At 33.0% G+C, this 57671-nt stretch carries 60 protein-coding genes (1 of these 60 running past the window's edge); 17 read left to right on the forward strand and 43 right to left on the reverse strand.

The annotated features are described in order from the left end of the window. The first annotated feature begins 348 nt into the window (after positions 1-348). Positions 349-1569, forward strand: coding sequence for a nucleotidyltransferase (locus AN960_RS06275; protein WP_056468428.1), 1221 nt, complete (start codon positions 349-351; stop codon positions 1567-1569). Positions 1570-1666: 97 nt separating this feature from the next. Here the strand turns inward: AN960_RS06275 and AN960_RS06280 are convergent, their stop codons facing one another. Further along, positions 1667-2692: a SepM family pheromone-processing serine protease gene (locus AN960_RS06280; protein WP_056468435.1), complete on the reverse strand. Its 1026-nt coding sequence runs from the start codon at positions 2690-2692 to the stop codon at positions 1667-1669. Beyond that, positions 2667-3473 carry a patatin-like phospholipase family protein gene (locus AN960_RS06285; RefSeq protein WP_056468438.1) on the reverse strand — a complete coding sequence of 269 codons (807 nt, stop codon included), beginning with the start codon at positions 3471-3473 and terminating at the stop codon, positions 2667-2669. Before AN960_RS06285 ends, AN960_RS06280 begins: the two co-directional genes overlap by 26 nt. 140 nt (positions 3474-3613) lie before the next feature. Between AN960_RS06285 and spoVV the strand changes: the two genes are divergently transcribed. Further along, positions 3614-4870 (forward strand): dipicolinic acid transporter SpoVV, encoded by a 1257-nt coding sequence (spoVV, locus tag AN960_RS06290; protein WP_056468439.1) that lies wholly within the window; start codon positions 3614-3616, stop codon positions 4868-4870. 559 nt (positions 4871-5429) lie between these two features. On the opposite strand, the gene coaD is transcribed toward spoVV, so the two are convergent. Both coaD and rsmD read right to left on the reverse strand, forming a co-directional pair. Beyond that, complete coding sequence (gene coaD, locus AN960_RS06295; protein WP_056468441.1) at positions 5430-5921, reverse strand: pantetheine-phosphate adenylyltransferase; 492 nt, start codon at positions 5919-5921, stop codon at positions 5430-5432. Positions 5922-5938: 17 nt separating this feature from the next. Next, on the reverse strand, positions 5939-6496 hold the full coding sequence (gene rsmD / locus AN960_RS06300) for a 16S rRNA (guanine(966)-N(2))-methyltransferase RsmD (protein WP_056468444.1): 558 nt from the start codon (positions 6494-6496) through the stop codon (positions 5939-5941). A 369-nt stretch (positions 6497-6865) separates the two neighbouring features. Between rsmD and AN960_RS06305 the strand changes: the two genes are divergently transcribed. Beyond that, complete coding sequence (locus AN960_RS06305) at positions 6866-7255, forward strand: DUF7147 family protein (protein WP_056468446.1); 390 nt, start codon at positions 6866-6868, stop codon at positions 7253-7255. A 156-nt stretch (positions 7256-7411) separates the two neighbouring features. Here the strand turns inward: AN960_RS06305 and AN960_RS06310 are convergent, their stop codons facing one another. From AN960_RS06310 to AN960_RS06340, 6 genes are all read right to left on the reverse strand, one after another. After that, entirely contained in the window at positions 7412-7684 is a 273-nt protein-coding gene (locus AN960_RS06310; RefSeq protein WP_056468449.1) for a YlbG family protein, read from the reverse strand. A 471-nt stretch (positions 7685-8155) separates the two neighbouring features. Beyond that, positions 8156-8611: a YlbF/YmcA family competence regulator gene (locus tag AN960_RS06320; RefSeq protein WP_056468453.1), complete on the reverse strand. Its 456-nt coding sequence runs from the start codon at positions 8609-8611 to the stop codon at positions 8156-8158. Positions 8612-8672: 61 nt separating this feature from the next. Continuing rightward, positions 8673-9245, reverse strand: a complete 573-nt coding sequence (locus tag AN960_RS06325; protein ID WP_056468456.1) for a histidine phosphatase family protein — start codon at positions 9243-9245, stop codon at positions 8673-8675. A gap of 76 nt (positions 9246-9321) precedes the next feature. Then, a complete protein-coding gene (locus tag AN960_RS06330) occupies positions 9322-9606 on the reverse strand; it encodes a YlbE-like family protein (RefSeq protein WP_056468459.1) in 285 nt (94 codons plus the stop codon). 11 nt (positions 9607-9617) lie between these two features. After that, entirely contained in the window at positions 9618-10031 is a 414-nt protein-coding gene (locus AN960_RS06335; RefSeq protein WP_056468462.1) for a YlbD family protein, read from the reverse strand. 115 nt (positions 10032-10146) lie between these two features. Further along, positions 10147-11190 carry a CAP domain-containing protein gene (locus AN960_RS06340; protein ID WP_056468465.1) on the reverse strand — a complete coding sequence of 348 codons (1044 nt, stop codon included), beginning with the start codon at positions 11188-11190 and terminating at the stop codon, positions 10147-10149. Between the two features lie 176 nt (positions 11191-11366). Between AN960_RS06340 and AN960_RS06345 the strand changes: the two genes are divergently transcribed. Next, the gene (locus tag AN960_RS06345) at positions 11367-11738 is read left to right on the forward strand and encodes a YugN family protein (RefSeq protein WP_056468467.1); all 372 of its coding nucleotides are present in this window, start codon (positions 11367-11369) and stop codon (positions 11736-11738) included. Between the two features lie 61 nt (positions 11739-11799). Here AN960_RS06345 and AN960_RS06350 read toward each other — a convergent pair whose 3' ends face one another. From AN960_RS06350 to AN960_RS06380, 7 genes are all read right to left on the reverse strand, one after another. Then, on the reverse strand, positions 11800-12264 hold the full coding sequence (locus AN960_RS06350) for a DUF420 domain-containing protein (protein ID WP_056468470.1): 465 nt from the start codon (positions 12262-12264) through the stop codon (positions 11800-11802). A gap of 11 nt (positions 12265-12275) precedes the next feature. Next, a complete protein-coding gene (ctaG, locus tag AN960_RS06355) occupies positions 12276-13175 on the reverse strand; it encodes a cytochrome c oxidase assembly factor CtaG (protein ID WP_056468473.1) in 900 nt (299 codons plus the stop codon). Between the two features lie 393 nt (positions 13176-13568). Beyond that, the gene (gene eutH, locus AN960_RS06360) at positions 13569-14657 is read right to left on the reverse strand and encodes an ethanolamine utilization protein EutH (RefSeq protein ID WP_353611575.1); all 1089 of its coding nucleotides are present in this window, start codon (positions 14655-14657) and stop codon (positions 13569-13571) included. A gap of 55 nt (positions 14658-14712) precedes the next feature. Beyond that, on the reverse strand, positions 14713-15774 hold the full coding sequence (locus AN960_RS06365) for a M24 family metallopeptidase (RefSeq protein ID WP_056468476.1): 1062 nt from the start codon (positions 15772-15774) through the stop codon (positions 14713-14715). After that, positions 15771-16877, reverse strand: coding sequence for a M24 family metallopeptidase (locus AN960_RS06370; protein WP_056468478.1), 1107 nt, complete (start codon positions 16875-16877; stop codon positions 15771-15773). The genes AN960_RS06365 and AN960_RS06370 overlap by 4 nt, the downstream gene beginning before the upstream one ends. 345 nt (positions 16878-17222) lie before the next feature. Continuing rightward, complete coding sequence (locus AN960_RS06375) at positions 17223-18911, reverse strand: sigma-54 interaction domain-containing protein (RefSeq protein ID WP_056468481.1); 1689 nt, start codon at positions 18909-18911, stop codon at positions 17223-17225. A gap of 67 nt (positions 18912-18978) precedes the next feature. Further along, the gene (locus AN960_RS06380; RefSeq protein ID WP_056468484.1) at positions 18979-19857 is read right to left on the reverse strand and encodes an AraC family transcriptional regulator; all 879 of its coding nucleotides are present in this window, start codon (positions 19855-19857) and stop codon (positions 18979-18981) included. A 126-nt stretch (positions 19858-19983) separates the two neighbouring features. On the opposite strand from AN960_RS06380, the gene AN960_RS06385 reads away from it, so the two are divergent. Further along, the gene (locus AN960_RS06385) at positions 19984-20928 is read left to right on the forward strand and encodes an EamA family transporter (RefSeq protein WP_056468488.1); all 945 of its coding nucleotides are present in this window, start codon (positions 19984-19986) and stop codon (positions 20926-20928) included. Positions 20929-21240: 312 nt separating this feature from the next. On the opposite strand, the gene AN960_RS24385 is transcribed toward AN960_RS06385, so the two are convergent. From AN960_RS24385 to cyoE, 6 genes are all read right to left on the reverse strand, one after another. Next, a complete protein-coding gene (locus AN960_RS24385; protein ID WP_156339633.1) occupies positions 21241-21414 on the reverse strand; it encodes a hypothetical protein in 174 nt (57 codons plus the stop codon). Positions 21415-21650: 236 nt separating this feature from the next. Then, entirely contained in the window at positions 21651-21989 is a 339-nt protein-coding gene (gene ctaF / locus AN960_RS06390) for a cytochrome c oxidase subunit IVB (protein ID WP_056468490.1), read from the reverse strand. A gap of 4 nt (positions 21990-21993) precedes the next feature. Beyond that, entirely contained in the window at positions 21994-22617 is a 624-nt protein-coding gene (locus AN960_RS06395; RefSeq protein WP_056468493.1) for a cytochrome (ubi)quinol oxidase subunit III, read from the reverse strand. Continuing rightward, a complete protein-coding gene (gene ctaD, locus AN960_RS06400; RefSeq protein ID WP_056468496.1) occupies positions 22617-24473 on the reverse strand; it encodes a cytochrome c oxidase subunit I in 1857 nt (618 codons plus the stop codon). Before ctaD ends, AN960_RS06395 begins: the two co-directional genes overlap by 1 nt. A gap of 32 nt (positions 24474-24505) precedes the next feature. Then, positions 24506-25546, reverse strand: a complete 1041-nt coding sequence (gene coxB / locus AN960_RS06405) for a cytochrome c oxidase subunit II (protein WP_056468498.1) — start codon at positions 25544-25546, stop codon at positions 24506-24508. A 95-nt stretch (positions 25547-25641) separates the two neighbouring features. Beyond that, a complete protein-coding gene (gene cyoE, locus AN960_RS06410) occupies positions 25642-26601 on the reverse strand; it encodes a heme o synthase (protein WP_082459399.1) in 960 nt (319 codons plus the stop codon). 360 nt (positions 26602-26961) lie between these two features. On the opposite strand from cyoE, the gene AN960_RS06415 reads away from it, so the two are divergent. Further along, complete coding sequence (locus AN960_RS06415) at positions 26962-27897, forward strand: COX15/CtaA family protein (protein WP_056468505.1); 936 nt, start codon at positions 26962-26964, stop codon at positions 27895-27897. A gap of 120 nt (positions 27898-28017) precedes the next feature. Here AN960_RS06415 and pyc read toward each other — a convergent pair whose 3' ends face one another. From pyc to AN960_RS06430, 3 genes are all read right to left on the reverse strand, one after another. Next, positions 28018-31467 (reverse strand): pyruvate carboxylase, encoded by a 3450-nt coding sequence (pyc, locus tag AN960_RS06420; protein WP_056468508.1) that lies wholly within the window; start codon positions 31465-31467, stop codon positions 28018-28020. Positions 31468-31546: 79 nt separating this feature from the next. Then, positions 31547-32689 (reverse strand): FtsW/RodA/SpoVE family cell cycle protein, encoded by a 1143-nt coding sequence (locus tag AN960_RS06425; RefSeq protein ID WP_056468511.1) that lies wholly within the window; start codon positions 32687-32689, stop codon positions 31547-31549. 176 nt (positions 32690-32865) lie between these two features. Then, a complete protein-coding gene (locus tag AN960_RS06430) occupies positions 32866-33156 on the reverse strand; it encodes an Fpa/YlaN family protein (protein ID WP_056468514.1) in 291 nt (96 codons plus the stop codon). 332 nt (positions 33157-33488) lie between these two features. On the opposite strand from AN960_RS06430, the gene AN960_RS06435 reads away from it, so the two are divergent. Next, positions 33489-33977: a hypothetical protein gene (locus AN960_RS06435; RefSeq protein WP_056468517.1), complete on the forward strand. Its 489-nt coding sequence runs from the start codon at positions 33489-33491 to the stop codon at positions 33975-33977. Positions 33978-34047: 70 nt separating this feature from the next. Here AN960_RS06435 and AN960_RS06440 read toward each other — a convergent pair whose 3' ends face one another. Both AN960_RS06440 and AN960_RS06445 read right to left on the reverse strand, forming a co-directional pair. Further along, positions 34048-35376 (reverse strand): PhoH family protein, encoded by a 1329-nt coding sequence (locus AN960_RS06440; RefSeq protein WP_056468520.1) that lies wholly within the window; start codon positions 35374-35376, stop codon positions 34048-34050. A 158-nt stretch (positions 35377-35534) separates the two neighbouring features. Beyond that, a complete protein-coding gene (locus tag AN960_RS06445; RefSeq protein ID WP_056468523.1) occupies positions 35535-35990 on the reverse strand; it encodes a PNPOx family protein in 456 nt (151 codons plus the stop codon). A 153-nt stretch (positions 35991-36143) separates the two neighbouring features. On the opposite strand from AN960_RS06445, the gene AN960_RS06450 reads away from it, so the two are divergent. After that, the gene (locus AN960_RS06450) at positions 36144-36344 is read left to right on the forward strand and encodes a YlaI family protein (protein ID WP_056468526.1); all 201 of its coding nucleotides are present in this window, start codon (positions 36144-36146) and stop codon (positions 36342-36344) included. A gap of 126 nt (positions 36345-36470) precedes the next feature. Here AN960_RS06450 and AN960_RS06455 read toward each other — a convergent pair whose 3' ends face one another. The 3 genes from AN960_RS06455 to typA form a co-directional block, all read right to left on the reverse strand. Continuing rightward, positions 36471-36743 carry a hypothetical protein gene (locus AN960_RS06455; protein ID WP_056468528.1) on the reverse strand — a complete coding sequence of 91 codons (273 nt, stop codon included), beginning with the start codon at positions 36741-36743 and terminating at the stop codon, positions 36471-36473. A 30-nt stretch (positions 36744-36773) separates the two neighbouring features. Next, on the reverse strand, positions 36774-37091 hold the full coding sequence (locus AN960_RS06460; protein WP_286131616.1) for a YlaH-like family protein: 318 nt from the start codon (positions 37089-37091) through the stop codon (positions 36774-36776). 149 nt (positions 37092-37240) lie between these two features. Beyond that, on the reverse strand, positions 37241-39085 hold the full coding sequence (gene typA / locus AN960_RS06465) for a translational GTPase TypA (protein ID WP_172795398.1): 1845 nt from the start codon (positions 39083-39085) through the stop codon (positions 37241-37243). A gap of 202 nt (positions 39086-39287) precedes the next feature. Here typA and AN960_RS06470 point away from each other — a divergent pair, with 202 nt between their 5' ends. Beyond that, positions 39288-39473 (forward strand): DUF5325 family protein, encoded by a 186-nt coding sequence (locus AN960_RS06470; RefSeq protein WP_056468531.1) that lies wholly within the window; start codon positions 39288-39290, stop codon positions 39471-39473. Between the two features lie 16 nt (positions 39474-39489). On the opposite strand, the gene AN960_RS06475 is transcribed toward AN960_RS06470, so the two are convergent. Beyond that, on the reverse strand, positions 39490-40290 hold the full coding sequence (locus AN960_RS06475) for an inositol monophosphatase family protein (RefSeq protein WP_056468534.1): 801 nt from the start codon (positions 40288-40290) through the stop codon (positions 39490-39492). Positions 40291-40505: 215 nt separating this feature from the next. After that, positions 40506-40694, reverse strand: coding sequence for a YkzI domain-containing protein (locus AN960_RS06480; RefSeq protein WP_056468536.1), 189 nt, complete (start codon positions 40692-40694; stop codon positions 40506-40508). 195 nt (positions 40695-40889) lie between these two features. On the opposite strand from AN960_RS06480, the gene AN960_RS06485 reads away from it, so the two are divergent. Then, complete coding sequence (locus AN960_RS06485) at positions 40890-41519, forward strand: YktB family protein (protein ID WP_056468538.1); 630 nt, start codon at positions 40890-40892, stop codon at positions 41517-41519. Positions 41520-41729: 210 nt separating this feature from the next. Here AN960_RS06485 and AN960_RS06490 read toward each other — a convergent pair whose 3' ends face one another. After that, on the reverse strand, positions 41730-41999 hold the full coding sequence (locus tag AN960_RS06490) for a UPF0223 family protein (protein WP_056468540.1): 270 nt from the start codon (positions 41997-41999) through the stop codon (positions 41730-41732). Between the two features lie 276 nt (positions 42000-42275). Between AN960_RS06490 and AN960_RS06495 the strand changes: the two genes are divergently transcribed. Continuing rightward, on the forward strand, positions 42276-43727 hold the full coding sequence (locus AN960_RS06495) for an aminotransferase class I/II-fold pyridoxal phosphate-dependent enzyme (RefSeq protein ID WP_056468543.1): 1452 nt from the start codon (positions 42276-42278) through the stop codon (positions 43725-43727). A 339-nt stretch (positions 43728-44066) separates the two neighbouring features. Continuing rightward, entirely contained in the window at positions 44067-44891 is an 825-nt protein-coding gene (locus AN960_RS06500) for a protein-glutamine gamma-glutamyltransferase (protein WP_286131622.1), read from the forward strand. A gap of 159 nt (positions 44892-45050) precedes the next feature. Here AN960_RS06500 and AN960_RS06505 read toward each other — a convergent pair whose 3' ends face one another. Continuing rightward, positions 45051-45173 (reverse strand): GapA-binding peptide SR1P, encoded by a 123-nt coding sequence (locus AN960_RS06505; RefSeq protein WP_056468549.1) that lies wholly within the window; start codon positions 45171-45173, stop codon positions 45051-45053. A gap of 167 nt (positions 45174-45340) precedes the next feature. Next, positions 45341-45634, reverse strand: a complete 294-nt coding sequence (locus AN960_RS06510) for a DUF3055 domain-containing protein (protein WP_056468552.1) — start codon at positions 45632-45634, stop codon at positions 45341-45343. A 161-nt stretch (positions 45635-45795) separates the two neighbouring features. On the opposite strand from AN960_RS06510, the gene AN960_RS06515 reads away from it, so the two are divergent. Next, the gene (locus AN960_RS06515) at positions 45796-46191 is read left to right on the forward strand and encodes a DUF1885 family protein (protein ID WP_056468555.1); all 396 of its coding nucleotides are present in this window, start codon (positions 45796-45798) and stop codon (positions 46189-46191) included. Between the two features lie 645 nt (positions 46192-46836). On the opposite strand, the gene lpdA is transcribed toward AN960_RS06515, so the two are convergent. The 5 genes from lpdA to AN960_RS06545 form a co-directional block, all read right to left on the reverse strand. Continuing rightward, positions 46837-48249, reverse strand: a complete 1413-nt coding sequence (lpdA, locus tag AN960_RS06525) for a dihydrolipoyl dehydrogenase (RefSeq protein WP_056468560.1) — start codon at positions 48247-48249, stop codon at positions 46837-46839. Positions 48250-48254: 5 nt separating this feature from the next. After that, positions 48255-49610: a dihydrolipoamide acetyltransferase family protein gene (locus tag AN960_RS06530; protein WP_056468621.1), complete on the reverse strand. Its 1356-nt coding sequence runs from the start codon at positions 49608-49610 to the stop codon at positions 48255-48257. A 128-nt stretch (positions 49611-49738) separates the two neighbouring features. Beyond that, a complete protein-coding gene (locus AN960_RS06535) occupies positions 49739-50716 on the reverse strand; it encodes an alpha-ketoacid dehydrogenase subunit beta (protein ID WP_056468564.1) in 978 nt (325 codons plus the stop codon). A 3-nt stretch (positions 50717-50719) separates the two neighbouring features. Then, the gene (gene pdhA / locus AN960_RS06540) at positions 50720-51799 is read right to left on the reverse strand and encodes a pyruvate dehydrogenase (acetyl-transferring) E1 component subunit alpha (protein WP_056468623.1); all 1080 of its coding nucleotides are present in this window, start codon (positions 51797-51799) and stop codon (positions 50720-50722) included. 465 nt (positions 51800-52264) lie between these two features. Beyond that, positions 52265-52912 (reverse strand): YkyA family protein, encoded by a 648-nt coding sequence (locus AN960_RS06545; RefSeq protein ID WP_056468566.1) that lies wholly within the window; start codon positions 52910-52912, stop codon positions 52265-52267. A 162-nt stretch (positions 52913-53074) separates the two neighbouring features. Here AN960_RS06545 and AN960_RS23935 point away from each other — a divergent pair, with 162 nt between their 5' ends. Both AN960_RS23935 and def read left to right on the forward strand, forming a co-directional pair. Then, positions 53075-53218 carry a YjcZ family sporulation protein gene (locus AN960_RS23935; protein WP_069035541.1) on the forward strand — a complete coding sequence of 48 codons (144 nt, stop codon included), beginning with the start codon at positions 53075-53077 and terminating at the stop codon, positions 53216-53218. A gap of 189 nt (positions 53219-53407) precedes the next feature. Beyond that, complete coding sequence (def, locus tag AN960_RS06550; protein WP_056468569.1) at positions 53408-53965, forward strand: peptide deformylase; 558 nt, start codon at positions 53408-53410, stop codon at positions 53963-53965. A 191-nt stretch (positions 53966-54156) separates the two neighbouring features. Here the strand turns inward: def and AN960_RS06555 are convergent, their stop codons facing one another. Both AN960_RS06555 and AN960_RS06560 read right to left on the reverse strand, forming a co-directional pair. Then, entirely contained in the window at positions 54157-54930 is a 774-nt protein-coding gene (locus AN960_RS06555) for a Cof-type HAD-IIB family hydrolase (RefSeq protein WP_056468572.1), read from the reverse strand. Between the two features lie 15 nt (positions 54931-54945). Next, positions 54946-55854, reverse strand: a complete 909-nt coding sequence (locus AN960_RS06560; RefSeq protein WP_056468575.1) for a DMT family transporter — start codon at positions 55852-55854, stop codon at positions 54946-54948. A gap of 348 nt (positions 55855-56202) precedes the next feature. Here AN960_RS06560 and AN960_RS06565 point away from each other — a divergent pair, with 348 nt between their 5' ends. Both AN960_RS06565 and rnjA read left to right on the forward strand, forming a co-directional pair. Next, positions 56203-56415 (forward strand): DNA-dependent RNA polymerase subunit epsilon, encoded by a 213-nt coding sequence (locus AN960_RS06565; RefSeq protein ID WP_056468578.1) that lies wholly within the window; start codon positions 56203-56205, stop codon positions 56413-56415. 3 nt (positions 56416-56418) lie between these two features. Beyond that, positions 56419-57671 carry the 5' portion of a ribonuclease J1 gene (rnjA, locus tag AN960_RS06570; protein ID WP_056468579.1) on the forward strand. The gene runs 415 nt beyond the window's last position, so 1253 of the gene's 1668 nt are visible here — the first part of the coding sequence; the start codon lies at positions 56419-56421; its stop codon lies beyond the right edge, outside the window.

A 57671-nucleotide genomic window follows, 5' to 3' on the forward strand; every position in this document is an offset into this window, starting at 1 on the left:
TATCTCCATTCAGCTGAAGAAGTGGCGCTCTTTCCACTTCGAAGATTAATGGAATATTACCGAAGAGCTAGCTTGTGGAACTAGACATCATAATCTACTGCTTCGATGTAATTTCCGACAAGCATAAGTCGAAAAATTTACTAAAAGTTTTAGACTTGGTTACTAGCTTTCCCCTAAAATCCTTGACCTTGCTTCTTATATGTAACCTATCTAATATATTATTTTCCACAATAAAATTCAATACAATTCACACTAGGTTGCGAATTATTTCTCAATACTGGTATTCTAAATGTATAAATTCGTGAAATTAGTAAATATTGGAGGTGCATTTCCCTGCGTTCGGTTGGTGTGGTAGTAGAGTATAACCCATTACATAATGGTCATGTTTTTCACTTAACTAGTTCTAAAATAAGTACAAATGCTGATGTTGTTATTGCAGTAATGAGTGGTCAATTTTTACAAAGAGGCGAGCCAGCAGTCGTTCCAAAGCATGTACGAACAAAGTTGGCTTTACAAGCAGGTGCAGATCTTGTTATTGAATTACCTTATAGCTATTCGACTCAACACGCTAGCATCTTTGCCAAAGGAGCTATTTCAATCCTAGATTCTTTAAAATGTGATTATGTTTGTTTTGGAAGTGAAGAGGGTAAAATTGAGACATTTTACGAGTTAATCAAACAAAAGAAGCAGCTTACTTCTTCAATCAATTCAAGTATACGTACTTTTCTTGATGAAGGGCTAAGTTATCCTGCTGCATATAGCACTGCTTTACAAAAAAATCTTGAAACATCAAAGCTAGATGTTTCACTTCCAAATAATATTTTAGGAATACATTATTTAGAAGCTATTGAACATTTTGATAGTAAAATGGAAGGTCGAACGATTCAGCGAATCGCTGCAAATTATCATGATGAAGATACCAATCATCAAAGTATCGCTAGCGCTACAGCAATTAGAAAAATTTTAAAAGGCGACAATCAATCGATTTCAGACTTTGTTCCAAGTTTTACGAAAGATTCAATTGAGGAATACATAAACGAGTATGGTACCCTTCATTCTTGGAATGAATATTTACCTTTTTTGAAATATAAATTAATGACTTCAACTAAAGATGAACTGGAAGAAATTTACGAAGCTGTCGAAGGTTTAGAAAGAAGAGTCTTACATTCTGTGTTAAACTGTCTTAATTTTGAAGAGTTAATGACAACAATAAAAACAAAGAGATATACTTGGACTCGAATTCAAAGATTGCTAACACATATCTTAACAAATACATCAAAAAAGGAAATGTCAGCAATATTAGAGAAAGATCGAGTTCCATATATTCGTTTACTTGGTATGAGTTCAATGGGTAAAACTTATTTAAATAGCAAAAAAAAATTAATTGAATTACCAATTTACACGACTATTAATCAGCAAAATCAAAAAGAACTAAGTACTGATTTGAAAGCAACTCATACTTATGCTTCGATGCTTTCATTAAACAATCAACAAAAGTTAATAAAAACCGAATATTCGCTTTATCCAATTATTTATGATGAAAAGAGTAGTCAATTTAGTAGATCTTAAGTATTTTCCAGAAGCATTAGAAAGAACAAATGGCAGGTATAGGTATTCTCACCCTATTTCCTGCCATTTTTTATCATTTACCTTATTCTAATCAAATTTATTTTTTTGTCTTTAACTTTTCAAGATAATGAATTGCTTGGTCATATGTATCAATTGGTATTATTTTCATTTTCAAGTCATGTTTTTTCGCACTTTTTACAGCCTCATTATAATTTGAATTCTTTTTACCGTTCTCATTTGGTGCAAAGAAAATCTCTGCCCCCGAATCAGATGCTGCAATTATTTTTTGAGATATTCCTCCGATCGGACCAACGACTCCATTTATATCAATTGTTCCAGTACCAGCTATTTCATGACCTTTTGCTAAATTTTCTTCTTTTAATTGATCATAAATTTCTAGTGCAAACATAAGCCCCGCTGAAGGTCCACCTATCTCTTCTGAATTTATTTTAACTTTTGGATTTGTAGTTAGATCTAAATTTTCTGCAATAGAAACACCAATTCCTGCACGATTAGGTTCGTCTTTAAAAGCTTTTGTTTTAATATTAAAGTTTTTAATTTTTCCTTTTCTACTTACTTCTAAATTAAAATTTGTACCAGGTTTTCTACTTTTTATTGTATTGGTAAAATCATTTAATGTACGGATTTCTTTCCCGTCGATTTTAGTGATGACGTCACCTAGCATTAATACGTTATGGGCTGGCATATCCTTTAAAACAGATACGACTACTATTCCATTTTCCGTTACTTTATAAGATTTTTTAGCTTGCTTATATGCGTTTAAAATCGCAGCTTGCTTTGACTCTTCCATGTATCTTAATTGGCGGAATTGATAATCTTCATCACTTTCACCTTTTACTTTTATTTCATCTATTTTGTATAGATGGTAATTGTCATTAATTTTCGTCGCAATATATGAGTAGATATTTGCCTTTCCCATTGCTACGGTCGTTAGCATAAATTCGCCTTTATCTTTTTTTGCTCCTTCAACTTTTACATATGGCCTTAATGGCTCGGCTAAGCCTGGTTTTGTAATATAGTATGGTAATGGAATGAAATATAAAAGAATTAGCGTAATACCAAGTACTAATAGTACATTAAGAATTCTGATCCTTTTTATCACTATTTTTCTCCTTCCATTGCTCAATCTTTTCAAGAATCTCTGGTATTAATTTTTCTGTAGCTTCTTCACCTATTTTGATAACATTTTCAAGGTTAGTAAAGTTTCTAGAATTAACATGGTCTAATTTAGGTCTTATCATAACATTAGATGCAATTTCTCTATTTCTAACGAGTTCATGCTGCATTATTTCAATACTTTGCATAATTACGTCATAGATCGTCGAAACTTCACCACTAACTTGAATCGGAGAGGCATCTACTCCAATAATAAAATCCGCCCCCATCTCTTTTACAACTGATACAGGGATACGATCGATGACTCCACCATCAACTAAAAGTCTTCCATTCCATGTTTCTGGTACAAAAATTCCCGGTATTGAAATACTCGCTCGGACTGCAGTAGCAATATCTCCTTTTTGAAAAACAATTTTTTCTCCTGTTAATAAATCAGTAGCAATTACCGACACTGGCAAATCCAATTCTTCAAGCTTTCTACCAAATGATAGTACTTTAATCAACTCTTTAACTCTGTTCCCGGAAATCAAACCCATTTTTGGAACAACATAGTCAATATAGTATTTAGATTGAAATACTTTTGCAATTTTATATAGACGATCCACATCTGCTCCAGCACCGTATAAAACAGCAACTAAAGCACCTATACTACTTCCTGCAATCAGATCTATAGAAATATTATGCTTTTTTAAAACAGAAATTACACCAACATGTGCAAATCCTCTTGCACCTCCTGAACCTAATGCTAAACCAATTTTCGGTTCCAAGTTGTTTCCCCTCCAATTAAACTCTTTGGTCTAAAATTGAATTCCAACAACGTATATTTAATTGTACAAGTTTTTTTTATACATATATTACTATCTTATTTCCTACTCAATGGTCTTACTACAATTAGACAAAAATCTATATGTTTTTTAAGTTTATCTTTGGAGGTTTATATGTGAAAAAAAATTACTTCATTACTTTACTAATTTTTTTAATACTCATATTTCTGACATCAACGATTATTTTGCATCCAGAGGTAGCATTTAAAGGTTCAATAAGAGGATTAAATATGTGGTGGGGAATCGTATTTCCTTCGCTCCTTCCTTTTTTCATTTTAAGTGAACTTCTAATCTGCTTTGGAATTGTTCAATTTATTGGTGTATTTTTAGAGCCAATTATGCGACCTTTATTTAGAGTTCCGGGTGTTGGGGCATTCGTTTGGGCAATGGGGATGGCATCGGGATTCCCATCAGGTGCAAAACTTTCTGCTAAACTATATAAAGATGGGGAATTAACAAAATTAGAAGCCGAACGACTTAATTCATTTACAAATTCGTCTAATCCATTGTTCATTTTCGTTGCAATATCTGTTGGTTTTTTTCATAACCCAAAAGTCGGTCTCGTACTTGCCCTCAGTCATTATTTATCTAATGCTATTGTAGGCCTCATTATGAGGTTTTATGGAAGAAACCAACCTAACTACTCTCGTAGAGAAAGAATCCATTCTAACCGCTTTAAATACGCATTTAAAGTTATGCATGAAAAACGATTAAGTGAAAGAAGACCGATTGGAAAAATATTAGGGGACGCAATAGCTTCTTCCGTACAGACATTATTAATGATTGGTGGATTTATTATCGTTTTTTCTGTTCTTAATATGCTTTTGATTGAAATTGGATTTATATCTAATGTTGGAAAAATAATTGCATATTGTTTTTCAAATTTAAGTGTTAATCAGAATTTATCTACACCTTTTTTATCTGGGTTATTTGAAATTACTTTAGGATCTAAATTGGTCAGTGAACTAGGCAATAGTACATTATTGCAGCAAGTGGCTTTAACTAGCTTTATTTTAGGATTTGGTGGTTTTTCAATACAAGCTCAAGTAGCAAGTATTATTTCTGAAGTGAAATTAAGTATTAAACCTTATTTAATCGGTCGTTTATTGCAATCTGGAATTGCTCCTATTTTAGCAATTATCTTTTGGAAGCCACTATATCTTAATCAGTTAACTTCTAATGCTACTTATAATACTTTACCTGTCATAAAGATTTTTACAGAGAAACAGTTTAATCTCGAATCTTTGGTTTCAACAGGTTCATTCATCACATTAATTTCTCTCTACATTTATGTAATCATCTTAATTTATAAACTGTATATAAAAAAGTTATCTTCTTAAACCTTCCGAATATAAAAAAGAAACCTCAGTTTTAATTGACTTGAGGTTTCTTTTGCTGTAATTTTCAAATTTTCGTAAAAGGGGTATAGTGATGTTGATTTCCACTACGGAATGCTCGCTTTCCATGGGGCGAGACCTGAGCCTCCTCGGCAAGCCTGCGGGGTCTCAGGCTTCCCGCATATCCCATAGGAGTCGAGCACCCCTCCGTTCCAATCAACTTATACATACAAAAAGGGTTACACTAAAAAACTAATCTAATATCCTTTACTTAGAGTAGTATAAAAGCTTGTTAATCAATTTGTAGGTCAACTATTAAAGAATTTTTATAATATCAATAATCTCTAGTAATTATTTATTCTTGAGAAATTAAAAAATATTTAAGAGCTAAATAAAAAAATTTCTAAAACAAGTTCCAAGTATTATTGTGATTAGTTGATATTCATAGATTAACATTTAAAATCATTATTAGGTCATTAAAAAATGAATTCTAATGACAATATGGTTTACTTAATATAAGTGACTGTTTATATTTTCAACAATAAAAAAACCTCAGTTTAAATTAAACTTGAGGTTTCAAAAATTTTTCTGTTAATGCGCTATTTACACAATCTGGTACTAAATCTTTTACATTTCCACCGTATTTCGCGACTTCTTTTACAATTGAAGAACTTAAGAATGAATATTGATTATTTGTCATAACAAAAAATGTGTCAATTTCATCTACTAATTTTTTGTTCATTGCTGTAATTTGCATTTCATATTCAAAGTCTGATACTGCTCTTAGGCCTCTTAATATTGCAGAAGCGTTAATTTTTTTCGCGTAATCCATTAATAGACCACTAAATGAATCTACGCGTACATTTGGAATTGCACTAGTAGCTTCTGTAATTAATTCTTTTCTTTCCTCTAAAGTAAATAAAGAATTTTTGGCAGAGTTATTTAATACGACAACAATTACCTCATCAAACACTCTTGCTCCACGTTTAATAATATCTAAATGTCCTAAAGTAATTGGATCAAAACTCCCAGGACAAACAGCAATACGTTTCATCTTGTACCCCCTAAAAATTACTCCATACAAATATGATACACTGATACGCCACAAATTCCATATTTTTCTGCTTTTGTTCGTGCAAATTTCCCTATTTTTTCAGGTAATTCGACATCAGTAGCATGTTCTACTAAAATTGTTCCATCTGATGCAAGTAGATTTTTTTCATCAAAAGTTTCAATTAATGATACGATTTGTTGTTTTTTATAAGGAGGATCTAAAATAATTAAATCAAATTGGATCTCTCTTTTAATAATCGCTTTAACAGCCCTCTCAGCGTCATTTCGATATACTTCAGCACAATCAGTTAGATTACATGTTGCTAAGTTTTCTTTAATCGTCTTAATCGCCTTCATTTCACGATCTACAATAATCGCTTTTTCAATCCCTCTACTTAAAGCCTCAATTGATAGTCCACCACTACCACCGAATAAATCTAATACAATACCACCTTCAAAGTATGGTCCAATTATATTAAACATCGCTTCTTTTACTTTATCAGTTGTCGGTCTAGTACTCATTCCAGGTACTGCCTTTAAACTTAATCCTTTATTTTTTCCTGATACTACTCTCATTTAATTCACACCTACTATATATTTCAATTTACGAAAATATCCTATCATAATTTCACTAAAACAAAAACATTTCTTTCCATATTCTGCTACTAATGTATAAAATCATCCACTTTGGAAATAATTAATTTTAACAACATCTCAGTTGATGTTGTTGCCAACCGCGGAGAAGACTTACGTTTCCCCATAAGTTCTTCCTCCGGTTTCTCCTCTCCCTTTGCCTTCTTTTAAGTGATTACACTTTAATAAGAGGGGCCCTGCAAATGCGGGGTTTTTTTTTATGCCTTTATCCTGTAGAATAAATGTTGCATTTATTACCATACTTTTTTTTGGAATACACGTAAAGTATTTACGTTTTAAGGGGGAACACTCATGATCCAACGCATGATTGAAATTGGAGAAGGATACTCAGATTTATATGAACTATTTGAAATTGCTAAATCGCAAAAAGATAGAGTTAAATTTTTACTAAAATTAACATCTGAAAATAAAGGCTCAAACTGCTGTTCTTTTGCTGTTATATTAAGCCCTACTTCTATTGGTGAATTCCAGCCAATATATTATTGTAGAGAAGGCATTACATTAAAAGAAGATTCAGTTACAAAACGTGAAGTGTTGTTTGAAGAATTAGCTACAACTTTAAACAAAGAAATCATCACATTGCAAATAAGACATTCAAGCTCATTTCATGAAAACGATTTATTTCACCAATATATAATCGGAATTTTACGCTTAAATCATTTAATTCCACCAATGAAATAACTATATTTCCTAATCTTACTCATAAAATAAAAAGAAAACAAAGGGATAGTTTTTCCCTATCCCCTTTCCTTTCAACCATACCACAAGAAAAACGATTGAACGGTTTTTAATTCAGATAGGTTACCCCTTCTAAATTAATTAGCCATTCAATCGTTTTTAATCTACTTGATAATCATATTCCTTTGCTTCGTCTGGTTTTGCATTTTCGTACTCAGTCTTAATAAAAGGTTTATATGACAATTCGATTCGTTTTACAAAATGAAATTTTTTCAATCTCTCTATTGTTCGATCTATATCATCCATATTGCAGTATAGGACTACGTATTTCAAACGTTTAGAGACAAAGTGAATATTTCCAAATTTACGTAACATTTTTGCTTGTTTTAATGATTGTAAATAAATAATAATACCTTGTCTTTGCACGAACATAGCTTTCTCCTTTAAAAATCCGTTAGAAATAGAATATCATATCCCAAATTTCTTTTGCAACGAAACTTTCATAAATAGTTTTTAGAAAGGATTGAAAATTATGTTAGACGATGTTTGGGAGCAATTTTTTAACTGTATTTCAAATTATAAACAAATTAATCATTTTTCAAACAAACAAATTTGCGGTGCCAATTTTCTATATATTCAGATAGATTGTCAACAGAACGAAGAGGCGATCAAAAAACTTCTAATTGATTGCTCTAGAACCATTACTGAACAGTTTAAACTAATTTACCGAGTTGAATTTATTCGTAGTGAAAATAATAATTTCGTATTTAAACATCGATTTTACGTTCCGAATAAAAAAATGTTTTGTTGTGGAAATAATTGCGCTAACTGTACTAGGTTCAGAAAATGAATTTTATTAAAAAAAGACTCATTATTAAATAATGAGCCTTTCAATATGTTCTATTACCTCGTTTTACATCCACACTTTCCACCTGTGCCACATCCACCAGTACTACATCCTCCACCTGTATTTACGAAGAATGGATTACCCGCTGGAACTTTCACTGAAGGTGAAACAGCTTGAGCAATTAAATAGCTAGTCTCATCTAAAAGTAATTGGACCTGATCTTCCGCTTGCTTAAAAGCAGCGATAGTATCGTTTAATTGAAGTTCTCTTTTAACTTCACTCATTTTTTTTCGAATTTCTTTATAATCGGGATGATATTTTCCAAATCGTTGAACATCCTCATATAAATCCTTCGTCTTCATAAAACGGCTAATAATTTCTTGAGCAGTTTTATCATTATTTAATGCAATATATGAAGTTCGATACTGATCTGCAACATCTGATTGCACGATCATTGAAGCAAGTTCTTCTGAGACTGTTATAAGTTGCAAGGTTTCCATTGTTGCATACATTTCCTTACACCTCCAAGAATAAACTATACCACATTTAATTCGGTAAATAAAAGAACTTGTCCTATGCTTTTATATGATCAGAAATATTAAATTCATTTATCTTCCATTTACCATCTTTAAATTCAATAAAATTTGCACAAGCATTTTTTAATTTTGTCCTAAAATTAACTTTCTCAGGATCAATTGCATGTAGAATTGCCTTGATCGTATGAGAATGTGCAACAATTACAATTCGTTTACCTTCATAATTTTGAGCAATGTCTTTTAATGCACTAAAAGCTCGATCAATTAATTCTTCATCTGTTTCCATACCTTCTACATTATTATTATAAATGTTTTCATGAACATCGGAAATAGGTTTTCCACTAGCTTCACCAAATTCTCTTTCTAGAAATCGTTCATCCTCTAGGATCTCATCAATTTTAGAAAAATCTGCAATTGCCTGTGCAGTTTGTCTCGCCCTAACTAATGGACTTGTAATAATCCGATCCCACTTTTGATCACTTAAAAACAATGCACTATCATTCGCCTGTTGTTTACCAATCGTATTTAAAGGAATATCTTCTCTACCTTGAATTATATTGTTAAAATTCCAATCAGTTTGTCCATGTCTTACTAAACAAATTTCTGTCATAACTACTACTCCTTTTTAAAAATTACTTTCTTCATTGTAGCAAAAAGCTATGACAGATTAAATTATTATCCTTTTTTTAATCTTCCTTTGATTCAGTATCAGAGGATTCTTCACTACTAGTACTTTGTTGATCTTTTAATACATGGAACATGTCAATCATAAACGATGCCATTTGAACTTGATTTGACAATTTATCAACTCGTTGTGGAATAGTTTTACCAAAAAACTCAAGGGAAGCCAGTCTAAACTCATCAGTAAGCTCAGGATTTCTAGAAAGTTTACGATACCATTTTGGTTGTTGTCTTAAAAATTTTAAATAATCTTCTTCACTCTGTAGAAATTCCAAAACATCTTTTCTCAATTTAGATCTCCTCAATCCTGTCTAAAATTAAATTGTTGTGCCGCTGGCTTTTCTTCTCTTTGATTAGTTGAAGTAGCTGGAGATTTAAATTGTGATATAAGCTGTTGAATATTGGTTAAAGTAGAGTTTACATTTGTTAAATGGCCTTGAATTTGATCTGGATCTAAATTTTTTACAAAAGAAATTACTTTTCCAACGTATCCTTCTTCTGATTGTTCTGTTTTGGCAGTTTTCTTTTGAGACCTTGTATTATTCTCATTTCTGTATTCATCCCACATTTCATGGTCTTCACCTTTGTAATACCAATCTTCAAAATATTGTTGCCATGTTTTTTTACCCGTTTTTACTTCCTCTCGAAGTTTTGGGTGTTCCATAACGAATTGCCTAAATTGTTCGATAGATGGACGACTATTTTCATTTCCCATTCATATCACTCCAATTAAAAGCATTTACTACAAAATTATGTCTTTCGAATAATTTTGTGCTTGTATGGAAATAAAAAAATCAAGCACAAACTTTCGCTTTTGCTTGATTTCGCGATTATTTTATAAAATTTTGGGTGTAATATTTATTAAAGGCTCCTACTCCAAGTGTGGTATATTCTTTTTTATACATATTTACTCGGTGACCTTTACTATTAATCCATCCATATACTGATGCTATACCATCTACATAATTAGCCGAAATATTTTCGCCAGCGATTCTGTATGGAACATTTGCATCATTTAAACGATCAGCTAGACTACCATATAAATTAGAATAGTGATCAAAATATTTATTTTGAACCATATCTTTACTATGTCCTAAAGCTACTTTAGCAGCATCAGCATTCCAATTTAAAGTACTTAAATTCATTCTTTTACGATATACATTCGTTAAATTAAAGATTTGTCTTTCTTCTTCACGATCAACAATTGCTTCTTGTAATGTATTTATTTTTTTTGCATTGATTAAATTTCCACTATAAATTAGCTCGTACGGTTTTTGCTTAACTAGCGTTTCTGGTGATAAATATCGAATACCTAATAAACTTCCGGTAAATCGGTCAAAATAAAGTTGAGCATAACAATTATCTAAAGAAACAAGTGGACGTTCATGTAAATCTGTTGTCGATAATTTAAAAGTATATTGATTACGTAATATCGAAAATGAAACTTTATCGTGTACAGTTACATTATCCATTGTTTCTTCGTAGTGACTACCCATCACAAATGGAGAGATATCAACTTTATTACCAGCAACAAAAATAGTTACGACTTTGCCATTTAGTACACCAAATTGAGTATACTTTGTAGCATCTTTATCATAAACAAGCCAATCATAGTCATATTGAGAAGGAACTTTTCTTGACGGTTTACCAAAGGTTTTTAAAATTTCTTGTTCACTTTTACCAATATACTGAGAAACGGAGTATGTCGCATTTGTAGTGCTTGCATTTTCGATCATTGGCTTATTCACTTTTTCAACTCTTTCATATGGTTTAAACGTTTGTATATTACTGATCCAATCTTTAATAAGTGGACTGAACATAAAAACTGTTATAAAACTTATTGTAAAAAAGAAAAGTTTTATAAGCTTATCCATTTAGATCTTCCCTTCCCAATTGTTAACTCTATGTTTATATATCCATTGTAGCCAAATTATTCAAAAAAATATATAAATTAGTTAAAATACATTTATCAGCTTTTCATTGCTAATTATTGTCATAGATAATATTATATTAATAGGGATTTTTTCTAAGTAATTTAGGGGGTAATAACATGAAATTTGAGAATACAAATTTAGAAAACCATGTATTAAATGTAAATTTATTAACTGAAATCATGGAAGAATTAGGCTTTGTCCTTGCTGGTCAATGGGATTACGAAAGAGTAACTTACGATTATAAATTTGAACAACGTAATGAAATCTACTACTTACGCGTTCAAGGTTTCGCAGTAGAAGGACATGTAGAGTCAAGTAAAGGTAAAATCCAATTACTTACTCCACTTTTAGGTAAATACTATTATCCTCACGGTGTAGAGTACGGAGAAGGCGAAAACTTCCCTGAAAGCATCGTTAATAAAAGTAATGACTTACTTAAAAAAGCTGAAGAACAAATTTCTCTAGTAAGCAAGTTCATTATTCTATAATTATTAAAAAGAGTGAGTAAAAAGAAGTACAACTTCTTTTACTCACTCTTTTATTTTTCACTTAAAATCCTAAAACAGCTTTAATAACTGAAGTAGTGTCTCCACCTTTGTAGAAAACGTATAATAAACAATAAACGAATACACCTGTAATTGCAGTAAAAAACCAAATAATACTAGTAATCGGTCCAATTTTTTTGTGTAGTTTTAATTTGTTTTTATATCCTGAAATAATTGATACTAGACCAAATACTCCGCCAGTTGTAGCTAAGAAGATATGGAAAAACAAAAATATATGATAATACAACTTTAAACTTTTTGGTCCCCCAAAAGAAGTATTTCCAATAAAGATTGTTCTAGTTGCGTATACAATGAAAAATGAGAGAGCAAAGACTCCAGCAAAGAACATAACTTTCTTATGTCCCTCTATATTTCTTTTTGCAATAAGATACCAGCCGATTGCAACTAATATGGCACTAATGACAATAAAGCTTGTACTTATTGTTGGTAAAATTGGTAACGAATTCAAAATTTCCACCCCTACGATTTTTTAAGCAATAACGGATTACTACTGATTGGATCAATTTTATTTCCATTTTGTTCTCTTTTAGCCCATTTGAAAAAATTATAACCAATAACAGATCCATAAACTATTTCCTGGATAATTTTCATGATAACTCCGCCAACCTGTTGATCTTCCCTTGCTGACATAAAGTTAAATACTTCTGGACCTGAAATGTTTAGTGATTTTAATAAATCTGGTGATACGCATAGTTCCATTGCTTTACTCCACAACACTGGATCATTATAAGTCGCGTAAAATGGATGTCCTGCAAAAATAATAAGTGCACATGCTGGTGTTAATAAAATACCATTTCCAAACATATAACCAATCTTTTGGATATCAGAAAGTGTTTGTCTCTCTGGTAAGTTATTAATAACAGGAAACCACATAAATACTGCCATAAAAAATAATATATTTGTAAATAAGAAATGATAGATATTATTCGTTTTTACAGTATCAAATACTAATGGGTAATGGTAAATCGAAAATACTACATTAAAAATAAGTAAAGCAATTAATGGTTTTGTTGCAAAAGTAAAAAACGCATTAACGAATTTTGGTTTTAGTATGTTTCTCCATAACCAATTTGGAATTCCATTAATAAGAAAGATCGGTGCAACTAAGTATAAAACTGCCATTTCAGTCATATGTGCACTAAAAATAATATGACCAATTAAATCGATTGGACTGCCTTGTGCAGTGTAAACTAACAAAATTCCAATTACGAAATACACTTTTTGTTTAGTCTCAGTAACATGGTTTTCATCTTTATATTTATTAATTATGTAAAAATAACCTAAAATGACTAAAACTAGAAACACAAATAAATATGGACTCCAAAGTGCTTTAAACCCGAACATCCCTAAGCTAATCATGAATGCACACCCTTTAATTATTCTATTCACCCTTATTATTTTTACCTAATGTTTAAATTAATATTGAACTATGTAAATATATTGTAGATTTAAGAACTATAAATAATTTCACAAAGACAAAAAAAATTTAAACATTACTTCTATCATATAATATTTAATGAAATTATCCAAACTATTATACTACTAAATTATATAACAGTAATAATGGTTTATTCAAATTAAAATACGATTTGAAAACGTTATTCATTTTTAAATGATTGGTATTTATATATGGGTGTTTATAGTGAATTATAATCTAGGGTGCACACACTTTCTGTCGGGTCTTACGGCACCTGCTTTTCTGATAGGAGGCGAGTCCTTAAAATCCCAATCTACTTCTCTATTATTAATAATTCATCTGGTTTCACGTTTTGACACCAGCAAAGCCAATGCAGCAGCCAAAAACCCTGCAGTCAGTTTGCCAACAATCAGTGGAATGACAAAATTCTTCTCCACACCCGCAACAAACCCTAAGTGACTGCCAAAAACAAATGCGCCACTTACGGCAAATGCTGTATTTATGACTTTCCCACGGTCGTCCATCTCATGCAGTGTCGCAAACATAGGAATGTGGTGGGCGAAGGAGGCAATGAATCCACCTAATGCTTGTTGATTCATACCTAGCTTATTTCCGAGTAATGCAAAAGGCTTCTTTAATACTTTTACCAACACAAAAACAAAAGGAAATGCACCAGCAAGTATGATGGTTATTTTTCCAACTGTTACAAAGCCCTCCGAAAGCGGCATCATACCTGGGATAATAACGATACCTGTTAAAGTTTTAATAATCATCGAGACAAGACCAATGATAATAACGATTTCAATTGCTTTTCCAAACCATTTAAAACCACGAATCATCACCGATTGAGCTGATAGCATTCCAATCCCAATCAAGACAGAAATCAGAATAGAAGGAATCAAATTTTTCAACATCCATATAAAGCCAAATCCTGCAACAAACCCTCCTGCTAAGCATCCAAATGGAATAGTCATTAGCCCAATTAAAATTCCTTTAGCAAAAAAGGGGTGATCATTTTTATGAATGATGCTTAAAGCAACCGGAATGGTAAAAACAATAGTTGGCCCCATCATTGTTCCTAAAAACACCCAAGAGAACAAAGCAGCATCACTAGATTGAGCCATTTCATTTGCTAATGAGTATCCACCCATGTCAAGAGCTAAAAACGTGGATGAAAACATCGATGGATCTGCTCCAAGAAATTGGTAGACCGGGGATACAATCGGTGTTAACCACTTAGCTAATACTGGAGATAGTGAGATCATTCCAACCATTGAAAGAGCAAGTGGTCCCATGGCTTGAAAGGCTTCCTTAAATTTTTGTCCGACTCCATACCGATTTCCTATCAGATAATCGATTGCCCCTATGACCATAAAGCCTGTCATGATATATAAGATGATTTCATTCATATAGATACGCCCCAATTCAAAAGAAAGGTCATCTTTTTAAAAATCCATTAGATGACCTTTTCAATATTTTTTATAAGATAATTAAGTGCTTATCAGAATGGGTTATGATTTCATAACCATTCTCTTTTACTATAATATCATCTTCAATCCGGCAGCCACCCCATCCTGGGATATAAATTCCTGGTTCAACGGTAACAACCATTCCAGTTTGAAGAATTTCTACACTTTTGTCAGAAAGCCGGATTGGTTCGTGAACCTCCATACCTAACCCATGACCTGTTGAATGTCCAAAACGATCTCCGAATCCTTTTTCTGAAATATAGTCTCTCGTTAAATCGTCGATCGTTTTCGCTTTTTCACCTGATTGAATTCCTTCTGTCCCACGTTTTAGGGCTTCTAATACGATGTGATAAATGTTGCGGAACTCATCCGAACAACTCCCAACGGCGATTGTTCTCGTAATGTCAGAGCAATAACCATTGTACAATGCACCAAAATCAAGGGTTACCATGTCACCATGCTCAATCACTTTTTCGGAAGCCACTCCATGCGGTAGGGCAGCCCTCTTTCCAGAAGCAATTATAGTATTAAATGATGCTGCGGTTGCACCAAGCTTTCGCATATAGAATTCCAGTTCATTACGGATTTCTAATTCCGTAACCCCTGGTTTAATGATATTCAAAATATAATCAAACGCCTTATCTGCGATTTTAGCTGCCGTTCTCATTAATTCTAATTCTATTGGCTCTTTGATTTCTCTAACCTTTTCAACGATATTTTCCAATTGAATCCATTGTACATTTCCATACTCTTGTAGTTTTGAGAACGTATTTAAAGTCATGGCATTTGCCTCAACAGCGACCTTTTTAAGACCTTGACAGTCGACTTCTTTTGAAACTTCTTTTTCAATATTTCCGTTATGGACGATAATCTTAGCGTTTTTCACTTCATTTTGAGCCTGTTCCCCGTAGCGGAAGTCAGTGATAAAGGTAGCAGCATTTTTTGAAATTAGCACCATGCCAGCTGATCCTGTAAAACCTGTCGTATATCTACGATTTTCACTTTTTGTAATCAATATTGCGTCGACATTGTTCTCTAAAAGCTGTTTCTGTATTTTTTCGATTCGGTTCAATTTCGTTCATCTCCTACAATCCTTAATTCTTTTGGGAACTTCGTTAATACTTCATACCCATTATCTGTTATGACAACATCGTCTTCAATGCGCACACCACCGAGGCCATTAAGATAAATGCCGGGTTCAATAGTGATGACCATTCCTGGTTTCAGTACCCCTTCATTCACATCATTTATAGATGGTGCCTCGTGAATTTCAATTCCTAGACCATGACCTATGCGATGAGGAAAAAATTCACCATAGCCAGCTGATTGAATGACTCGTCTTCCCGAGAGATCAACATCACCAATTCTTGTTCCAGGTTGAGAAGCCTCCACCCCAGCAAGATTGGCCTGTAAAACTGTATTGTAGATTTTAACGAGTTCGTTATTTGGATGACCATAAATGACGGTTCTTGTGATATCAGAGCAATATCCCTTATATTTCACACCTAAATCAAAAAGGGCAGTATCTCCTTTTTTTAACTTATTGTCACCTGTAGCACCATGTGGGTTACTTGCATTTTGGCCAAACAATACAATAGGAGAAAATGACATTTCTTTAATCCCTTTTTTCTTCAATTCAAATTCAATTTTTCCTAAAACTTCAAGTTCTGTAATTCCTTCTTTTAATGCTTCAATACCCACTTGTATCCCGTAATCAGCAAAAGCGGCAGCTTCACGTAAAATTTCAATTTCATCAGCATCTTTTATTAGTCGCATTTCAGTAAGTATAGAGTCTAGTGATGCAAACTCTACTTCACCAAAAATCTGTTGCAGATTTTCAATGTAAAAGTAAGAGATATCATGCTTCTCAACTGCAAATTGTTTCATTACGTTTCTACTTTCAATCAAGTGACCAACAAGTGACCACGGATGATCGGAATCTGTGTAACTTAGGATTGGATGGTTCCAACCTGCTTCCTTTATCATTTGAACTTCCATCGCAGGTGTAATAAAAATCGGTTCGTCATTTGGGAAGACAAAAATACCTACAAATCGTTCGTGCGGATTGTAATCAAAGTTCGATAAATAAAAAATATTTTGGCGTGATGTGACCAAGCCACCTGGAATACTTTGTTGTTGTAAAAATGTTTGTAATTCTTGCATTCGATTATTCATGTTCATTTCTCCTTTAATAGATGGTTTAAATTAGACATGAAATATTGATGCAAGTTCTGTGCCATTTTTAACATCTTTTATTTAGAAGATTGTTTAGGAAATAGTGTAAATCTTTTTAGACACTGTTTAGTGTTTTGCGTCTAAATAATTAGACACTAGTAGTTTGATAGAACCGTGGAGTATGTCATAAGTAGTCTTTATTAAAAGGTTGCTTATTTACGGATTGAGGAGAAATTCTTCAGTAAGGGGAGGTAACTTGAGTAAACTTTTGATTGCCGGTTCTAAATCAGCCCAGGAGTTTCTTTCGCTCGTCTGGACTAATTTAGTCGTAAAGGCTTTTAGTTTTTAAAGCTCAATCTTTAATTTTTTCATTTTATTGTACAAAGTAGCTCGAGATATTCCTAGTTTTTTTGCTGCTGCTTGCTTGTTCCCTTTCTCTGTTTGAATGGCTTCAATGATTTTATTTTTTTCAAAGTCATTTAGATCATCTTGTAAAGAGTCATCGTATCCAGTCGATAATAATGTAGATTGTAACATCTTTGGCGGTAAGGCTCCGATCGAGATTGTTTCTTCTCCTGATAGTAATACTAACCGTTCAATTACATTTCGCATCTCCCTCACATTTCCAGGCCAATCGTATTGTAGTAAGGCAGAAGTTACTTGAGGATCAACGATTTTAATCGTTCGATTATATAGTATTGAAAACTCATAGATAAATTGATGTAAGAGCTCCATTACGTCTTCTTTTCGTTCTCTCAATGGTGGAATCGTAATAGATAAAATGTTAAGACGATAATAAAGGTCTTCTCGAAATGTATTAGCTTCAACCATTGCTTCTAAATCTTTATTTGTAGCAGCAATGATTCGGCACTCCGCTGTTAACTGCTTTGTACCACCAACACGGTAATACGTTTTATCTTGCAATACTCTAAGTAACTTCACTTGCATATCTAACGGTAAGTCACCAATTTCATCCAGAAAAAGTGTTCCTCCATGCGCCAACTCTAGTTTTCCTTTTTTACCTTTTGCATCTGCACCAGAAAATGCTCCTTTTTCATAGCCAAAAAATTCACTCTCAAACAATGATGGTGTAATCGCACCACAGTTTACAGCTATAAATGGAGAAGATGATCCTTGATAAAAATGGATAGCTTTTGCAAAGACTTCTTTTCCAACTCCAGTTTCACCAAGTAATAAAATATTCGCACTCGTTTCAGACATTTTCCTCGATAACGAAATTGTTTCTTTCATCAATTGACTCGAACCTTTTATTTGTTGGAAAGAATCGTGTGACAATTGCAGTCTTGAAACCTCCTTCTGTAATTGAAGAATTTTGGAGGAAGCATTCATAAGTTCTTGATTCATTATTACTTGACTCGTAATATCTGTTTCAGCAGCAACTGCACCTACAATTCGGTCATTGATAAAGATTGGACTGCTATTAATCATGACAAAGAGATCCTCACGAGGTTTATGGTGTTTATGACGAAAAGATTGACCTGTCTCCATCGTAACTTTATTTAATAACATATCTTTTGGAAAAAACTCTTCCATTTTATTCCCAATAATTTCTTCTTTAGGAATTGAAAAGATCCTTTCAGCACCATGAGTCCAAACCACTGTTTTTCCGACTTCATCTACAATCGAGACCGATCCATCCATCGTATCAATCATCGTTCGAAAATAGGCCTCTAAATATTGATAAGACTCAAACACTTTCGAAACTAAAATAGCAGAATTGATGTAGCCCTTGATTTTTCCTTCTCCATCCGTGATGACTACAACTTCTAATTTTTGCACTTCTTGAATCACGTCTTGAATAACATCATTTTCATTGGAAACACCTGCTTTTTTCCAATAAAGTTCATTGATATTCTTGCTCTTAAAATGAAGATATTCATTGATCGTTAACATCCATACTTCACTATGATGCTGTTTAAATATATACGTTGCTTCATTATCTACATCCATATCAGAGTGCAAAGAAAAATTTGTTTGCAACAAATCTTCTATTCTAGGAAGAAGATGTTTCATGAAAATACCACCACCTAATTGTCTTTTTTTTATATTACTCTATCATTCCGACGAGTTTGTGTCATGATTATACTTTTTGTTTTTTGTAAGCCAATGGTGTCAAGTTCATCGACTTTCTGAATTTATCAATAAAGTAGCTTGTGCTGTTAAATCCAACTTGATAGGCAACATCAGTGACATTCGATTCCGCTTGTAGTAGTATTAAACTTTTTTGTATTCGATAATCGGTTACATAGTTTAAAGGAGTAGTTTTTAACATCCGTTTGAAATATCGACAGCACTCTGATCGGCTTAATTGACCAACTCTTGCAATGTCGTCTAATCGTATTTTCTCAGAATAATGTAAGTGGATCCAATTTAACATTTGCTTCATGCGCTTACTCTTTACTACTACAGACTGTTCATACTCTAATTCAATTCCGTTCATTATTAAATTCTTCCATATTAATGTTAGATGTAAGCTGATGTCGATTTCATAGAATGGTGAATTTTGTTTGATCATCTGATTGATTTTCAAAATATAGCTTAAAATGCTATTGGCCCATACCTCCTTTGGATTTAAGAATAAATAAGGTAGATTGGTCGCCTGATAATAAGGCTTTACAAAAGTTGTATAAAGTTCTTGAGATAAAACGAAACTTGGTGAAACATTTAAACAAATATAGGCACAGTCTGAATGGTTCCGATCTTTTGCCATATGTAGGCAGCCACTATTTATAAAAAGCCCTTCCCCTTCTGATATAAGAATTTTTTCTTCATTTATTTGAAAAATTGTTTCTCCTTTAACAACGTGAACAAACTGAAATTCATCATGCCAATGAAGAGGTATATAACCATTTATATTTTGCTTAATCGTTGTTTCATAGCAAGCAATTGGTAAAACAACAGTATGATGTTTAGTTAATTCTTTTAAACTTTGGTCTACCATAAAATTTTTAATTTGCATTCCTTCATAACCACCTCAATATCCTTATATTTTTCTATTCGATTTGAGTATTATTTTAGCGTTTTTCCTCTTATCATTTAAAATATTATAACACTATTTTTATATTTGAAGGTGGAGACTAAAATCATGAATAGACGAAAGGGAATATTTCTTGTCATCACGGGAGCAGTTTTTTGGGGGATTGGAGGTACAGTAGCAAAAAAACTTTTTCAACAATATCAAATCGATGTCGATTGGCTTGTTACGATCCGATTGCTAATAGCTGGATTTTTACTCTTAGCTATTCAGTATTTCAGAAAAGACCGTTCTCAGATTCTTGGGGTTTGGAAAACTGGAAGGATTGCAATTCAATTGATTATTTTCGGAGTACTGGGGATGCTAGCGGTTCAATACACCTATATGGCTTCGATCGAACATGGAAACGCTGCTGTTGCAACACTATTACAGTATTTAGCACCTGTAATGATAATCTTATACTTAATTTTCCGTAAACAAACCGCTCTAACACGAAGAGATTTGTTAACAGTTTCACTAGCTTTAATTGGAAGTTTTTTCTTATTAACAAACGGCTCAATCTCACAATTATCTGTGCCTGCACCAGCAATCGCTTGGGGGGTATTATCTGGAGTAGCTTTAGCATTTTATACTTTATATGCCGTACCATTACTTAAACAATACGACTCACTTGTAATTGTCGGATGGGCTATGATTATCGGTGGCTTAATATTAAGTTTTATCCATCCGCCTTGGCAAATGGACTATAAAAGCTTAACGCTTGAAGCCATTTTATATCTGGTCTTCATTATCATATTTGGTACGATGATTGCATTTTGGTTCTATATAGAAAGTTTGCAAAGTCTGCCACCTAAAGAATCAAGTCTGCTAGGAAGCATTGAGCCGCTAGCTGCTGTATTAACAACAATCTTCTGGTTAAAAGAACCTTTTGGTTTTTTCCAATGGATTGGTACAGCTTGTATCATAGGAATGATATTATTGTTAGCTTTGACTAAAGAGTCTTCCTCAAAAACTAGCCAGCCTCCTAATAATAAAGAACCACTTAGAGTTAGTTGAATCGAGGCGTTTTTTTGAAATTGTAAAATAGGAGCTGATTGATCAATCAGCTCCTAAATAATTGTTGAATTAAAGCATTGCGCTAATTGCTTAAAGATTAATTATAATCTTCACTATTACCCATTTAATAACGCCTGTGCTTGTTGTGTATCCATATGTATTAACGAAAAACTTGGTTGAAATGGCAATAATACTTGGTATAACAAGAAAAATCAATTTTACCCATAAATAAATAACCTATACAGGGCTATATTTTTCCTCGATCTAACTTTGAAACTTTGTTATCTGTTTCTCGACCTACGATTTCTCGAGTTATTGATATCGGTTTCCTAAATATCTTTTCCTGTATGTTTTACCTTGATCTGGAATATCCATAAAACCTTGTGCACCCCAAATTTGATGCTCTGTTAATTTATCTATACTTCCACTTAGCTCCACTTTTTCTTCCATTTCAATATCATCATCTTTAGGAATATCCACGTCCATCGTTGAATCATCCTTTCCATTTTACTATTATTCAAAACCGATTTAAATATTATATTTTGTCGGCTTTATAGTTTTCTTCCACTAATCATTCTTATACAACATAAATATCAGAAAGTAGCATCGGACTCAAAATTGGTTCCAAATTGTTGTGTACGGAACAGATCCTTTAGTTATCGAAAATCAACATAAACAGGCATAAAAAAAAGGAAGTGAATAAAATTCACTTCCTTTTTTCATCATAACCAGATTAATGTTAAGAATGTTAATAGTGTAATGACAGCAACTGTTAGTCCTGAATATAGGAAGAAAGCTTGTGTGCTGTGACCTTTATTTTTCATGTGCATGAAGTAATAAAGTTGGAACACTAGTTGTACTACAGCAAGTAATAAAATAAATGGTACTGTAAAGTATTTATCCATTTTATCTCTATATAATACTGCTGCGAATGATGCAAGTGTTAAAATGATCATTAATGCGAAAGAAATTAATTGTTGTTTCATTTCTTCTGCATGTTTACGTCTGTGATACTTTATTTCAACTTGATTTCTTTGATGAGAGTTTGTATTTGTACCCATTTTCTTATCCCACCATTCCCATTAAGTATACTACTGTAAAGATGAAAATCCATACTACGTCGATGAAGTGCCAGTATAAACTTGCAACATAGAACTTCGGAGCGTTGTATAAATTTAAACCTCTTCCACCATTTCGAAGCATTAAAGTAGTGATCCATAGTAAACCAACAAATACGTGGGCACCATGAGTACCTACTAATGTATAGAATGAAGAACCAAATGCACTACTCTTAATTGTAAAATGATATTCGTGCATATAGTGTCTAAATTCGTAAATTTCTAATAATAAAAATCCTAGACCTAATAAAACTGTAATTCCTAACCAAAGCATCATCTTTTTGTGTTCAAAGTTTTTCATGTGGTACATTGCATAAACACTTGTAAGAGAAGATGTTAAAAGTAACATTGTAGCAATGAATACTAATTTTGGTTCGAACATTTCAGAAGCACTTGCTCCACCAGCAGTAGAGTTTCTTAATGCTAAGAAAGTACCAAATAATGATGCGAATAATACAGTTTCTCCACCAAGAAACAGCCAGAATGCTAAGAACTTATTTTTACCTTCTTCTGTAGCTTTTTCAGGGTTATGAGGAAACGTTTCAGCTGTAAATTTTTGATTCATTTCCATTATGCCTCAACCCCCTCATCAGCTATGTCTTCTTTATGGATATGGAATCCATGATCATCAATCCAAGAACGTAAGAACATTGAACCGAATGTAATAACTAAACCAAGAATTAATACACCAACTGCAGTGTGGTTCTTTAGTTGGTCATTATACAATGCCCCAAATGCTGCGATAAATAAGCCCACTGACATAACAAATGGTAAAATAGATGAGTTTGGCATATGAATATCACCTAGTGGTTCAGCAGGTGTCATTTTGCCGTCTCCTTCCATTTTTTCTACCCATAAAGCGTCTAATCCACGTACATATGGAATTTGAGCAAAATTATATTCTGGTGCAGGAGAAGGAATTGACCACTCAAGTGTACGACCTACACCCCATGCATCTCCAGCAGCTTTTTTACCTTTAATTGCTGTATAAACGACATTAATTAACATAACGATTGTAGCTAGACCCATGAACATTGCTCCGATTGAGCTGATCATGTTACCAGTATCTAAGCCTTGTCCTGGTAAATATGTAAAGTAACGACGAGGCATACCCATTAAACCTAAGAAATGTTGGATAAAGAATGTTAAATGGAAACCAATAAAGAATAATCCGAATGTAATTTTTCCTAGTGTTTCATTTAAGATTTTACCAAACATTTTTGGCCACCAGTAATGTGCACCGGCAAATAGACCAAATACTACCCCACCAACGATTACGTAGTGGAAGTGAGCTACTACGAAATAACTATCATGGAATTGATAGTCAGCAGGAGCTGCAGCGTTCATAATACCAGTTACCCCACCTAGAACGAATGATGGAATAAAAGCAACTGACCAAAGCATTGGTGTTGTAAAACGAATTTGTCCGCCCCACATTGTTAATAACCAGTTAAAGATTTTAACCCCTGTAGGCACTGCAATTGCCATAGTTGCAACAGCGAAAATTGCATTTGCTACTGCACCAAGACCGTCTGTAAACATGTGGTGAGCCCATACCATGAATCCTAAGAAACCAATTAAAACTGTTGCGAATACCATTGAAGAGTAACCGAATAGACGTTTCTTAGAGAAAGCTGGAATGATATCTGAGAAGATACCAAATGCCGGTAATATAAGAATGTATACCTCTGGATGTCCGAAAATCCAGAATAAATGTTCAAAGATCATTGAGTTTCCACCTAAAGATGCATCAAAGAATGCAGTTCCAAATAGGCGGTCAAACATTAATAACGCTAACCCGATTGTTAATGCCGGGAATGCAAATAAAATAAGTGCTGATGTTACAAATACTGTCCAAGTAAATAGTGGCATACGCATGTATGTTAACCCCGGAGCACGCATGTTAATAATCGTTGCTAGGAAGTTAATACCACCTGCTAATGTACCAATACCTGAAATTTGTAGACCTAATAAGTAGAAGTCTACACCATGTGATTTACTGTGTAGAGCTAGTGTCGCATATGAAGTCCAACCTGCGTCAGGCGCTCCACCTAAGAACCAACTTAGGTTTAAGAAAACTCCACCAACGAAGAATAACCAGAAACCTAAAGAATTTAAAAACGGGAAAGCTACGTCACGAGCACCAATTTGTAATGGTACTACCGCGTTAAAAAATGCAAAGATCATCGGCATCGCCGCTAAGAAAATCATTGTTGTACCATGCATTGTTAATACTTGGTTATAAGCATCACCAACTAAAAATGTGTTGTCTGGCTTAATTAATTGTATACGAATAAATAACGCTTCCATCCCACCAACTAAGAAAAAGAATCCGCCTGCAATTAAATACAGGATGGCAATTTTCTTATGGTCGACTGTCGTTAAGTAGTCCCACAATAGTGGTTTCTTTTTCGCTACAGAACTCACAGTATTACCCCCTTTGCTTCATATCCATTAATTTATTTTGCAATTTTTAAGCTTGTTAAGTATGCAGTTAATGCATCAATCTGATCAGCTGATAAGTCACCATATTTACCTGACATAAGGTTTCCTGGCTTCATAGCTTCCGGATTTGTTAACCATTTCTTGATGTTTGCTTCATTATTTTTAGCAATACCAGCAACCATATCACGATCACCGAAGTTAGCTAAGTTTGGAGCAAGTCGTGCAGCAGGTGGTCTTGTATCATTTGCATCTGCAGCATGACAACCAATACAACTTTGTTTGAAGATTTTTTCACCTTCTTGTGCATCTGCTGTTACAGCTTGACCTTTTTGATTCTTCATATCAGCTAACCACTTATCGTAGTCGGCTTGACTTACAACTTTAACTTTAAATTGCATTAATGAATGTGAAGGACCACAAAACTCTGCACAGAATCCATTATATGTACCTTCTTTATCCGCTGAAAGCCACATTTTGTTTTCGCCTTCAACGTTTGTATCAAGTTTACCTGCTAATGATGGTACCCAGAATGAGTGTTTGATATCTTGACCTTTTAAGTTCAAAATAACTTTTTTACCTACTGGGATATACATGTCTTGAGAAGTAATGAATTTTTGTTTTGGATACTCAAATTCCCACCAGAAAAGATGAGCGTTTACATTAATAACAATTGCATCTTTTTTCTTCTCATCTTTTGCTATTTGCTTCTCATCTGAAAGCTTAAACGTTTGTGATACTGTTGGTACTGCTAAAACAATAAGTAAAATAACAGGAATAATTGTCCAAAGAAGCTCTAAGAAATGATTACCTTCTACTTGCTTTGGAATAATATTCTCTTGACCTTTACGGTGACGATATTTCACGATTACGTAAAGGAAAAGAACCGTTACAACAGCAACAACGAATACCATGATCAACGTACTTAGCTTCATAAGATCGTATTGCATTTTTGCTACTTCACCTTGAGGATTCAGTGTAGATTGATTTGCATGTCCACATGCACTCAAAATAACTGCTATCAAGGAAATTAGCGAGACTAATCGCCAATGTTTCATAAGAATACTTCCCCCTCTTTCAATTTAAAGTGTTTCATTCTTATTTAAAAATAAGATTAAACAAACAATAAAAAAATCCCCCGTAATACCCCTAATTAAAACGAAATTGTAAACACAATCATTGACATAAATAGAAGAGTTAAATAGTTAATGGAGTATATAAACATCAGTTTAGAGAACTTTTGATCATCCTTTTGTTTATAACAATATAATCCTAAAATAACCCATCCAATATTCAATATTGTTGCAAAAATAATAAATGGTAAACCTAGAGCTTGCATGTAAAATGGCAGTGGTAATAAACATAATACCCAGATCATCACTTGACGTTTCGTCATTTCAAATCCGTAAACCACCGGTAGCATTGGAATTCCCGCTCTTTTATATTCTTCAGAACGTCTCATCGCAAGTGCTAAGAAATGAGGTGGTTGCCATATAAACATGATTAAAAACAGCATCCAAGCAATTGGATGCAAATTCGCATCGATTGCTGCCCATCCAATTAATGGGGGTGCTGCACCAGATATACTACCTACTACTGTGTTTAACGTGTAATTACGTTTCGTCCAAAGAGTGTATAGTACGATATATGTAAATGCACCAATAAATGCATATACAACAGCCATTAAGGTTGTGAAAGCCATAAATGTAAAGCCCACAATTAATAAAAGAATACCAATTGAAATTGTAACACTTGGTTTAATATTACCTGTTACAGTTGGTCTGTTTTTAGTTCTCTCCATGTAAGGATCAATATCACGATCAATATAGTTATTGATTACACATGATCCCGCAATAATTAGTGATGAACCAATTACAGTAATAATTGCTTTTGGTAAATAATCTAATATATCTAATCCATTTATTTGGATTGCTAACCAGATACCTGTAAAAGTTGTCAGTATATTAGAGTTTACGATCCCTATTTTCATTAAAGAAAGCAAATCTTTCTTTAGTGAACTAGAAGGATGATTAGTTTCTTCGTTATTAGAAACATTATTAGCTAATTGTTCCAAGTCAATCCTCCTCTTTTTTATCAAAATTTCATTTTTCATACCCATTTTTTAATGGTTCATAATGAGTTTTTAATTTAGACATACTTCTATTAAACTAAATTCAATGAAATTTTTGTGATAAATATGTGAACAAATTGTGTACGTTTCAAAAAAATTTTAACGTAAACAGCCTATCTTTTCAATACTAAATACTATTTAATTATAAAATTAATTATTTCTATATTTTAAAAATGAATACATCCAAAGTTAAGAAAAAACAAATAATATGTCTAAATATGAAGGTTACCTTTGAATTTTGTGTCGTAATCTTATATGATATAGAAGTATTATTAGCAGAATAATTTTTTTAATAATTAAATTTTAAAATTATTATTATTTTATAAAAGTGGGTGGATGTACTTGCTACGTGTTTTAAAAGGGGTATCGTTAATAACCTCATTCATTCTTTTAATTGTTTTATTAGGTGGTGCACTCGTAACAAAGACTAATTCTGGACTCGGTTGTGGAAGATCTTGGCCTCTTTGTAAAGGTCAAATCATTCCTGATCATCTAACGATTCAAACTGTCATTGAATTATCTCATCGTGCAGCATCAGGCCTTGCCGGGATATTCGTTTTATTATTAGCAGTGCTTGCTTGGATTGTCATTCCTCATAAAAGAGAAACAAAGTTTTTAGCAATCATTTCTTGTATTTTTCTAATTGCTCAAGCATTAATCGGAGCAGCTGCAGTTGTTTGGGGTCAAATCCCAGCAGTAAAAGCAATTCATTTTGGTATTTCTCTAATTTGTTTTGCTGCAGTAGTCATGTTAACATTATTAATTTTTGAACGCGATCGCAATTATCAAAAAAATTCTTTTTATGTCGGAAAAAGAATGAAATTTCATACTTACGGTTTATGGATTTATTCATACTTAGTAGTTTATACCGGCGCTCTTGTTCGTCACGAAAATGCTAGCTTAGCATGTCCTAGCTGGCCACTGTGCAGTAAAGCAAACAACGGTATTCCTACACAGCTTCATGAATGGATACAAATGGGACATCGATTTGCCGCATTTATCTTATTCGTTTGGATCATTATTGCATTTGTACATGCTTATAAATACTATCGTAATGAACGTGGCATTTATTTTGGTTGGTTAGTCTCTTTAGTTCTTGTAACACTTCAAGTAATTTGTGGAGCTGTTATTGTTATTTCAAACCTAAATATTTATGTTGCATTAACACATGCGATTTTAATTTCGTGCTTATTTGCAATATTTAGTTTCCAAAGTTTAGTTTGTGCAAGAAGTAAAAGCTCAAATTCTGAGTTACTTCAAAATAAAAATATCTCTTAAAAAAGGTATTTCTTCCACTTAATTGTAGAAGAAATACCTTTTTTTTATATTTAAATTTAATGCGAAGAAGAGTTGCCCTTTTAATGCGGGCTTCTCTATCTTCGCTAAACATCGTATTTTTTATCTTTGTTCTAGTTCTATTAGTAGATCACCTGTAGAAATACTCTCTCCTGATGTAATCAGAATATCTCTTATAACACCAGTAAATGGAGATTGGACAGTTGTTTCCATTTTCATCGCTTCAGTGATTGCTAATGTTTGACCTTTTTCAACTACATCGCCCTTTTTAACAAGTACATTTAAAACAGTACCTGGCATTGTTGCGTTAATATGGTTTGGATTACTAGTGTCCCCTTTTCTTTTTTGAACGACAGTAGATTTGACAGAGTAATCTTTAACCACAATTTCTCGTGGCTGACCATTTAATTCAAAGTATATAACTCTTGTTCCATCAGGCTGGGCTTGACCAATCGAAACAAGTTTAACAATCAGTGTTTTACCACGTTCAATATCAACTTTGATCTCTTCATCTAATCTCATTCCATGGAAGAAAGAAGGTGTATCAAGTACAGATAAGTCTCCATAGCTTTCTACATTTTTTTGATAGTCCATAAATACTTTAGGGTATAAGCAATAAGCTAGTATATCAAAATTAGTAACCTGGCGATTTAACGTCTTGAATAAATACTCCTCAACATCTTTAAAATCGATTGGCTTTAATGTTTCCCCAGCTCTTTCAGTTAATGGCTGTCTTCCTTTTAAGATGACCCGTTGTAAACTCTTTGGAAATCCTCCATGAGGTTGTCCTAATTTACCTTCAAAAAACTCTATTACTGAATCAGGAAAATCGATATTTTCTCCTTTTTCATATACAGAATCTTCGTCTAAATTATTTTGAACCATAAACAATGCCATATCTCCAACTACTTTAGAAGATGGTGTTACTTTAACGACATCTCCAAATAGTTGATTTACCCTGCCATACATATCCTTAACTTCTTCAAAACGGTCTCCTAAACCAACACCTTTAGCTTGTTGTTTTAAGTTAGAATATTGACCACCTGGCATTTCATGCTGGTAAACCTCTGTATGTGGCGAAACCATACCACTTTCAAAACTACTATAATACTTACGAACACCTTCCCAGTAGGTTGATAACTGTTCTAAACCGTTTATATTTAAGTTCGTCTCGTTATTTGAACCTTTTAGAGCATAATATAAGCTATTTGCACTTGGCTGCGAAGTTAATCCAGACATACTTCCAATTGCGATGTCTACAACATCTACGCCCGCTTCTATTGCTTTTACATATGTGTATAAACCATTTCCACTCGTATCATGAGTATGTAAGTGGATTGGTAAATCAACAGTATCCTTCAATTCGCTAATTAACGTATAAGCAGCCTGAGGCTTTAATAAACCTGCCATATCTTTAATCGCTAAAATATGAGCACCAGCCGATTCTAAATCCTTTGCAAGCTCTTTATAATACGCCAGATTATATTTTGTTCTAGTTGGGTCTAATATATCTCCTGTGTAACAAATCGATGCCTCAGCAAGCTTTCCACTCTCTCTTACAGCATCAATTGCAACTTCCATCCCTTTAATCCAATTTAGACTATCAAATATTCTAAATACATCGATTCCTGCCTGAGCCGATGCTTCAATAAACTTTTTAACAAGATTATCAGGATAATTTTTATATCCAACTGCATTTGATCCACGTAAAAGCATTTGGAATAATACATTTGGAACTTGTTCTCTTAAATTTAATAATCTTTCCCATGGATCTTCATTTAAGAAACGGTACGCTACATCAAAAGTCGCTCCGCCCCACATTTCCATAGAGAATAAGTTAGGTAATAATTTTGACGTTTGTTCCGCAACAGTAATTAAGTCTTTTGAACGAATTCTCGTTGCAAGCAGTGATTGGTGAGCATCTCTAAATGTTGTGTCTGTAAATAAAACATTTGGTTGATTTTTTAACCACTTCGAAAATTCATCCGCACCTAATTTATCTAATAATTGCTTAGTTCCACTTTCAGCACTTTTAATATGATTTACATTTGGAATGATAATATCATCATAAACTGGTTTTTCTTTAACCGAAATTCCTGGAAATCCATTCACTGTTACATTACCGATATAATTTAATAATTTTGTTCCACGGTCTCTTCTTTTTGCAAAAACAAATAATTCCGGAGATGAATCTACAAATGAAGTATTATACTCACCAGACAAGAAATCTGGGTGTGTCGTAACATTTTCTAAAAATGGAATATTTGTTTTTATACCACGGATACGGAACTCTTTTAAATTTCGATTTAACTTCGCAATTGCGCCTTCGAATGTTAAGGCATGAGTCGTTACTTTTACTAATAATGAATCATAGTAAGGTGTAATAACAGCACCTTGGAAGCTATTACCAGTGTCTAATCTTACACCAAAACCTCCACCAGAACGATAAGCCATAATTTTTCCAGTATCAGGCATAAAATTATTTAGTGGGTCCTCCGTTGTAACACGTGCTTGAACCGCAAAACCAATTCTTGGAATTTCATCTTGTAATGGAATCCCTACTTTATCACTATGTAAACTATTACCTTGTGCAATTAAGATCTGCGTTTGAACAATATCAATTCCAGTAATCATTTCAGTAATCGTATGTTCAACTTGTACACGAGGGTTTACTTCAATAAAATAGAAGTCATTACCGGAAACTAAAAATTCAACTGTTCCAGCATTTACATATTCTACTTCTTTCATCAATTGAACAGCTGCGTCACAAATTCTATTTCTTAAATCATCACTAATCGAAGTACATGGTGCAACTTCAACTAATTTTTGATGTCTTCTTTGAATTGAACAATCGCGTTCAAATAAATGAATGATATTCCCTTGGTGATCCCCTAATATTTGAACTTCAATATGCTTTGGATTTTCAATAAATTTCTCAACATAAACCTCATCATTACCAAAAGCAGCTTTTGCTTCAGACTTAGCACGCTCGTATGCATCTTTTAATCCCGCATTCGTACGGACAATCCTCATTCCGCGACCGCCACCACCAAGAGCAGCTTTAATAATAATCGGGAATCCATAAGTTTCACCAAATTCCCTTACATCATCCAATGAGTTTACTGGACCATTGCTTCCTGGAATGATTGGCAAATTAGCTTGAAGAGCTTGTTGCTTTGCTTTAATTTTATCTCCGAATATATCTAAGTGCCTTGAATATGGACCGATAAAAATAATGCCCTCTTCTTCACATCTCTGAGCAAATTTAATATTTTCTGATAAGAATCCATATCCTGGATGTACTGCATCTACATCGTTTTTCTTTGCAATTTCAATAATACCTTCAATATCTAGATAAGCATCTATTGGCTTTTTACCTTTTCCAACTATATATGCTTCGTCAGCTTTATAACGGTGATATGACCCTTCATCTTCTTTAGAATAAATACCAACTGTTCGAATTCCTAACTCAGTGCAAGCTCGAAATACTCGAATTGCAATTTCACCTCGGTTAGCAACAAGAACTTTTTTAATCTGTTTCGTGTAAGTCATTTGTAAGCCTCCTGTATTTATGAAAGATAATTATCAATAAATTAAGAATAAACTTTTTCAAAATGCATTTTTGAAGATTTTATAAAGTTTCTTTATTAATCTTATTTCGTATTGAAATATTCATTAAAATACCAACCATAGAAAGCATAACGATTAACGAAGTTCCTCCATAACTAACAAAAGGTAACGGAACACCCGTAAGTGGAATTAGTGAAGTAACTCCTCCAATATTTACAAATGATTGAATGACGATGCTTGCACTAATACCTGTAGCTAATAATGAATCAAAAGAATCCTTTGATTGATGAGCTATTAACAAGCCTCGCCAAACAATTATGAATATACATAAAATAACTACAATTACTCCTATTAAACCCGTTTCTTCACCGATTATTGCTAGAATAAAATCAGTATGAGGCTCAGGTAAGTAACCTAGTTTTTGAATACTTTTTCCTAATCCAACTCCAGTAAAGCCACCATTTGCAAATGCGATTAGTGAATTTACGATTTGAAATCCTATTCCTTGTGCATAATCAAAAGGATTTCGGAATGCTAAAAATCGATTAACTTGTACATCTGTTAACCCGATCCCTAAACTGATACAAATACTAATTAATGGATATAGTAATACAATTCCTCCAACGAATAGGAGAATTAATCTCTTAACTATAAAACCACTACAAAACGAAACTACAGCACAAGTACCAATTATTAATAACGCCGTACCTGTATCCGGTTGTAATCTCAATAGGATGATATAAATAGCTACTATGCTCCATGGAGCAAATAGCATTTTCCAGTTCTTTGTAATTCGCTTTTGTCTCTTGGAGTACCATCCTGCTAAAAGAACGATTGATCCTAATTTGATTAACTCGGCTGGTTGAATTCCAAATACCCAGCTTTTTGCATTATTTCTTACTTCACCAAAGAGTAAAACTGCAATAAGTAATCCAATACTTACAACTACATTTAATAACATGGCAATTCTTTTTCTAAAGAAAGTTGCAGGTAAAAACATTAAAAAAACAAATACAAACATCCCTACTTCAAAAGCAATTAATTGCTTATGAAAGAAATAATCGCTTGGCCAATGTTCACTCTGATATTTAATGGATGGTAATGGCGAGCTTGCGCTATACACCATAATTAATCCAAATAAACACAACACTAATAATGGAACAAAAATCATATAATCAATATTTTTCAAATATTTTTTTAACATTATTTAATCATCCCTGCTTTGATTAATTATACTTTATGTATTCAACTATTTTGCTAAATTCCCTTTTTAAATAAAAATATTGTAACATAGATTAATAGATTTATTACTCATAACAATTAAAAAAATTCACAAAAAAAAGCTCAAACATTTATTGTTTGAACTTTTATTGCTAATAATTATTTATTCTTTTGATCTGTAAACGCTTCATGTAGAGCAGATAGTTGACGCTCAAGTTCAGAAAGAAGTTCTTTACCTTGTTCTGCTTCAATTAAACCTAAACGAGAAGCAAAATCAATCTCCCTTGATAATCCAAACATTTGAGTATCTAAAACCTCTTCATATAGAGGGCATTGTGGCATCGTTAAATGATCTAGTTGCACATTTATTAATTTTAATATTTTTTCAGCATCTTTTTTTAATAATTCAAATGCTTTATCTTTGTAATCTGTTACAGCATCAGACCTCAATTTTCTCCCTCCGCTTCCGTACAAGCTATCTATTTAATATTATAGTTCTTTTTATGAAAAATCAACTTAAATCATAAGTTTTGCAAATATGTATTTTAGAAAATTAGATTTTTGCAACAGTTTATTTATTAGAGTTTTCTTATGTTTGGATATAGATTTAATTAAAAATCTAATTTCTATAAAAAAAGAACGCTGATGTAATCGCTATAAAAAAGGTGAAAACATGAAAAAACTTAATTAAAGAGAAGCGCTTATTTTGTTCAATTGTTTGTCTTTTTACTTAAAATAGTCGTACACTATAAATAGAATTTGTACATAGAAGGAGTTTTAGTATGAGTGATGTTTTTCAATTAACAGGTAACGTTGAGTTTCCGTTAACGATTGATCCAAGTGTTTGGATTTTTGATGAAAGAAAGGTTAAGTTAGAGAGTTTGTTAGCTGGTGAGTTGAAAAAGGTTGACGAGCTTGAGCAATATACTAAAAGTGTTTCAAAGCATTGGGATCGTGAAATTGTTGAAGGTGCTAAGGTTGATAATAGTCCTTTATTCGCTACTCAAAAAAAAGAATGGCTTAAAGAATCCTATGCAATGCCATTTTCTTATTTTATAGACAATAGTAAACCCAAAAATCGCGATTCAGAAGTTACGATTGAAACTGAAGGTGAATTAATTAAATTGCCTTTTGACACTGTATATGAAAGTTATTTAGCATTTTCGTACAATGGCAAGAGAATCCTTGAAGATGGGCCAGTTCATTTATATTTTGTTGATGGTACAAATAAAGAAACACCAATTACTTCAATCAAGAAAATTATTTTATAGTTTAAAACAAAAGCAACATCTTACCGCTTGATTATAGTAGTAAGATGTTGCTTTTGTAAGCATTTAATTATTACAATATATCCGCTGCAAGTTGGGCAATTGATGAACGTTCACCTTTTATTAATTTTACATGTCCACTTATTTTTTGATCTTTAAATTTTTCAACTACATAAGTTAATCCATTGTTGTATTCATCTAAATATGGATGATCAATTTGCTCTGGATCCCCCATTAATACAATTTTACTCTTATCGCCAACGCGAGTTAAAATTGTTTTTACTTCATGCCTAGTCAGATTTTGTGCTTCATCAATAATAATAAATTGCTCTGGGATACTTCTACCTCTTATATAAGTTAAAGCTTCTACTTCAATTGAGCCCATTCCAGCTAAGATAGCATCAAGTTCACCCGGTTTTTTCGTATTAAATAAGTATTCTAGATTATCATAAATCGGTTGCATCCAAGGTCGAAGTTTTTCATCCTTTTCACCAGGTAAATAACCAAGATCCTTTCCAACTGGTACAATTGGTCTAGCAACTAATAACTTTTTATAGCTTTGCAGGTCTTCACTTTGCATTAAACCTGCAGCTAAAGCTAATAAAGTTTTTCCGGTACCTGCTTTACCAATCAATGTGACTAATGGTATATCGTCTCGAAGTAGTAATTCTAAAGCCATGGACTGTTGAGCATTTCTTGGTCTTATGCCCCAAATATGTTCATTTGAGAAAACAAATTTCTTAATTTTTGTACCCGTTTTATCAACAACACCAAGAGCTGAGCTCTTACCACCTAGAGCATCCTTTAAAACGATAAATTGATTAGGATAAAATGGATGGTTTGCTATATCTGAAACAGGAAGTTCAGTTTTCTCGTAAAACTTGTTTAATAAATCTGTATTTATGTAATACTCTAGATAACCGGTATAAATATGATCGACTTCCACTACACGATCACTTAAATAATCTTCAGCTAATAAATTTAATGCATCCGCTTTTACACGAACTAATGTATCTTTACTAACTAATATCACTGTTTTGCCGCTTTCTTTTGCTTCTTCTTCAAGTGATAAGTTTTTTGCAACAGCTAAAATGCGATTATCGTTCGTTTTTTCAACAAAGATTTCTTGCAATTGTTGAAATGAGCGATGATTTAATTCAATTCTAAACGAACCACCATTTTCAAGTGGAATACTTTCATGTAATTTCCCTAGTTCTCGAAAGCTATCAATTAGTTTGGATACATACCTAGCATTACGACCAACTTCATCCATATATCTCTTCTTTGAGTCTACTTCCTCTAATACAACAGCTGGTACAACTACTTCATTATCTTCAAATGAAAAGATTGCTAGTGGGTCTTGCAGTAGTACATTGGTGTCGAGAACATATATTTTACTCAATCCTTAACCTCCTGACTAAAAATAACTCAGATTAGAATAATTAGTTTTAATTCTAAATTGACTGGTCTTACATATGGTTACTAGTCAAAGAATGGACGAACCGTTAATATATTATATGAAATTCTCTCTAGTTTAGAATATTTTTTACTGTTTAAAGCTCAGGAAGATCTAAGCCCATTTAAAACTGCTACATCTAATTTTTTTGCAGCCCTCTCATCATAAGTCTTTGCGTACTCAGGTTCGACTGTTATTTTAGACCCATAAAACAATATATTTTTCACTTCATTAACTTCTACTTCGATACACGCTAATTTTAATGGAATCCCAGGCATTTGCTTCGATAAAATTTTTCCATTTCCTGAAATACTATAAACTGTTTCATTTGAAAATAAGCTTAGTGATACTCCTTCAACCTCTTCAATATTAGATATAATTGCTGATCTTTGATCTACTGCAAAACGAATTGTCTTATCATCTAAAGCAACAAGCCAAGAAATTGCATTCGTAACTGGTGCATTCTTTTCGGAGTTAAAAGTACTTAAAAAAACAATCTTTTCTTTATTACAATCTTCAAATAAGCTTGGTGATAATGTTTTCTCAATACTGTTTGCCATCACTATTTCATCTCCTTCAAATAAAGAGTATACTAATATAATTCAAAGTTTATTGAAAACTTCCTGCTAAAACCACTGTTTTCTAAAAATATATTCTAAAACCTGTTATAATTATGTTAACTTAAGTTCCATATATAAGGAGAGAAATTTCACATGAGAGTTAAATGCATGATTTGTGATAAAAGCGAATCTATTAGCGATGAATCACCTATTGCAAAAAAATTAAGAAATCGTCCTATCCATACATATACATGCTCTGAATGTTACGATCGAATTAAAATAAAAACAGAACAAAGAATCGCAACAGGAAATTTCCGTTTCTTAAAACCTGTTAAGGACAATGACGAGTGGTAAATTATGAAAAAAGAAGCCAATTGGGCTTCTTTTTTTGCGGAAATACGATCAAGTCTTAGATATAATTTGCATTTATAAATCCACCAATTGTTTAAACAAAAAAACCTAGATTATTTTCTAGGTTTTTTAATACTTCTCTGGATTTACTTTTACTTGATCTAAAAAGCAATCAATCATTTCAATTGGAAAGCGCGTCGTACGCTCTTTTTCTGCTTGTGTAAATGTGATTAAATAAAAATCTTCCATTTTTTCTATTTTTACGTTAGATACTTCGTGATCCTCTTTTAAAATCGAATCAAACATCTCATACGTCTCTTTGGCAGCTTCATCCGAAGGTCTTGCTTCATATATCACTTTGATCGTTAACCAATTATATAATGCGTCCTGAACAGATTTCATCTAAATACCAACTCTCTATAAAGTGTTACGTTATGTAGTAGCATTATTCTTTTTTGATTGATGTAAACGAACCTTATATACACCTAACACGAAAACACTTGCAAGTAATGCTTCCACGATTGGTATCCTTAAAGCTAAGAAAGTAAGGAAACTACATCCGATCATAAGTAAAACATAAATGATTAAACTTTTAAGGATGCTCAATTTTTTTGCGAAACCTAAATGATATACCACAATACATAATACAACAATTAAACCATATAATATCCACATTGAAAGATGAATATCATGTGTTATATTTATTAACTGTGTTATGACAAATTCAAATCCCTTTGGAGCTTTTTCCAAATCCATATCCCCCTATTTAAGTAATAAAACTGAATACTTCTATTCTTTTTAGACCGTCTAAAAAATCATTTTTTTCTACTTTGTCTACAAAAATGAAACCGACTATTTTCTAGTCGGTTTCATTATATCATAATTATTTTAAAATTTAATTATTCTTGTTCAGCGAATTTTTTCTTTTTCGCTGCACGCTCGCGCTCACTTTTATCAAGAAGCTTTTTACGTAAACGAATTGATGTTGGTGTAACTTCACAGTACTCATCATCATTTAAGTATTCTAAAGATTCTTCAAGCGTCATAATACGTGGTTTTTTCATTGTTGTTGTTTGGTCTTTATTTGCTGAACGGATGTTAGTAGCATGTTTAACTTTAACAACGTTTACTGATAAATCATTGTCACGGTTGTGTTCACCAACAATCATACCATCATAAACATCTGTTCCTGGCTCAAGGAAAATTACACCGCGGTCTTCTAGACCCATAATTCCGTATGTTGAAGCTTTACCAGTTTCCATTGATACTAATACACCTTGACGACGTCCACCAACTTGACCTTGAATTGCTGGTTGGTAGCTATCGAATGAATGGTTAATGATTCCATAACCACGAGTTAAAGTTAAGAATTCAGTAGTATAACCAATTAATCCACGAGCTGGTACCATAAATGTTAAACGAACTTGGCCGTTACCATTATTCACCATATCTCTCATTTCACCTTTACGTGCACCCATTGATTCCATGATTGAACCAGTATACTCTTCAGGAACGTCAATTTGTACATGCTCAACTGGCTCACATCTTACACCATCAACTTCACGAATGATAACTTCTGGTTTTGAAACTTGAAGCTCATAACCTTCACGACGCATGTTTTCAATAAGGATTGATAAGTGAAGCTCCCCACGTCCACTAACGATCCAAACATCAGGAGAATCTGTATTTTCTACACGTAAACTTACGTCTGTTTGAAGCTCTTGTAATAATCTTTCTTCAATTTTACGAGAAGTTACAAATTTACCTTCACGACCAGCAAAAGGTGAGTTATTAACTAAGAATGTCATTTGAAGAGTTGGCTCATCAATACGTAAGATTGGAAGTGCTTCTTGGTGTTCAGCAGGACATACTGTTTCACCAACGTTGATATCTTCCATACCAGATACTGCTACTAAGTCACCAGCTTTTGCTTCTTGGATTTCAATACGTTTTAATCCAATGAATCCAAACATTTTAGTAATACGGAATTGTTTAACTGTTCCATCAAGTTTCATTAAAGCAACTGATTGACCTACTTGCATTGTTCCACGGAAAATACGTCCGATACCGATACGTCCAACATAGTCATTGTAGTCTAATAATGTTACTTGGAATTGTAAAGGCTCTTCACTATTATCAATTGGAGATGGAATGTGCTCAATAATTGTATCGAATAAAGCATTCATATTTGATTCTTGTTTAGAAGGATCAGATTCTAAGCTAGAAGTTCCGTTGATCGCTGATGCGAATACAACTGGGAATTCTAATTGATCTTCGTTTGCACCTAATTCGATAAATAAATCGATTACTTCGTCAACTACTTCATCAGGACGTGCGAAGTCACGGTCGATTTTATTTACTACTACGATTGGTGTTAAATGTTGTTCTAAAGCTTTTTTCAATACGAAACGAGTTTGTGGCATACAACCTTCATAAGCATCTACTACTAAAAGAACACCATCAACCATTTTCATGATACGTTCTACTTCTCCACCAAAATCGGCGTGTCCAGGAGTATCCATGATGTTAATACGTTTACCTTCATACTGGATTGCTGTATTTTTAGCTAAAATTGTAATTCCACGTTCACGTTCTATATCATTAGAGTCCATTGCACGTTCATTAACGTTTTCGTTTGAACGGAATGTACCTGATTGTTTTAATAACTCATCAACTAACGTTGTTTTACCATGGTCAACGTGAGCAATGATTGCTATATTGCGTAAATCTTCTCTTTTTTTCAAAATATATTCACTCCTAAAATGTCTACACATCTATTTTCATTATTAACTAAAACATTATAGCACATGCACACGGAAATATATCAAGAAAATGTTTAATCAAAAATATAAATTATTAATAAATATTTAGGAAAGATTTAGTTTTTTCAAATTTACATCCGAATAGACAAAGAGTAAAATAAGATTAGGAACAGGAGGATACACCATGTCTAACACTAAATTTAGACTTTTCTGCGTTGCAACTTTATCCGTAATCTTCTTAATACTAGTTGGGATTATGCTAGCAGAACTAAGTATTATTGGCGCTGTCATTTCACTAATTATTTCCATTTCATTAGTTGGTTATGGTTTTTCATTACGTGCTAAATTAAAAAGAGAAGGCAAGTTATAAACCTGCCTTCTTTTTATTATTGTAGAAATTCGATATAATCAGTGAGTAATTCGTTATGAATCGAAGCATTACTTACTACGACTGAGCTTTTTTTAAGAATTGAAAGGCTTTCATTTTTGAGAGTAGTACATATTCCGCCTAGTTCTTCAACAATAATTTTACCCGCGGCAAAATCCCAAGGTGATAATCTTGGGGTAATATATGCATCAACCCGTCCCATTGCCACATAGACCATTTCCATCGCTGCAGATCCATATGACCTACTTCCTCTAACTCTTCGAATAAGGTTACTTAATTTTTCATGGTTTACATAACGATTTTTAGTTAACCAAATAGCATTTACAGCTACAATAGCCTCTTCTAGTACTACATTTTTCAAAGGCGTTAATTCGAGATCATTTAAAAATGCCCCTTCACCTTTTTTAGCAAAATATAGTTCATTATGTATTACATCCATTATAAATCCCATTTTACCGATTCCATTTTCATAAATACCTAAAGAAATCATAAAATTACGTTTTTGATGAACAAAATTCATCGTTCCATCAATCGGATCAAGAATCCATACTACTCCATTTACTTGATCTAATTCATCGCCTTTACCTTCTTCACCTAGTAAGTAATGATTTGGAAATTTCTTTTTTATTTTTTCGTAAAAGAATTTTTCGATTTCTTCATCTTTATTTGTTACTAAGTCATTTTCGTTTGATTTCGTATTGATTGTTATGGAGTCGTATAAAGAACTTTTAATATTTTCAGCTGCCTCTTGAAGCAAATTCCTCGCGAATTGTTCAATTTCTTTCCAGTCTACATTCATAATTAAACACTCCAAACTCTTCGTGCTAAAACTATATTTTTATGGTCCTGTTTATCAGTTTACCAATTTTAACCTAAAAAAACCTAGTGAAATGATTTTTATTTAATGATGAGGAACTTATTTTGGAGGGTGGGCATACGATAGACCATTGGGCATAAGCGGAAGATGAGCGCACAGAAAAACGAACCTATTTAAAGGTTCGGTAAATAAACTCGCTAAGCTTCTAGACGAATTAATTCTAATCTTAATAATTCTAATTTCTTCTTAGATTCAATCATTGCTTCATTATCATTGACTGTCATAGCATCGAATAGTGTAGCTAGTTCGTAATCTAATTCTAATCTAAGTACAGGAATTCTCTTTTCTGCATCAGTTCTTTTTAACGCATTAATCACTTGTCTCATCATTATCCCTCCATAGAATATAAGTTGGCAAAACAAATTGTAAAAGTTAATTAACAAAATTTTCTGATTTTTATCTTGCTACTAATATATGTTGTTTAAGCTTATAATGTAACTATTTTATGAAGAAACATATTACCCATTTGTTTTGGACAAACATGGTATACTAATTAGATAATGCAACTAGGGGGTTCGAAAATGACTCAAACTTTTTTTAAAGAAAGTGATTTTGAAATATTTACAACTGACTCAACATTAGAAACTAGAATGAGTGCTATACAAAATGAAATCCAACCAAAATTTAAAGAAATTGAAGAAGAAATATTACCATTTTTAAATGTACAAACAGATCAAAACTTCTTTGGCCATATTGCTAAGCATGCTCGTCGTACTGTGAATGCTCCAAAAGATACTTGGATTGCTTTTGCAACAAATAATCGTGGATACAAGATGCTTCCTCATTTCCAATTTGGACTTTGGGGTACTCACCTATTTGTTTACTTTGGAATTATTTACGAAAGTCCAAATAAGCAATCGATTGCCATTAACTTTGAAAAGAATAAAGCTAAACTTTACAAAATGATTCCGAAAGATTTTGTTGTATCATACGATCATATGAAGCCTGATGTGATACAAAAGAGTAAAATGAATAAAGATGAATTCAATAAAGGTATCCAAAGATTTCATGATGTAAAAAAAGCAGAATACCTATGTGGAATTACGATTGCAAAAGATGAAGCAATTACACTTACAAAGGAAGATCTAATCCAACGTATTATAGAAACATATAATACTTTAATTCCTTTATACAAAATAAGTATAAACTGAATTAATATAAGTGTTGTTTAATTATACATATGTCAAAAACAAAAGTCTATGCCCATTCTTTACACATTTTTCGACAGGACGAAATATGAAATTGAATTATTTAAACAATACAGACAAATAAAAAGCCCATTGAAGGTAGCTAATAATCCTTTAATGGGCTCTTATTTTTCACTTCAGAATTTTTCTTACTATTTATTAACTCATTAAATACTACATTTTAATTTTATCACCAGGAGCGCCATTTTTAGCTTTTTGCATGACTCTGTATGCGGAATAGCCTGATATCTCTTCTAATTCATTACATAATTTTTTTTCTTCTGCAATACTAGGTACAATTGATTTAAACTGTTTATATGTAGCCATTAACACTTCACGATCTATTCCCTTTTCATACGCTTTTTCTACTGATGTGTAGAACTGTATTACCTCGATTGTCTCATCTGTTGTCCAATCATATGAAATTGGGTATTGGTAATCCATTTACTTCACTCCTACTATTTTCTAATTAATTCCATTTTAACACATTTTTAAAATTCCATTCTTATTTTAAAAATTGATATAATTTCATTCAGATGAATAAAATTTCATAAACTTATCATATTTTTCTATACAGAAAATTCATAGAATGATATAATCTTTTTGTTTTTCAAATGAAGGTAAGACAGTTTATAACTTAATGAGAGTAAACAGTTGAATTGTTTACAAACATATCACTTCCGAAAAACACTATTATTCATTAAATGGGGTGTATGTTAAATGAAACAAATTGAAACGCCGTTATTTTCTTCTTTATTAGAACATGCAAAGAAGAACCCTATTCAATTCCATATTCCGGGACATAAAAAAGGAAATGGAATGGATCCAACATTTAGAGAGTTTATTGGTGATAATGCATTATCGATCGATTTAATCAACATTGCTCCTTTAGATGATCTACATCATCCAAAAGGTAAAATAAAACAAGCACAAGATCTTGCAGCAAAAGCTTTTGGTGCTGACCACACATTCTTTTCAGTTCAAGGCACAAGTGGAGCAATCATGACAATGGTAATGAGTGTTTGTGGACCTGGCGATAAAATTATCGTCCCAAGAAATGTTCATAAATCTGTTTTATCTGCAATCATTTTCTCAGGCGCGACACCAATTTTTGTTCATCCTGAAATTGATAGTGAATTAGGTATTTCACACGGTATTACGACAAATGCAGTGAAAGAGGCCATTTTAACTAATCCTGATGCAAAAGCAGTATTAGTTATTAATCCTACATACTTTGGATTTGTAGCAGATTTAAAAAGCATTGTTGAATTAGCACATTCACATGGCTTAGCCGTATTAGTTGACGAAGCGCATGGTGTACATATTCATTTCCATAACGAATTACCGATCTCTGCGATGCAAGCAGGGGCTGACATGGCTGCTACGAGCGTTCATAAGCTTGGTGGCTCTATGACTCAAAGTTCCATTTTAAATGTAAGAGAAGGCATTGTGAATGTCCACAGAGTACAATCTGTACTAAGTATGCTAACAACTACTTCAACATCCTATTTATTACTTGCTTCACTAGATGTTGCAAGAAAGAGATTAGCAACTGTTGGTGAAGAATTACTAACTAATACTATTAGACTAGCAAATAATGCACGAAATAAAATTAATTCAATCAATGGTTTATATTGCCCTGGTTATGATTTAGTTGGTAAAGAGGCTACATTCAACTTTGATCCTACTAAAATATTAATCAGTGTAAAAAAACTGGGTATAACGGGCCATGACGTTGAAGTTTGGTTAAGAGAGCGATTTAATATCGAAGTTGAAATGTCTGATTTATATAATGTTCTTTGCATTTTAACACCTGGTGATAGTGAAGAAGACATCCAGCAGCTAATTCATGCACTTGAGGTATTAGCAACTGAATTTGACATCTCAGAGCGCAATACGAATTTAAACGTTGAGATCCCAACGATTCCGACTTTAGCAGTCTCTCCTAGGGATGCATTTTACTCTGAAACAGAATCTGTTCCACTTGAGGATTCTGTCGGTAGAATTATTGCTGAATTTGTCATGGTTTATCCACCTGGAATTCCAATCTTTTTACCTGGTGAAGAAATCACACTTGAAAATCTTGTTTATATTAAAAAGAATATTGAAGCAGGATTACCTGTTCAAGGTCCAGAAGACGAAGATTTATTAACATTAAAAGTATTAAAATAATTAAAGTTTTATAAAAAGAAACTAGGAAATAAATCTTAGTTTCAGTGTGTAGACAAAGTATTAAAAACTTGACTTTCAGACTGATTGCAAGCGCTTGACTTTCGAGGCGCGAAACCTGGTGAGGAGCGGAGTTACCTTAGACGGTAATGAGCACCGCAGACAGGCGAAGCAACGAAGAAAGCGAGCGTTTGTCAACAGTCTGAAACTAGGAAATCAATCCTAGTTTTTTTGTATTCTAAATCACATCTAATTTATATAGGCATATGATAGGTAAGGTAATTATATTGATTTCGTACGAAAAAATTGTTTTTATGTTAGGATGTGGACTCGTTGATAGTCGTGAATAATAAAATTGTTCATGCTTCATTAAAAAATAGCGGTGATTCAAATAATAAACTTTATCGAGAAATATTGTCTGATCTAACAAATAGTAAAAAGTCTCATATTTATAAATCTGACCGTGAATTATCTTTTGATTTGACACTTAGAACTTATATACTTCAGGCTTCTAAAGATTTATTAACAAGCGGCATGCAATTTAGGGTTTTTAGAAGAGCATATTGTAATCCTATGTTTTGGATTCGTACACCAATGGGTGGATTTAGACTTAGGCCAGGCATAAGACCTTCCATGGGAATTTATGATATTTTTCGTAACGGACAATTTTACGCAACAGAATGTGCAACTGCAATTATAATGTTATTTTATAAAGCCCTTCTAGATCTATACGGCTATGAAATTTTTGATCAAATATTCGATAATGGAATATACTTATACACTTGGAATTACGAACCTAAATTAGCCATTTTAACATCTGAAGTTGATCGCTCAGCTCCAGGCGATGTTGTTTATATCAAAAATCCTCAAGTTGACCCAATGACTCCAGAATGGCAAGGAGAAAACACAGTAAATATGGGGAGTAATTATTTTTACGGACACGGTATCGGAGTACGTTCATTACCAGAAATCATTTTCCATTTAAATATGCATAGATATCCATTTGCGATGGTTTCTGCCTTTTTAACAAATTTAAATACTAGAATTGACTCAAACGAAATGGCTCAATATTTAAAGGATAATTCAAAATTAATACCAGTTACAACGAGCGAAGCTTCATCCGACGTTATAACTGCAAGAATTGGAGATCAAACTCAAATTGCATAAAGAGAAATGTGGGTGATTCTTAATTGAGTCTCCCTTTTTTTGTGCATTTATTAAAAACATAAAAAACCACAAGGAAAAATGATTCCCTTGTGGAATTTCTCATTTATAGATGCCTATAGATATTCTCTTAGACTTTAAATTTTAATTTATAAATTATAATTAACAAACTTCATTTTCAGTTGGTTCACAATCTTCACAGTTTTTAACGTAAAGAGTTGTTACTTTTTCATCCTCGAAATGACCTACTGTTTTTTCACAACATTTACATACGAACGTTCCCATCTTTGTAACCCCTTTCATAATGTTGTATCAATTAACTAACTTCATTATAATGTGTTATACTTATTTACGCAAGTGGTAAATAAGTATAACTTAAATTTTCTAATACTAGATTATTCAAGGGGTTATATATGGTGACCGCTATTCAATTAGTATAACACATTTATTTTTTACTCATAACTCTCTTCTATACTTGGTGATGGTAACCAGTCAGCTAAATATTCTGCAAGCTCCATTGCCTCTTCCTCTGTTTTTAGTTTACATAAAAATTTCAATTGATTTGGAAATGAAACATCCTGTCGATCTAATACAATGCATTGTCTAGACTGCATGCAGATGACGAGTGGCTTACCAAAGAACATGTTCGTATATACAATACCAATATCGTATCTTGTATCGTTCGTAACGAAGCCAACAAATCGGACTCTTACATTTTCATGATCATCATATAATTTCTCAAACATTGTTTCACCCACTCCTCCGTTTTAGTATTGTAAGTTAATACATATGAAGAAAAATTTAATTTCATACCGAATACTTGTCTAAAAATTTGAAATAATGTTATGATAAAAAAAGATTAAAAGTGATGTTTTTCATAAAAACATCTTAGGGGGAAAATTTAAAAATGGTTCAACAAGCTACCATTCAATTAGTGGAGAAATCAAAATACCAAGAAGCAAATTTAGATTTAATAAATAAATTAATAAATGATTACATACAATCTTCAACTAAGATTGGTCAACAAGTTGACTGGAATTATGAAAGGGTTTCCTTTCCTTACACTATTTCAAATAAAAAGTTAGATGACCAAGATGCACTTTATTTACAAAGTAATGATTCTCGTTATAAACATTTTGTTGTTTCAATTCAAGATGATAAAAATATCGTGATTACACTTTTACCAAACTCAACTTATGGTGATAAAGGCAAAGCAAATGAGCTATGTCGATATTTAGCTCAAAAAATTGAAGCAAAGCTTGAATTATTTAACAATCGAATCATGTATTTTTACAAACGATAATTTAAAATAAATTTACGATCGCCTGACAAAAGAAAAATATCGAAGCATAAAAGCAAGTAATAATAATACTTGCTTTTCTTGTGTTTCCAACGTATTTTGCAATTAGATAAAGCTGGTAAAAGAATACTAGAAACAATATGACTTTAGAATATATTTGATCCCTTTTCGACAAGAATAAAACAAATGAAAATCCTACCCAAAATAGTTGATGAATCATTAATACTATTAGTTGTTTTCGCATCAATACTCCCACCAATCAATCATCAAATACTAGAAAGTTTGTTTTTTAAACGTTATGCTAGACATGCTTTAATCATGCAAAAAAACCTCCTAACAAATAGGAGGTTGCAGACAATCTTTCTCTTCGTTATTTTGCCAGCACTCAGCTTTGAATGTATTAATGGTTAACTTAACTCAAAACGAACTAAATATGGCGTATTAAATGTGTAAGGAGCGTATTTTAAAGTAATCAAATGCAGAAAAACTTCCTATACTTTGAAATTTTTCATTTGTATATAGAGACTATCTCGCACAAGAATTGGATTTTAACTAAATTACTTTTTAATTCATACGCTCATTTCCAAAATAAAAAGACCTTCAATTTAATGAAGGTCTTCTTTATTTAGATCATTTTTTAAAGAAGAATTATTTAAGAATGTGGATTGGATGACCCATCGCTAATTCTGCAGCTTCCATTGAGATTTCACCTAATGTTGGGTGAGCATGAATTGTTTGAGCAATATCCTCAACGCTCATGCAAGCTTCAATTGCAAGACCAAGCTCAGAAATGATATCTGATGCATTTACACCTGCAACTTGAGCACCAACTAGTACTCCATCTTCTTTACGAGAAACTAATTGTACGAATCCATCAGTTGAATTTAGAGATAATGCGCGACCATTTCCACCGAATGGGAATTTTGCTACACTAACAGCTAATCCTTCTTCATCTGCTTGTTTTTTAGTATAACCAACAGTTGCTAATTCTGGATCAGTAAATACTACTGCAGGAATTGCTAAGTATTCGATTTGACTTGACATACCACTGATTGCCTCAGCAGCAACTTTACCTTCATAAGAAGCTTTGTGTGCTAATGGAGGACCAGCAATTACGTCACCAATTGCGTAAATATTATTAATTGTTGTACGAGCTTGTTTATCAGTAGAAATTACACCACGTTCGTTAATTTCAACACCAACATTTTCTAAGCCCATGTCACGAGAGTTCGGGAAACGTCCAACTGTTACTAATACGTAATCAGCTTCGATTTCTTTCATTTCGCCATTTGTTTCGAATTTAACTGTAACGCCATCTGCAGTTTCTTCAACGCCTTTACCGAACGCTTTCGTTACGATATCAACATTACCTTTTTTCTTTAATCCACGTTTAACAATTGAACTCATAGATTTTTCGAAACCATTTAAGATTTCGTCACCAGCTTCAAGAATTGTTACATGTGTACCAAAGTTAGCATAAGCAGTACCTAATTCCATACCAATATAGCCGCCACCAATAACAACTAATTTTTTAGGAATTTCAGGTAAGTTTAATGCTCCTGTTGAATCGATTACACGGTTGCTCCATTTGAAACCTGGGATTTCGATTGGAGTTGAACCTGTTGCGATGATCGCATTGTTAAAAGTATAAGTTTGAGCTGACTCTTCAGTGATTACACGAAGAGTGTTAGCATCATTAAAGTAAGCTTCACCTTTAATAACTTCAACTTTGTTACCTTTTAATAAACCAGCTACACCGCCAGTTAATTTATTAACAACACTGCTTTTCCAAGCTTGAACTTTTGTAAAATCAACTTTTACATTTTCTGCTGTAATACCGATATCTTCAGAATGCTTAGCTGTTTCATAACGGTGACCAGCTGTAATTAATGCTTTTGAAGGAATACAACCTACGTTTAAACATACTCCGCCAAGATTTCCTTTTTCAATAACAGCAACTTTTTGTCCAAGTTGTGCTGCACGAATTGCTGCAACATAACCACCAGGACCGGCACCGATAACGACCGTATCTAGTTCAATTGCAAAATCTCCTACTACCATTTATCTTACGCCTCCATTAATAATAATTCTGGATCATTTAATAATCGTTTAATATGGTTTAAAGCGTTTTGAGCAGTTGCACCATCGATAATACGGTGGTCAAAGCTTAAAGATAACGCTAATACTGGAGCAACTACGATTTCTCCATTTAATACTACTGGTTTTTCAGCAATACGACCAATACCTAAAATAGCTACTTCAGGGTGGTTAATTACTGGAGTAAACCATTGTCCACCAGCTGAACCGATATTTGTGATTGTGCATGTAGCACCTTTCATTTCTGCAGGAGCTAATTTACCATCGCGAGCTTTAGTAGCTAATTCATTAATTTCAGCAGAAATTGAGAAGATCGCTTTACGATCAGCATCTTTAACAACTGGTACTAATAAACCTTTATCAGTATCTGCAGCAATACCAATGTTATAGTAATGTTTGTGTACGATTTCGCTAGTAGCATCATCGATCGATGTATTTAAAGCTGGGAATTTACGTAATGCAGAAGTTAAAGCTTTAACAACATAAGGTAAGAATGTTAATTTGATACCTTGTGCAGCTGCAACATCTTTATATTTTTTACGGCTAGCAACTAGTTTAGCTACATCTACTTCATCCATTAATGTTACGTGAGGAGCAGTATGTTTAGAGTTAACCATTGCTTTAGCGATTGCTTTACGAATTCCACTCATTTTTTCACGAGTTTCAGGATATGCTCCTTCTGGAATTGGCATAGCTTTAGGAGCTTCTTGTGTAGCAGCTGGAGCTTCTGTTACAACTTCAACAGCAACTTCTGTTTGTGCTGCAGCAGCTGGTGCTACTCCACCTAATAAGAATGCATCTACGTCTTGTTTTGTTACACGGCCATTTTTACCTGAGCCTGGTACAATACGTAAATCTACGTTTTTCTCACGAGCATATTTACGTACAGATGGCATTGCAATTACATGAGCTTTTGGTTCAATTGCAGCAACAGGTGATAGTGGTGCAGCATCTGTTTTTGGTTCACTTTGCTCATAAGATTCTTGTACTTTTGCTTGTACTGCTTCAGCAGCTTCTGGTACTGGTGTAGTAGTTGGAGCTTCTTCAGCATGTTGTCCTTTGAAGCTAATGTTTTCATAACCAGGTGCATCTAAACGTACTAATACGTCACCAACAACTGCAACTGTTCCTTCTGAAACTAATACTTCTAATACTTTCCCTTTTACAGGTGATGGAATTTCTACTACTGATTTATCATTTTGAACTTCACAAATGATATCATCTTCATTTACTTCGTCCCCTGCTTTAATAAACCATTTTACAATTTCACCTTCGTGAATACCTTCACCGATATCTGGTAATCTAAATTCAAATAGACTTGCCACTGAGTTTGACACAGATTTCTACCTCCGAACAAAGTTAAATTAATTTTTTAAAATATTTTATCTATAATGTAAGAAAGGTATTGATGAATTCATCAAATACCTTTCACTATTTTTTGTTATAAACTAAATTAGAAGTTTAAAACTTTTTGAATACCTTCAACTACATCTTTATGGTTTGGTAACCATACTGTTTCCGCTTCTGAGAATGGGTAAACAGTATCAGCTGCAGTAATACGTAAAACTGGTGCTTCTAATGAAAGGATACAACGATCATTAATTTCAGCAACAATATTTGCAGCAATACCAGCTTGTTTTTGTGCTTCTTGTACAACAACAGCACGGCCAGTTTTCTCAACAGATGCAACGATTGCAGCAGTATCTAATGGATGAACAGTACGTAAGTCAACAACTTCTACTGATACTCCGTCTTTTTCTAATTCTTCAGCAGCTTTTAATGCAGCGTGAACCATTGCACCATAAGCAAATACTGATACATCTTTACCTTCGCGTTTAACATCCGCTTTACCTAATTCGATAGTGTACTCGCCTTCAGGTACATCTTCACGGAATGAACGGTATAATTTCATGTGCTCTAAATAGATAACAGGGTCATTATCACGAATAGATGAAATTAAAAGACCTTTAGCATCTTTAGGTGTTGATGGAATAACTACTTTTAAACCAGGAGTTTGAGCCATTAATCCTTCTAAACTATCCGCGTGCATTTCTGGTGTATGAACACCACCACCAAATGGTGAACGGAAAGTAATTGGTGAAGTAAAACGACCGCTTGTACGGTAACGCATACGTGCTGCTTGACCAGCGATTGAGTCCATGATTTCGAATAAGAATCCGAAGAATTGGATTTCTGCTACTGGACGGAAACCTTCAATTCCAAGACCGATTGCTAATCCACCGATACCTGATTCAGCAAGCGGTGTATCGAATATACGTTGCTCACCGAATTCTGCTTGTAAACCTTCAGTTGCACGGAATACACCACCGTTTACTCCAACGTCCTCACCAAATACTACTACAGTAGGATCGTTCTTCATTTCAACGCGTAATGCATCTGTGATAGCTTGAATCATTGTCATTTGCGCCATGACTTACTTCGACTCCTTCTCTTTATAAATTGCATATTGCTCTTCTATATTACTTGTTTTAGTTTCGAACATATTAGCCATTAAATCAGTAACTTTTTGTTTTGGCTCTTGGTCAGCAAGTTTGATCGCATCTTTAATTGCTTCTTTTGCTTCTTCGATAATTGCATTTTCTTCTTCTTCAGTCCAAAGACCTTTTTTCTCTAAGAACTTACGGAAACGAACGATTGGATCTTTTGCTTCCCACTCATTTTCAGTATCTTTTGTACGGTAACGAGTTGGGTCATCACCAGCCATTGTATGTGGTCCATAACGGAATGTTAATGTTTCAATTAATGTTGGACCTTCGCCATTTACTGCACGTTTACGAGCTTCTGATGTAGCTGCATAAACTGCTAATGGATCCATTCCATCAACTTGAATACCAGCAATACCTACTGCGATTGCTTTTTGAGCAATTGTTCTAGCCTTTGATTGCTTAGAAACTGGAGTTGAGATTGCGTATCTGTTATTTTGAACAACGAAAATCGCAGGAGCATTGTAAGCACCAGCAAAGTTCATACCCTCATAGAAATCACCTTGAGAAGATCCACCGTCACCTGTATATGTAATGGCAACAGATTTTTGGCCTTTCAACTTCATACCAAGTGCAACACCTGCAGCTTGAATAATTTGAGCACCAATAATAATTTGTGGGAAGATTGTATTTACATCTTCAGGAATTTGACTTCCTACTAAATGTCCACGTGACCATAAAAATGCTTTATATAATGGTAAACCGTGCCAGATCATTTGAGGTACATCACGGTAACCAGGTAAGATAAAGTCTTCTTTTTCAAGAGCAAATTGACTTGCTAATTGAGAAGCTTCTTGTCCTGCAGTAGGAGCATAGAAACCTAAACGTCCTTGTCTGTTTAATGAAATTGAACGTTGGTCAAGAACACGAGTCCATACCATACGTTTCATTAATTCTTTTAATTGCTCATCTGATAATTCAGGCATCGCTGCTTCATTAACGACTTCGCCCTCTTCATTTAAAATTTGAAGAGTTCCAACTGAATCGCCAAATTGAAGCATTTGATCCATTAATTCAGAAACAGTTTGTGTATTCTTCATTTCTGTTGTTTCCTTTCCAGCTACTTTCTTCGTAGTAGTTGCCACTAAAACCCACACCCTTCTTTAATTATGGAGGATTTATTTTCTTTATCCATCATGTGTATTTTCTTAAGAGTAATTACAAGCAACTTGTACTTATAATTAAAATCTGTACTTATACTATTCGTGTATTACACTAGTACAACATTGAACACTAGTACAGTTTATAACACGTTCATAAACTCGTCAAATATTTTGTTGTATTATTTTATTCATGATTTTTCGGAAAATTCGTCACAAAATTTCTACCCTGTACTACCTTTGAAACAGCAATCTGTTATACAATAACAGAAACTCTTTTAAATTATACTCAAATAGCTAAAAACGGATTTTTTTTATCATAAATTCCAAACTGTACTACAACGATTTTTGTTTAGTAATTCTAGTCCTATTGTGTTATTTACCATATTTTTCATATATGTCTTTTTGTAAATTATTTAATTTTTGAGTATAAAGATTTAATTGATCATTATATTTAATGACATCTTTATAAATGTGATTTGTATCCTTTGTCTCACTCTTTACATTTTTTAAATCAACTTTTTTCTGCGATAATAAGTTATAAATTGAAAGATCCGTTTCCATTGCATCTTTATATTTTGAATTCAATTTATCGTATAAGTCGGTTCTTTCTCTCCATGTTTTTATAAAGTTATTAACTTCATTTCGAAACTGTTCATCCTTCGTTTCAATATTTATTGTTTGAAGTTCTTTAATTTTTATGTCAATATCGTGAATTAATTTTGACTCCCCGTTAACCCGTTCTTTCCGTTCATTTAACAAATTGATTGCTTGTTTAGCCGCCTCTTGTCTTTTATTTACTTCGCTGATTTTATATAAATAAATTTTTTCATAATACTCCAATTCTTTTACTTCCAGTTTTTGAATACCTTCTCCAGCTTTTTGAAATTTTTGTTCCATTTCTGCAATTTCAGCTAGTTGATTTATAACTAAATTCTTTTGTTTTGCTTGAGAAGTACAACCCGAACAAAAGATAAAGAGTATACTTATTACTAGCAATAGAGAATTGAATTTTTTATACATAATTTCACCCAATTTTTTTCATTATTATTTCCATGTTGCATCTTTTCAGACTTTTTATACGTCCTAAAAAATAATCTGGTCACATACCCACACACTTTATGTAGTTTTTCATAATTTGTAGTATCCGCTATATGCGGAAACAGTTTAAAGGGAGGTTATTATATGTACGGTTACGGATACGGTGGAAAAGGTGGATACCCTGGTTATGGTTACGGCGGCGGATGCGGTTGCGGTTACGGCGGTTTCGCATTAATCGTTGTTCTATTCATTTTATTAATTATCGTTGGTGCAGCTTTCGTTTTATAATTCACACTAGTAAGCCTCTATTATTAATGTATAACCACAAACTTTAAGGGGCGATATTTTATCGCTCCTTTTTCCATTCTATTGACTTGTGACTGACAATTTAAAAAAGATTTGTTAGACTAAATTAATAATACTAGTGAATAGTACATACTTATATTTAGGAAATATTAAGACAGGAGTGAAATTCATTTGATTACAATGAAAGATATAATTCGAGAAGGCGACCCTAGATTAAGGGAAATCTCGAGTGAAGTAAGCTTACCTCCATCTGCTGAGGATATTAATTTAGCTAATTCATTATTAGAGTATGTTATAAATAGTCAGAATCCAGAAATAACTGCCGAATACGGTTTACGATCAGGTATCGGCTTAGCCGCACCACAAATTGGAATTCTTAAAAGAGCAATAGGAGTTCATGTTACTGACTTACAAGGTAATTTATTTAGTTATGCATTATTAAATCCTAAAATTGTAAGTCATTCTGTTGAGGAAGTTTATTTATCAGGTGGTGAAGGCTGCTTATCTGTTGATCGTGATGTTCCTGGATATGTTCCACGTTATGCAAGAATAACAGTTACTGGCTATGACACGAGAATAGGAGAAGTAAAAATCCGTTTAAAAGGTTTACCAGCAATTTGCTTCCAGCATGAAATTGACCATCTAAATGGAGTAATGTTTTATGATCGTATTAATAAAACAAACCCTTTTTCTCCTCCAGAAGGAGCTTCACCTTTAGAGAGGAATTAAAAAAGAGCGATTGGAAAACCAATCGCTCTTTTTAGACTGCTGACAAACGCTCGCTTTCTTCGTTGCTTCGCCTGTTGAGGGGGGCTCATTACCGTTAAAAGTAACTCCGCTACTCACCAGGCTTCGCGCCTCGAAAGACAAGCGCTTGCAGTCAGTCTAAAATTCATGTTTTTGTAATTTGTCTAACATACTTAAAGAAGTCCGGCCCATTTTAAACCGTTTAAAATTCCATCTTCATCAACATTCGTTGTAATATGATTAGCTAATTTTTTAAGTGGATCTACTGCATTCCCCATGGCGATACCCGTACCTACTTTTTCGATCATTTCTAAATCATTTAATCCGTCACCAAATGCGATTACATTTTGCATATCAAATCCAAGATGGTTTACCATTTGAAGTATTCCATTCGCTTTAGAACCTCCAACTGGTAAGACATCTGACGAATATTCATGCCAGCGAATAAAATTAAAATCATTAAATCCATTTGTTAATGATGGCTCTTGATGCTCCTCGCAGAAAAGTAATACTTGGTAAATTTCACGATTATGATAAAAATCATGCTGAACTTCAGGATGTTGCATTCTAATCGATGTCATTGCTTCTTTTATATGAGGATGTGAATCAATTGACGCTCTCATTGTCTCATTATTTAAATAAATAAGCGGTATACTTAGTTCTTTTGCTTTTTGAGTAAATTGGTGAAGTTGTTCTGGATGTAGAGCATGTTTGTGAATAGCTTCACCTTCAAATTCAGCATATTGCCCATTTAAGCTTACAAAACTATTTATATTTAACTCTTCACGAATTTCTTTAAACATGAATGGCGCACGACCAGTTGCAATCGCTACGTGGATATCTCTATTTTGAAGTTCCGAAATTGCGTTCTTTGTACTTTCCGGAATTACTTTATCATGATTTAAAATCGTTCCATCAATATCAAAAAAAACGATTGGTTTAGTCATATTATTCTCTCCTCACTAAGACGCTGCATTTGCTTTTGAATTATTCATTTTTGACTTCTGTTTACTATTCGTAATAAATACTCCAAGAAGTACGATTAATAGCCCCAAAATCATTTTGAAAGATAAAGGTTCGTTTAAAAAGAAAAATCCCCAAATAGAAGCAAATACAGGTACTATATAAGTAACCATTGTTGCAAATTCTGCACTTCCCTCTTTAACCATATAATAAAATAATAAATATGCCAACCCCGAACATATAACGCCTAGTCCAAACACACCACTAAAAACTTCAAAATTAACAAATGGTTTTATTGTGCCCTTCCCTAAAACGACCATATAAATAAAGCCGATTACACCAGAAATACCTAAGGTTAAAAATGAAACAATCAATACATCAATTTTTTGTAAATACTTTTTAGTTAGATGTGAACCAAGTCCATAACAAAAAGTAACAAATAACATTAATAGTGAATAAATTATATTATCGGAGAAAATTGTTGATGGATTAAGATTCATCATTATCATAACTCCAACGATCCCTACCATAAGTCCAATCCATTGTTTTCTATGAATTTTTTGAGAAAAGAAAAAGTATCCAATAATAAGTGTTGCAATTGGCGTAAAAGCATTTAATACTGCCGCTTGATTACTTTGTAGATGGGTCTCACTAAAAGATAAAAAAAGCCACGGTATTGCATGATTAAATAATGAGATCGCAATAATTAATCCCATTTTCGGTAAATTTTTATAATCAATCTTTACCTTTTTAATTAACATAATAATTAATAATGTCATAGCACCAAAGAAACAGCGATAAAATACAATTGCTTCTGGCCCCATATCGTTTAAAAGGAGCTTAATAAATAAAAAAGATGTACTCCAAATAATACTTAATAAAAACAAGGCTGCATATAACTTCTTCACTTTCTTCTCCCCTTAACTTTAAGATATCCTCTATTTTAACTGCTTTTCTGAATATATTGAATGAAAATGTTTTTTCGAACAATACTACATTTAAATATACTATGTCCGTGTTCTCTACATATAAGTTTAATTTCATGTCTTGGAGGTAAAACTAATGTTACGTAAACTTAGAAAAAAATTAAAAAAACGGCTAAAACAATTTTTGAAAAAGAAGAAATATATCTCAATAATTTCAAATTTTTTTTTAAAATGACCGTATTTTAGGTAATCTTCAATAAAAAGAATGAAAATATATAGAAAATCACTTATAATATTGAGAAGATAGTGATTTGACAAGGAGAGATTTAAATGATTTTTAAAGTATACTATCAGGAATTACCATTAGAGGTACCTGTAAGAGAAAAAACTAAAACAGTTTATGTAGAAGCAGACAGTGAAAGAGAAGTTCGTGCGAAATTATTACCTTTCAATTATAATATTGAGCTTGTTCAAGCTTTAACCGGTGCTCATCTTGAATTCGAAAAACAAAGTGAAAGCTTTAAAATTTTGGAGCTAGCGTAATTTATGAAATTTCTTAAAAATGATCAAGCTGCCGTATTCGCACTAGGTGGCTTAGGGGAAATTGGTAAAAATACATACGCAGTACAATATCAAGATGAAATTATATTAATAGATGCCGGAATCAAGTTCCCTGAAGATGAGCTACTAGGGATAGACTACGTTATACCTGATTATTCCTACTTAGTTCGAAATGAGGAAAAAATTAAAGGTTTATTTATCACTCACGGACATGAAGACCACATTGGTGGTATTCCATATTTATTAAGAGAATTAAACATTCCAATTTATGGTGGTAAACTTGCCTTAGCTTTAATCAAAAATAAACTTGAAGAGCACGGTCTATTACGTAAAGCTAAATTAATAGAAATCAAAGAAGATGACATCATCAAATTCAGAAAAACTAGTGTTACATTTTACCGTACTACACATAGTATTCCTGATTGTTATGGTATCGTCGTTAAAACTCCTCAAGGACAAGTTGTCCATACAGGTGATTTTAAATTTGATTTCACACCTGTTGGAGATTCGGCTAATTTAACTAAAATGGCTGAAATAGGAAAAGAAGGTGTCTTATGCTTACTTTCAGATAGTACGAACAGTGAGGTTTCTCACTTTACGATGTCAGAAAGAAAAGTTGGTGACACGATCAGTGAAATTTTCCGTAAGGTTGATGGTCGTATCATTTTTGCTACTTTCGCTTCTAATATTCACCGTCTTCAACAAGTTGTCGAATCTGCTATTGCAAACGGACGTAAAATTGCTGTTTTTGGTAGAAGTATGGAAGCAAATATCGAGATCGGTCATGACCTAGGATATATCAAATGTCCTAAAGATACATTTATTGATGCATCTCAAATTAATCGTATTCCGGCTAACCAATTAGTCATTTTATGTACAGGTAGTCAAGGTGAGCCTATGGCTGCATTATCACGTATAGCAAATGGTACACATCGTCAAATTCAAATTATTCCTGGAGATACTGTAGTATTTTCTTCTTCACCAATTCCAGGTAATACAATGAGCGTAAATCGTACAATTAACTTACTATATCGTGCTGGCGCTGAAGTAATTCATGGATCATTAAATGATATTCATACTAGTGGTCATGGTGGTCAAGAAGAGCAAAAATTAATGCTTAGACTGATGAAACCTAAATACTTTATGCCGATTCACGGTGAATATAGAATGCAGCGCATGCATGCTAAGCTTGCTATGGACTGTGGAGTACCTGAAGAAAACTGCTTTATCATGGATAA

The sequence above is a fragment of the Bacillus sp. FJAT-25509 genome, assembly GCF_001420605.1.
In the GTDB taxonomy this organism is placed as follows: Bacteria; Bacillota; Bacilli; order Bacillales; family Bacillaceae_G; genus Gottfriedia.

Bases quoted from the DNA above. Each gene is read 5' to 3' on its own strand.
- spoVV (WP_056468439.1), top strand. From the start codon at position 3,614: ATGTTTTTTAAGTTTATCTTTGGAGGTTTATATGTGAAAAAAAATTAC.
- coaD (WP_056468441.1), bottom strand. From the start codon at position 5,921: ATGAAACGTATTGCTGTTTGTCCTGGGAGTTTTGATCCAATTACTTTA.
- rsmD (WP_056468444.1), bottom strand. From the start codon at position 6,496: ATGAGAGTAGTATCAGGAAAAAATAAAGGATTAAGTTTAAAGGCAGTA.
- AN960_RS06305 (WP_056468446.1), top strand. From the start codon at position 6,866: ATGATCCAACGCATGATTGAAATTGGAGAAGGATACTCAGATTTATAT.
- AN960_RS06310 (WP_056468449.1), bottom strand. From the start codon at position 7,684: ATGTTCGTGCAAAGACAAGGTATTATTATTTATTTACAATCATTAAAA.
- AN960_RS06320 (WP_056468453.1), bottom strand. From the start codon at position 8,611: ATGTATGCAACAATGGAAACCTTGCAACTTATAACAGTCTCAGAAGAA.
- AN960_RS06325 (WP_056468456.1), bottom strand. From the start codon at position 9,245: ATGACAGAAATTTGTTTAGTAAGACATGGACAAACTGATTGGAATTTT.
- AN960_RS06335 (WP_056468462.1), bottom strand. From the start codon at position 10,031: ATGGGAAATGAAAATAGTCGTCCATCTATCGAACAATTTAGGCAATTC.
- AN960_RS06340 (WP_056468465.1), bottom strand. From the start codon at position 11,190: ATGGATAAGCTTATAAAACTTTTCTTTTTTACAATAAGTTTTATAACA.
- AN960_RS06345 (WP_056468467.1), top strand. From the start codon at position 11,367: ATGAAATTTGAGAATACAAATTTAGAAAACCATGTATTAAATGTAAAT.
- ctaG (WP_056468473.1), bottom strand. From the start codon at position 13,175: ATGATTAGCTTAGGGATGTTCGGGTTTAAAGCACTTTGGAGTCCATAT.
- AN960_RS06370 (WP_056468478.1), bottom strand. From the start codon at position 16,877: ATGAATAATCGAATGCAAGAATTACAAACATTTTTACAACAACAAAGT.
- AN960_RS06375 (WP_056468481.1), bottom strand. From the start codon at position 18,911: ATGAAACATCTTCTTCCTAGAATAGAAGATTTGTTGCAAACAAATTTT.
- AN960_RS06380 (WP_056468484.1), bottom strand. From the start codon at position 19,857: ATGCAAATTAAAAATTTTATGGTAGACCAAAGTTTAAAAGAATTAACT.
- AN960_RS06385 (WP_056468488.1), top strand. From the start codon at position 19,984: ATGAATAGACGAAAGGGAATATTTCTTGTCATCACGGGAGCAGTTTTT.
- AN960_RS24385 (WP_156339633.1), bottom strand. From the start codon at position 21,414: ATGGACGTGGATATTCCTAAAGATGATGATATTGAAATGGAAGAAAAA.
- ctaF (WP_056468490.1), bottom strand. From the start codon at position 21,989: ATGGGTACAAATACAAACTCTCATCAAAGAAATCAAGTTGAAATAAAG.
- AN960_RS06395 (WP_056468493.1), bottom strand. From the start codon at position 22,617: ATGGAAATGAATCAAAAATTTACAGCTGAAACGTTTCCTCATAACCCT.
- coxB (WP_056468498.1), bottom strand. From the start codon at position 25,546: ATGAAACATTGGCGATTAGTCTCGCTAATTTCCTTGATAGCAGTTATT.
- cyoE (WP_082459399.1), bottom strand. From the start codon at position 26,601: ATGAAAAATGAAATTTTGATAAAAAAGAGGAGGATTGACTTGGAACAA.
- pyc (WP_056468508.1), bottom strand. From the start codon at position 31,467: ATGACTTACACGAAACAGATTAAAAAAGTTCTTGTTGCTAACCGAGGT.
- AN960_RS06425 (WP_056468511.1), bottom strand. From the start codon at position 32,689: ATGTTAAAAAAATATTTGAAAAATATTGATTATATGATTTTTGTTCCA.
- AN960_RS06435 (WP_056468517.1), top strand. From the start codon at position 33,489: ATGAGTGATGTTTTTCAATTAACAGGTAACGTTGAGTTTCCGTTAACG.
- AN960_RS06445 (WP_056468523.1), bottom strand. From the start codon at position 35,990: ATGGCAAACAGTATTGAGAAAACATTATCACCAAGCTTATTTGAAGAT.
- AN960_RS06450 (WP_056468526.1), top strand. From the start codon at position 36,144: ATGAGAGTTAAATGCATGATTTGTGATAAAAGCGAATCTATTAGCGAT.
- AN960_RS06455 (WP_056468528.1), bottom strand. From the start codon at position 36,743: ATGAAATCTGTTCAGGACGCATTATATAATTGGTTAACGATCAAAGTG.
- AN960_RS06470 (WP_056468531.1), top strand. From the start codon at position 39,288: ATGTCTAACACTAAATTTAGACTTTTCTGCGTTGCAACTTTATCCGTA.
- AN960_RS06475 (WP_056468534.1), bottom strand. From the start codon at position 40,290: ATGAATGTAGACTGGAAAGAAATTGAACAATTCGCGAGGAATTTGCTT.
- AN960_RS06480 (WP_056468536.1), bottom strand. From the start codon at position 40,694: ATGAGACAAGTGATTAATGCGTTAAAAAGAACTGATGCAGAAAAGAGA.
- AN960_RS06485 (WP_056468538.1), top strand. From the start codon at position 40,890: ATGACTCAAACTTTTTTTAAAGAAAGTGATTTTGAAATATTTACAACT.
- AN960_RS06490 (WP_056468540.1), bottom strand. From the start codon at position 41,999: ATGGATTACCAATACCCAATTTCATATGATTGGACAACAGATGAGACA.
- AN960_RS06495 (WP_056468543.1), top strand. From the start codon at position 42,276: ATGAAACAAATTGAAACGCCGTTATTTTCTTCTTTATTAGAACATGCA.
- AN960_RS06505 (WP_056468549.1), bottom strand. From the start codon at position 45,173: ATGGGAACGTTCGTATGTAAATGTTGTGAAAAAACAGTAGGTCATTTC.
- AN960_RS06510 (WP_056468552.1), bottom strand. From the start codon at position 45,634: ATGTTTGAGAAATTATATGATGATCATGAAAATGTAAGAGTCCGATTT.
- AN960_RS06515 (WP_056468555.1), top strand. From the start codon at position 45,796: ATGGTTCAACAAGCTACCATTCAATTAGTGGAGAAATCAAAATACCAA.
- lpdA (WP_056468560.1), bottom strand. From the start codon at position 48,249: ATGGTAGTAGGAGATTTTGCAATTGAACTAGATACGGTCGTTATCGGT.
- AN960_RS06535 (WP_056468564.1), bottom strand. From the start codon at position 50,716: ATGGCGCAAATGACAATGATTCAAGCTATCACAGATGCATTACGCGTT.
- pdhA (WP_056468623.1), bottom strand. From the start codon at position 51,799: ATGGATCAAATGCTTCAATTTGGCGATTCAGTTGGAACTCTTCAAATT.
- AN960_RS06545 (WP_056468566.1), bottom strand. From the start codon at position 52,912: ATGTATAAAAAATTCAATTCTCTATTGCTAGTAATAAGTATACTCTTT.
- AN960_RS23935 (WP_069035541.1), top strand. From the start codon at position 53,075: ATGTACGGTTACGGATACGGTGGAAAAGGTGGATACCCTGGTTATGGT.
- AN960_RS06555 (WP_056468572.1), bottom strand. From the start codon at position 54,930: ATGACTAAACCAATCGTTTTTTTTGATATTGATGGAACGATTTTAAAT.
- AN960_RS06565 (WP_056468578.1), top strand. From the start codon at position 56,203: ATGATTTTTAAAGTATACTATCAGGAATTACCATTAGAGGTACCTGTA.